At 71.6% G+C, this 57,671-nt stretch carries 15 protein-coding genes (1 of these 15 only partly in view); 1 reads left to right on the top strand and 14 read right to left on the bottom strand.

Features of this window, described 5'->3' with window-relative positions:
- Positions 1–405 precede the first annotated feature (405 nt).
- The 8 genes from OHS57_RS34445 to OHS57_RS34410 form a co-directional block, all read right to left on the bottom strand.
- Positions 406–1,218, bottom strand: a complete 813-nt coding sequence (locus tag OHS57_RS34445) for an SDR family oxidoreductase (RefSeq protein WP_078863842.1) — start codon at positions 1,216–1,218, stop codon at positions 406–408.
- A gap of 60 nt (positions 1,219–1,278) precedes the next feature.
- Positions 1,279–2,091 carry a MerR family transcriptional regulator gene (locus tag OHS57_RS34440; RefSeq protein WP_328584479.1) on the bottom strand — a complete coding sequence of 271 codons (813 nt, stop codon included), beginning with the start codon at positions 2,089–2,091 and terminating at the stop codon, positions 1,279–1,281.
- Between the two features lie 192 nt (positions 2,092–2,283).
- Positions 2,284–3,147 (bottom strand): aminotransferase class IV family protein, encoded by an 864-nt coding sequence (locus tag OHS57_RS34435; protein ID WP_328584478.1) that lies wholly within the window; start codon positions 3,145–3,147, stop codon positions 2,284–2,286.
- A gap of 84 nt (positions 3,148–3,231) precedes the next feature.
- Entirely contained in the window at positions 3,232–4,389 is a 1,158-nt protein-coding gene (locus OHS57_RS34430) for an ROK family transcriptional regulator (RefSeq protein WP_328584477.1), read from the bottom strand.
- 92 nt (positions 4,390–4,481) lie between these two features.
- Positions 4,482–5,981, bottom strand: coding sequence for a glycoside hydrolase family 36 protein (locus OHS57_RS34425; protein WP_328584476.1), 1,500 nt, complete (start codon positions 5,979–5,981; stop codon positions 4,482–4,484).
- Positions 5,982–6,049: 68 nt separating this feature from the next.
- Positions 6,050–7,399 carry an ABC transporter substrate-binding protein gene (locus OHS57_RS34420; protein ID WP_328584475.1) on the bottom strand — a complete coding sequence of 450 codons (1,350 nt, stop codon included), beginning with the start codon at positions 7,397–7,399 and terminating at the stop codon, positions 6,050–6,052.
- Between the two features lie 88 nt (positions 7,400–7,487).
- On the bottom strand, positions 7,488–8,384 hold the full coding sequence (locus tag OHS57_RS34415; RefSeq protein ID WP_041994296.1) for a carbohydrate ABC transporter permease: 897 nt from the start codon (positions 8,382–8,384) through the stop codon (positions 7,488–7,490).
- 9 nt (positions 8,385–8,393) lie between these two features.
- On the bottom strand, positions 8,394–9,347 hold the full coding sequence (locus OHS57_RS34410; protein WP_328584474.1) for a carbohydrate ABC transporter permease: 954 nt from the start codon (positions 9,345–9,347) through the stop codon (positions 8,394–8,396).
- Positions 9,348–9,561: 214 nt separating this feature from the next.
- Between OHS57_RS34410 and OHS57_RS34405 the strand changes: the two genes are divergently transcribed.
- Complete coding sequence (locus OHS57_RS34405) at positions 9,562–11,565, top strand: DUF4832 domain-containing protein (RefSeq protein WP_328584473.1); 2,004 nt, start codon at positions 9,562–9,564, stop codon at positions 11,563–11,565.
- A gap of 491 nt (positions 11,566–12,056) precedes the next feature.
- Here OHS57_RS34405 and OHS57_RS34400 read toward each other — a convergent pair whose 3' ends face one another.
- The 6 genes from OHS57_RS34400 to OHS57_RS34375 form a co-directional block, all read right to left on the bottom strand.
- A complete protein-coding gene (locus tag OHS57_RS34400) occupies positions 12,057–12,740 on the bottom strand; it encodes a PAS domain-containing protein (RefSeq protein ID WP_041994288.1) in 684 nt (227 codons plus the stop codon).
- Positions 12,741–13,128: 388 nt separating this feature from the next.
- The gene (locus OHS57_RS34395; protein ID WP_328584472.1) at positions 13,129–15,867 is read right to left on the bottom strand and encodes an AAA family ATPase; all 2,739 of its coding nucleotides are present in this window, start codon (positions 15,865–15,867) and stop codon (positions 13,129–13,131) included.
- Positions 15,868–16,042: 175 nt separating this feature from the next.
- Entirely contained in the window at positions 16,043–19,090 is a 3,048-nt protein-coding gene (locus OHS57_RS34390; RefSeq protein ID WP_328584471.1) for a helix-turn-helix transcriptional regulator, read from the bottom strand.
- A 203-nt stretch (positions 19,091–19,293) separates the two neighbouring features.
- Positions 19,294–20,049 carry a thioesterase II family protein gene (locus OHS57_RS34385; protein WP_328584470.1) on the bottom strand — a complete coding sequence of 252 codons (756 nt, stop codon included), beginning with the start codon at positions 20,047–20,049 and terminating at the stop codon, positions 19,294–19,296.
- Positions 20,050–20,221: 172 nt separating this feature from the next.
- Complete coding sequence (locus OHS57_RS34380; RefSeq protein WP_328584469.1) at positions 20,222–52,984, bottom strand: SDR family NAD(P)-dependent oxidoreductase; 32,763 nt, start codon at positions 52,982–52,984, stop codon at positions 20,222–20,224.
- Between the two features lie 19 nt (positions 52,985–53,003).
- Positions 53,004–57,671, bottom strand: partial view of a type I polyketide synthase gene (locus OHS57_RS34375; protein ID WP_443043118.1) — the 3' portion only. 4,974 nt of this gene lie beyond the right edge of the window; only the last 4,668 of its 9,642 coding nucleotides appear in the window; the start codon falls outside the window, past its right edge — the gene reads right to left on this strand; the stop codon is at positions 53,004–53,006.

Below are 57,671 nucleotides of genomic sequence, written 5' to 3'. Positions count from 1 at the left end.
CGTACGTCCACGGGCAGCCGGGTGCGTCGGACGGGCTCGCCGGACGGAAGCCGCAGGTGGCAGCCGCTACGGGCGCCGCTCAAACTGACGGAGAAAACATCGCGACACGGAATCGCCGCGTTAGACCGATCGGGAACCGGGCCCTGCGGGAGGCGTTACGGGCTGTCCGCGGGCGCGGGACGCGCCACTCACCCTTCGGGGTGAACGCCGCAGCGATGCGGTCCCAACGGCAATCCACAACGGCCGCTGCTTCGAAGGGGGTGTGATGACGAAAGACGGTGGTGAGCGAGCGACAACCGGTGGGGACCTCAGAACGAAGGGGCCCCCACCGGTTGAGTCATGCGTTGGTGACCACCGCGGTCGATGTGCGCGCCGTGGACGTCACGTTGGCCGTCAGGTTGGCCGTCACGTTGTCTTGACGGTGCCGCCGTCCACGGTGATCTCGTCGCCGACGACAGACGCCGCCGCGTCCGAGACGACGAAGCCGATGACGTCGGCGATCTCGTGTGCGGGGGCGAAGCGGCCGTCCGGGATCCCGCCGAGCGAGTCCATGAGCGTCTTCATACCCTCGTCCTCGCTGATTCCACGGGCTTCGGCGATACGAAGGGCGAGGCCGTTGGCGCTCTCGCTCTGGATTCCGCCGGGCGAGACCGTGTTGACGCGGACGCCGCGCGGGGCCAGTTCGTTCGCGAGGCCCTTGCTGTAGGCGCGGAGGGCCGCCTTCGCCGCCGCGTAGCCGAGGGTGCCGTCGTACAGCGGCATCCTGCTCTGGATGGATCCGACGTGGACGATCGCTCCTTTGCCCTTGCCGATGAGGAGCGGCGTCAGCGCGCGGTCGATACGTACGGCGGCGAGGAGGTTCAGGGTGAGCTCGGCGTCCCAGTCGGCGTCGGTCATGGCGGCGTGGCCGCCGCTCGGCGACGCGGAGCCGCCGGTCACCTGGACGAGGATGTCGAGGCCGCCGTCCTCGACGACTGCGGCGGCGACAAGATCGGCCGCGCCGGGCGTGGTCACGTCCGCCTGGACGATCCTCGCGGCGCGCGTCTCGTCCGGCCGGGACCGGCCGACCGCGATGACGCGCGCACCCGCGTCCGCGAGGCGGTTCACGACGGCGGCGCCGAGGCCCTTCGTACCGCCGACCACAACGGCTCGGCGGCCCTCAAGGGAGAGCGAGGGCGGATAGGACGGGGTCTGTACGGGATGGGTTGCCACGTTCATGTCTCCAGGCTGGGGCTTCCAGCAAGGGGAAGGTCAACACGTGGGCGTGTACGGCATCCCTCAGCGCGCTGTGCGGAAGATCGGCCAGCCGATCTCCGTCACGGACTCGGACGAGCCGTCGACGGGTTCTTCGAGGTAGGTCTCGCGGATCGGGCCGTCGATGCCCAGCTCGTGCTCCGCCACGTACGCGCCGAGCGCGCCGTAGGCCTGTGCCATCGTCTCGTCGGAACCGCGGTGCACCGTGACCGCGAGGTCGACGGCGGGCAGCGTCTCCGCCTGCACACGTCCCGTGAGGGTCCCGACCGCGTCGAGGGACGTGACCGGAAAGAACAGCATCGCTTCGCCGCGTTCTTCGAGGAACAGATTCGTGTCCCAGACGCCTCCGCGCGGCCCTGCGGGACGCCTGCCCGGCAGCCGCGTGGATTCCGTCAACTCGCCGACAGCTCCGGTGTACCACTCACTCAGTTCTTCCAGATCGATCGTCTCGCGGATCACCAACGCGGGTGTGGCCGGGACGCTCCGATGCTCGACAGCGAGCTGCGCCGCGGGCTTCGCTTCGAGGATGCCGCGCAGCGACGTCACCGCTGCCCGGGTCGCGTCGAGCTGGGACTCCAGCCGTTCGAGGTGCGTCGAGATCAGCTCGTTGCGGGTCGGGATGTCGGAGGCGAGCAGGACCTTGCGGATCGTCTCGACGGGGACCGTGAGGGTGCGCAGCTGGCGCACCACCTGCGCGTCGGCGATCTGGTCGGTGTCGTACAGCCGGTACCCGTTGGTGGGATCGATCGACGCCGGCTCCAGCAGCCCCACTTGGTGGTAGAAGCGAAGAGTCTTGGCGCTCAGCCGAGTCGCCCGCGAGAAATCACCGATCGTCATCCTGGCAGCCACCACACCACCCTATTCCTCCCGACGTCGTCACACGGCACACCGGCCCGTCGACGGGTCGCTCTCCGTGAGCGCAAGAATACGCCCCTCACCTGGCGTGATGCCGGTTCGGCAGCACGCCGGCGGTCGGACCGGACGTGGACGCACGGCCCGGTACCGGCCGACGACGGGCGCATGGCTCATTCACATGTGCCCGGCGGCTTCGACCGGTTCGTCGCCGAGGTCGGCGAGAAGGTTGCCCGGCAGGCTCAGATACGCGTCGCGCATCGAGGCGAGTACGGGGTGCTCGGTGGGGAACGTGACGTCGTCGATGGCCGAGACCGCCCGAACACCGATACTCGTGTTGGTGGCGAAGGCCGCCGCCATACCGCGTACCGCAGCGAGCGCCACCGGCGCGGTGGTGTGTCTGAGCGTTTCGGTGTGCGTGTGCGTTTCGGTGTGCGTGTGACCGTGGTGCCGCTGGAGCAACGCCGCGGTGACGCCCGGCAGTACGTCCCCCTCGGGCCACACCACGGCGCCGGCAGCGTCGACGAATCCCACGTTCCAGGTGACTCCCTCGGACACGAGGCCGTCCGGGCCGACGAACAGCGCGTCGTCGAAGCCGGCCAGCTGGGCGGCCCGCCGGGCGTGCAGGGCCCCGAACAGGCCGACGTGCTTCACAGCGGGGAGATCACGCACGTACGGGACGGACTTGGCCCGCAGCGGCGGCAGGTCCATGGAGCCGGACGGGCGTCTGGTCACCAGGATGTGCGGGGTCGCCGGTGACGAGGGGTGCCCCATGTCCAGGGCCGGGTCGAACACCGAGACCCGGACCACGAACGCCCCGTCCTGTCCGTTCACGGCACGGCGTACGTACTCCCGTACGCGATCGGTGTCGAGCCGGGCGCCGAACACCGTCGCGCAGTCGCGCGCGAGCCGTTCCATGTGCAGGGCCAGACCACGTACGCGTTGGTTGTCGACGCGCATCGAGGTGAAGTGGCCGTAGTTGACGAGCGCCAGGGTCTTCAGGGACTCGGGGTCAGCGGGCCGTCCGTTGAGTTCGATCACACCGACGAGTGTGGCAGCGCACGCATGCGGGAGGGGACGAACCGTCCGGCATGGCGCGCCGGACGCCTGCGCGGCCCGCTGTCCCTATCGCCGGGGGGCGGTGGGGTCGGCCAGGCCGTCGCTCAGGAGGCGGCTGTCGACTTCGTCGAGTGCCAGGCGTACGGCCCCCAGGGCCACGCTCTCGTCGCCGAGGGTCGAGGTGCGCAGCTCCGGCAACCGCAGGCAGTGCTTGGTGAGTTCGCGCTCCAGGGGGTCGAGGATGACGTCGGCCGAGCGGGAGAACCCGCCGCCGAGGACGACGACCTGGGGGTCGAGGGCGAGCACCAGGGCGGCGAGCCCCACGGCGAGGTCGCGGGTGTAGCGCCGGACGGCGGTCTTCGCGTCCCGGTCACCGTCCCTGGCCGCCTGGAAGACCCAGGCCGCAGCCTCGCCGGGCGCGGCGGCCGCCGGTGCGCCGGGGCAGTTCTCCAGGTGGCTGGGGGCGGTGAGCCACCGTACGGCCTTGAGTGCGCCCAGTTCCCCGGCGGCGCCGCCGTGGCCTCGGCGCAGGGTGCCGTCGAGGATCAGTCCCGCGCCGGTGCGCAGGCCTGCGAGCAGGAAGACGATGTCGTCGGCGTCCTGGGCGACTCCTTTCCAGCGTTCGGCGACGGCGGCGAGTTTGCAGTCGTTCTCGACCTGGATCGGGCAGGGGAAGCGGGTCGCGAGGTGCGCGGCCGGGTCGATGGTGTGCCAGCCGGGCAGGGGGGTGAACAGGGTGGTGCGGCCGCTGGCGTCGACAGGGCCGGTCACGCCGACGGTCACGGCCCAGATGTCGCCGGGTGTCATGCCGGCTTCTCCGAGCACTTCGTCGATGACGTGGTCGACGGCCGCGAGGCGGGCCTCCGGCGCCGCCTCGGGGTCGGCGGGGCGGCGCACGGTCTTGACGAGGTTGCCCTCCAGGTCGCTGAGCATGACGAGGATCTTGTGGACGCCGATGTCGATGCCCAGTACATGCCCCGCGTTCGCCCGGAAGCGGAACCGGCGGGCCGGCCGCCCCACCACGCTGCTGGCGCCCGGCTCCTCGACCTCGGCCCAGCCGTGGGTGACCAGGCTCTGCACCAGGACGTCCACGGCGGGCCGGGACAGCCCGGCCCGGCCCGCGAGCTCGGTGACGGTCGAGGGCGGATTTCCGCGCAGCGCCCACACGATCGACAGCTGGTTCAGCTCGCGCATCCGGGACAGATCTGTTCCGGTCGTCGTCATGTGGTACTCCCTGAAGGGGTTCCGGTGCCCGCCGTTTGGATAATGCTGAGCAGTTTACAATTCGGGGCGGTGGGTCGGCCCGACGGACGGCGTCACGAGATCGGGTACCGCTGCTGCGTCTCGGGAGCGACCGCCGGTGTGAAGTCGACCTCGCGTCCGTCAAGCGTGAACCGGTACCTGCCGAGCCTGCGCACCTCGGGCCGCGCCGCCAAGTATGCCGTCATCGCCTGCAGTTCGTCGGGGTGCAGCCAGCCGGGCGGGTCGGAGACCGCCCGGAATCCGCAGATGTCGGCGAGGTCGCGCAGCCAGCGCTGCTGTTGCTCGGTGAGCAGGTTGAGGCGGCTGCGGAAGTACACGACGTCGGGGTCCACCTCCAGCAGGGGCGCCTGCCACAATCGGTGCAGGGTGTTGACGACGGCGTTGCGGGCCAGGGCGTCGGACGGATCCTGGGTGGCGTAGTGCTCCCACAGCGGCGCGACGTCGGGGCCGCTGCGGATCCCGTCGACCAGACCGAGGGACGGCAGCAGCGGGGCGCCGCTGCCCAGGAGGTAGACATCGGGTCCGGCCTCTTCGCGGATGATCCGCAGGCCGGTCCGGTACGCCTCCTCGCGGCCGGTGTCCTCGGCCCGGTTCCCCGGCGCGGCCCCGGCGCCGATGAAGTCCGCCTTGAGGTAGCCGAACCCCCACTCGTGCACGACCCGGCGGATCATCTGCCGGAGGTGGTCCTGCGCCGCCGGCCGGGTCAGATCGAGTGCCCAGTAACCGGTGCCCCAGTTGTGACCGGCGACCACCGGCTCACCGTGGTCGTCGCGCAGCAGCAGCTCCGGCCGCTCCTGGGCGGTACGGGATTGCGGGAGGAGGATGAACGGGGCGATCCACAGACCGGGCCGCAGTCCCGCGTCGGTGATCCGGTCGGCCAACGCGCGCATGCCGGAGGGGAATTTGGTGTTGGGTTCCCAGTCGCCGACCATCTGTTCCCAGCCGTCGTCGACCTGGACGACGTCGAAGGGCAGGCCGCGCAGTGCGGTGATGTCCTTGGTGAGCTGTTCCTCGGTGATGTTCTCGTAGTACGCGTACCAGCTGCACCACACGTTGCCCGCGCGCTTGTCGCTGTGGCCGAGCCGGGCGGCGAGCTGGCGGGCGTACGCGGCGAAGACCTCCTCCTCGTCGCCGTACGCGAGGAACCACGGCGCCCCTTCGCGCTCGTACCACCCGGCCAGGGTGTTCTCGTCCGCCGTCAGGCGCGGTATGTCGAGGCCGAGCGCGCCGAGCAACAGCACCTGCCCGTCGGCGCCTTGGAGGGCGGCGACGGCCGAGGAGTGGTGGCGGGCGGGGTCGTCCCACACGGTGTCGTCGGCGGTGAGGCGGCGTTCGGCGCTCTCGATGCGCAGTGGTCCTGCCGAGAGCCGGCGCCAGCCGCACGGGCTCCAGGAGTTGTGTCCGTGCCGGTAGAAGAGCGCGTCGCCGAGGCCGTGCAGCAGGGCCGCCCGGCCCGGCGGCAGCAGCAGTCCGCCGTCGGCCGGCTGCGCGGGGGCGTCGCCTTCGAGCTCGACGGCGAACGTGCGCCCGCCGAGGTCCAGAAGCTGGGCCATGGGTCTCCTTGCGTCATCGTGGTGGAGGTGCGGAGGGCCTCGCGGAGTGGCCGCGGGGCCCCCGCCGGTTACTTGAAGAGGCCGTTCACCTTGTCGTTGGCCGACTTCAGCGCGGGCCCCGGCTGCGCCTTGCCGAGGATCACGGACTGGATCGCGTCCTGGACGAGGGGGCTGATCTCGGTGGCGTGTTCGGTGACGGGCAGCAGGAACGTGCCGTTCTTCGCGGCCGCCGCGTCGGTGAAGACGTGGACGTCGTCGCCCTTGGCCTTGTGCGCGGCGAGTGCCTGCTGGGTGGCGGTCTTGAGCGCGGGGAAGACGACGGCGCGCTTGGCGACGAGATTCTGGCAGTCGGGCGAGGCGAGGAACTTGACCCACTTCCAGGCCTGTTCCTGGTGTTTGGTGCCGGCCCAGATGGAGTCGGCGAGACCGTTGATGGCGCTCTTGCGGCCCGCGGGACCCGTGGGCAGCGGCGCGAAGGCGAGCTTCTGCTGCACCTTGGGGTCCAGGAAGGTGGAGATGGTCCAGGAGCCCGTGACCATGATGGAACCCTTGCCCGCGATGAGCAGTTCACTGTTGGCGACGGTCGACTGCTTGTCGAGGGCGGGGGTGTAGCCCTTGTCGATCAGGTGCTTGAACCAGCCGATGGTCTCGGCGAGTTTGGGGTCGTCGTAGTTGTAGTGCGTGCCCCACGGGTTCTTGTCGAGGTACGTGAAGCCGTTGGCGGCGGCCAGGTCGCCCCAGCCGTTCTGGCCCTGGGAGCCGTCGTTCCACTCGGCGAGGAACCCGTAGGTCTTCACGTGCTTCTTGTCGAAGGCGGGGTCGAGCCCGTTGTGTCCCGCACTGTCGACGGTGGCCTTGGCGATGGCGTTCTCAAGGGTGCCGCCGTCGGAGGGGTTCCAGGTCAGGTCGTTCAGCTGGGCGGCGTCCACCCCCTGCTTCTTGAGTTGGGTGGTGTTGTAGACGAGCGCCATGGTGTCCCAGTCCTTCGGCAGCCCGTAGCGCTTGCCGTCCTTGACCCAGGTGTCGGCGAGACCGGTCTGGTAGGCGGACACGTCCACCTTGTCCCGGTCCACCAGGGGCTGCAGGTCGAGGAGTTGGTTGCTGGTGGCGAACTGCGGATAGTACGTGCTCTGGTTGGTCCATACGTCCGGGGCGTCGCCCGCGGTCAGCTGCGTGGTGAGGTTCTGCCAGTACTGGGCCCAGGCGGTCTGGGTGATCTTGACGGTGATGTCGGGGTTGGCCGTGTGGAAGGCGGTCGCGCAGTCCTGGTAGGCGGGCAGCTGCTTGTCGTCCCACAGCCAGTAGTTGAGGGTGGTGGTGCCGGCTGCGGCGTCGTCGGAGCTTCCGCAGGAGACGAGTGTCGATGTGGCGGCCAGGCACAGCAGGGCCGCGCCGGCACGCAGATGCGTGGATCGCATGGTGGGTGACCTCTCTGGAGGGTCTGCAGGGTGAGGACGGAGGGATGGGGACGGATGGGTGGGAACGGCAGAGTGACGGCGGGGGGGGTTACTTGATGCCGGTGAAGTTGAGGGATTCGACCAGTCGGCGGCCGAAGACGATCAGCAGGACGAGCACGGGCAGGACCGAGAGCGCCGAACCGGCCATCAGCCCCGTCCAGTCGGGCATGGTGTTGGGCGACTGCTGCTGGAAGACGCCGAGCGCGACGGTGAGTACGCGCGTCTCCTCCTCGCGTCCGGTCAGCAGCGGCCACAGGTAGTCCTTCCAGGCCCAGACCGTGGTGGTGAGCCCGATGGTGATGAGCGGTCCGCGGCTCATCGGCATCACGACCCGCCAGAAGACGCCCCAGGCGCCCACGCCGTCGAGGACGGCCGCCTCCTCCACCTCGCGGGGGATCGAGAGGAAGAACTGCCGCAGGAAGAAGACGGCGAACGGCGTCATGAGGACGCTCGGCGCCACCATCCCGGCGAAGGTGTTCAGCCAGCCGAGGTCTTTCACGAGGACGAAGTTGGGCAGCACGGTGAAGATCGGCGGGACCATCAGGGCGGCGATCAGCACACCGAAGACCGCGTCCCTGCCGGGGAAGCGCAGCCGGGCGAAGGCGTAGCCGGCCATCGCGCAGAACAAGGTCTGCAGGACGGCGATCAGCCCGCTGTACACGACCGAGTTGAGCAGGTAGCGCAGGAAGTCGACCTGTGCGCCCGACCCGCCGGCGGCCCGTGCCTCCTCCTGACTGGTCAGTCCCAGCACCCGCAGGAAATTGATCATCGTGGGGTGGTGCGGGACGAGTCCTGTCGAGTCGGCGTAGATGTCGGCGGCCGGTGTGAGGGCGGTACGGATCATCCAGTAGAAGGGGAAGACGGTCGCCACCAGCACGACGACCAGCACCGCCCAGGCGGCGACCCGGCCCGGCGAGAGACGGATGCGGGTGCGCTTGCGTGTCATGGTCACTCCTCAGGCCAGGTACGAGCGGGAAGCGCGCAGCACACGCATCTGCACGGCGGTCAGTACGCCGAGCAGCAGCGCGAGGACCACGGCGATGGCGGAGGCGTAGCCCATGTGGAAGTTGGTGAAGGCCTGTTCGTAGATGTAGAAGTAGATGACCCGGGTGGAGCTGACCGGCCCGCCCTTGGTGGTCACGGCGATCGTGTCGAAGATCTGGAACGAGCCGATCAGGGAGACCACCAGCACCAGGGCCAGCACGGGGCGCATCAGCGGCAGCGTGATGCGGGTGAACATGCGCCACTCCCCCGCACCGTCCAAGGTGGCGCTCTCGTAGAGGTGTTGGGGGATCTGCAGCATGCCCGCGTACAGGAGCAGGGCGGTGTAACCGGTGTAGGCCCAGGTGTTGATGCCGGCGACGGTGGGCATCGCCCACGTCGGTGAGGTGAGGAAGCCGGTGCTGCCCACGCCGAGCGCGTTCAGGATGTGGTTGACGAAGCCGAGGTTGGCGTCGAGCATCCACATCCAGAGCAGACCGACGGAGACGTTCGGCACGAGCCAGGGCACCAGCAGCATGGCGCGCAGTGCGACCGACCGGGTCAGCCGGTGCATCAGGGTCGCCAGGCCCAGCGCCAGGACGGTCTGCGAGACGATGTTCAGTGCGACGTAGTAGCCGGTGACCTTGAGCGCGTTCCAGAACTGCTCGTCGCCGATGAGCTGCCGGTAGTTGTCGACGCCGGTGAAGTTCGCGGCGCCCAGCAGGCTGTGGTCGGTGAGCGAGTAGTAGACACCGCGGACGGTCGGATACGCGTAGAACAGAGCGAAACCAGCCAGGGCCGGAGCCAGGAACAGCCAGGCCGCCTTGCGGTCGTCGCGGAACTTACGCGGCCGCGCGGGGCCCGCCCTCCTGCCCTTGCGGATGTCGGCGCGTTGGCGCCGCGGCGCAACTGCCAAGTCAGCGCCCATGGTTACACCTCCGAAGAGATCTGCGCCGCACCTCTTGCCAGTGGAGCGCTCTGCACACATATTGATGTGCACCAGTGAAACTTTGTCAATGCTGGCTCACAAAAGGACGAACTCCGGCCAGCTCGGCGGCAATGTTTCCCCTGGTGAGCCCGGGCTCGGGCACCGGCCCGGCCACGGACAATCCCAACCACAGCCGTCTTTTCGGAGGTTGACCATGCGCACGTTCGCGCCCAGACGCGGCAGAGGGCTGCTCGCCGCTCTCTGTTCCGCAGCCCTCGCCCTCACGCTGGCGGCGCTCCCCGCGAGCGCCCATGCCGTATCCGCCCCGGCCGGCGGGCAGTCGGCCGTATCGGCACAGGGCGTCCCGGCCCGCCCGGCGCCGGGACCGAGCCCGGACCCGGCGCTGCCTGTCCACGCACTCGCCTCGGGTGACGCCCCGTTGGACAACCCGCTCAAGGGATTCGCCCGCTTCTACCAGCCGGGCGGCGACCAGAACACGGGCTACCCGCACTCACTGACCTGGGGCTACTTCGGCCTCTCCGAGGTCATGGACAACGCGTCCAACTGCGGGGACTACAACTGGGACGCGCTGGACGACACGCTGGACGCCATCGCCGCCGCCGGGAACCAGGCCGCGATCCGGCTCTACATGGAGTACCCGGGCGGTACCGGCAGCCACCCCGCCAACGCCATCCCGCCGTGCTTCGCCGGACACGTCGACAACCGCGACAACGCCTACTGGGGCACCACCAGCCCCGACTACAACAGCGCGTACCTGCTCACCGCGCTCAAGAACTTCATCGCCGCCTTCGGCCAGCGCTACGACGGCGACCCCCGGCTGGGCTACATCCATCTGGGTCTGATCGGCCTGTGGGGCGAATGGCACACCTGGCCCTACGACACCGACACCAGCGGTGACTCCTACCCCGACTACATGCCGACGGACGCCCACGCCGCCGAGATCGTCAACGCGTACAACAGTGCCTTCACCCACACCAAGATCGAGATGCGCTACGCCGACTCGGCCGGCGGTGCGGCCGACAGCCTGCCGGCCCTCGGCTACCACGACGACTCCTTCTGCTACCGGGAGGGCGACCCGGCGAAGGGCGTCACGCTCCCGGAGTCCATGGGCGGGGCGGACTACTCGCAGCTGCAGAAGGCCGTCGAGCACGGGGTGGAGAACCGCTGGATCACCGCTTCGATGGGCGGTGAGGTCCGCCCCGAGATCCAGTCCACCGCCTTCAACAGCTGGCCCGGCGGCTCAGGGGCCGTGGACAACATGAAGGCGTGCGTCGAACTGGAGCACACCACCTGGAAGATCAACGAGGGCAGTTCGAACTACTCCCCCGCCGACCCCAACGTGGCGGCAGCCGTCCGGCTGATGGGGTACAACCTCGCCGTCAAGAACGCCTACTTCCACGACAGCGCGCAGGGCGCCACCACCGTGGGGGTGCAGATCGCCAACACCGGCGTCGCCCCCTTCTACTACCCCTGGACCGTGAGCCTCGGCCTCAAGGACGCGGCCGGCAACGTCGTCAAGACCTGGAACACCTCCTGGGACCTGCGCAAGGTCATGCCCACCAAGATCCGCGCCTTCCCCGACTGGGGCGTGGGCTCCGACCCCACCTACCTCGACTTCGGCTACCCGCAGTACTTCGACACGTCGGTCGACCTCTCCGGGGTGAGCGCCGGCGGCTACCAACTGGTGATGAAGGTCAAGAACCCTCTGGAGGACGTGAGTTCGAACGCCAAGAAGCTGCGCTTCGCCAACGCCGCGCAGAACAGCGACGGGTGGCTCGGCCTCGGCGCGATGACCGTCGGCTCCGGCCAGAGCAACGGCCCGGCGGGCTACGAGGCCGAGGCGAGCGGCAACACGCTCCAGGGCGGCGCCGTGACGAGCGCCTGCGGCGGGTGCTCCGGCGGCAGCAAGGTCGGATACATCGGCAACGGCGCGACGCTGACCTTCAACCACGTCGACGGCGGGAGCGGTGGTGCGCGCACCGTCACGCTCCACTACGCCACACAGACCGCGCGCACCGCGACCGTGCGGGCCAACGGCGGCGCGACCCACACGGTCAGCTTCAGCCCGACCGCCGACTGGTCCACCACCGGGACAGCCACGGTGACGCTGGACCTGCTCGCCGGGACGAACAACAGCATCACCGTCGCGAACCCGGCGGACTGGGCTCCTGACATCGACAAGATCACCGTGTCCTGACATCTGACGTCCGGCGCCTCACGCATCTCGGCGGCGGCGTCCCGCTCACTCCTGAGCGGGGCGCCGCCGCCCGTCTTCGCGACGGAGGTGCCCGTATCCCGCCCCACGCGTGCCCGCATCCGCCGGGGGAGGTCCGGATTGGGGTGTCGATGCCGGTAACGAATGACGGGTACGGAAAATAGCTGTAATGCTCCCGTGAAGGAAGCACAGAAATAAGCGGGCAGCAAAACCACATCCACAGCGGTCCAAAACCACATGGAAATCCTGTAATTCAAACTCGAATAGATCAGGATGCACTTCGGGAGTTAATTCAAGTGCTGAAGCCGCAGGAGCCGAGTTCTTACCTGTCCATGACTCCGCATGATTCCGGGACAAGAACCGGAAAGCCCGCCGGAACCGTGGTGCCCTTCGACAGGGCGCCACCGTCCGACGGGCGGTGTACGGGCCTACACGAGGCGGCGGACGGGCAAGGGAACGGCCCGCCCCGGGCCTCACTTGATGAAGTCTTCAACGACTTTGGGCGGCCAGGTACCGACGTTGAGAACACCCATGGAGTAGGCGCGGGAGACCAGGGCGGCGCGGTTGGGGACCCTGAGCTTCCTGAGCAGTCCTGTGACGTGGTACTCGACTCCCTGCCGGCTCAGATAGAGCCGCGAGGCCAGCGGGATCGTGGACAGACCTGCGGCGATACCTTCGAGGATGCGTGCGTCGATCTCGGTGAGTATCTTCTTCCTGCTGGTCAGGACGCCTGCGTCGTCCGCGCCCCTGGTCGACCGCATGAGCACCAGGATCGCCGCCACGTCGGGGGTCTCCCCGGTCACGGCGGCGGCGGTGAGCGTACCTGCGAATGCGGAGTCCTCCGACCCGAGAGCCACCACATGCGAGGCGAAGCGCTGCCGCTTGCCTTCGATCAGCCGGGAGAACTGGCGCATCAGCGGCTGCTGGACACTGGGGTGCACCAGGTCGCGGAAGCTGCGTCCACAGAGGTCGGCCGAGGAGTCGCCGAACTGGCGGAAGAACTCCTGGTTCGCCTGCTGGATGGTGAGGGCGGGGTCGAGCGAGGCCATACACAGTCCGAGCTGGTCGAACTGCCGGGCGTCAGCGCCCCCGGCCCGGTCAGGTACGAGTTCGCCGGTTGTGACCGGCGCAGAATCTGCGAGTGCAGCAATCTCCACGAGACCGCCATCCTTTCAGTCCGACTCTGATTCTTCCGAATATGCAATGACGTCAGGCGCCGGTTGACGTCAGTATCCGGCCATACCACCCGACCGGCATTCCACTTACAAATTGAGGCTAAAGAATTTGGAGTTACCAGTCAACGACGCCTCTGTCCCCCCGGCTAAAGCTGTGGTCGCACCCTCCGGAGGTACGGTCCGAAATGACGGCGCCTGTGAACCCGAACTCGGCAGGGCGGCCCGATCGATTGGGGCGCATCCCCACAATTGAGTCGCGCTTGAGGTTCCTCTGAGGTTTGCATATGCGCTTCGACTAGGCCGCACTTGATCGGCAGTCATAAACGCGCGTCGGAGCCGGGAGGTGCGCATAAGAGCTGGGGAAGCAGGTTCAGGCCGGCAGCGCGCCCGAGAGTTCGTGCCGGCCCGAAACACCGAGCTTCCGGTAGGAGTTCGTCAGGTGCTTCTCGACGGCGCGGGCGCTCACGCCGAGTTCGCACGCGATCTCCTGGTTGGTCAGGCCGCGGCTGACGAAGTCGAGGACCCGGCGCTCGCTGCGGGTGAGCACCGCCTTCTGCGGCATGGCGGCGGCGCCGACGCCGAGCCCGGCCCGCTCCACCAGCCAGGGAGCGCCACAGGCTGCCGCCAGCGTGCCGGCCTCCCGCAGCGCGGCCTCCGCCTCAGAACCGCTGCCCAGCCGCTGGCCCAACAGGACCAGGGTGCGAGCGAGTTCGAGCTCGTGCACCGACCCGCGCAGTACGTCGACAGCCTCCCGCAGCAGGGGTACGCCCTCGGCCTCGGCCAGCCAGCCCTTCAGCCGCAGCGCCCTGCCGAGCCCGGTGGGCGCTCCCCAGGCCGTGGCCCACGCGTATTCCTCTTCGGCCAGGCTCAGCGCGGCGCGGGAGTCACCGAGGCGGTGGTAGAGGCCGATGGCGTGCGGGCGCCACGGGAAGAGTGCCGAGTTCTGCCAGCCGGCGCCGTCCAGCTGCCGGCCGCAGGCGAGCAGGCTCTCCAACGCCCTTGCCCGCAAGCCCTGTTGGGCATCGAGCGACGCCTGGAGGATCTGCAGGGTGGCCGCGAGGGCCGGCCCTGCCGAGCGGCGGCCACGGCTCCGGGCCAGGATCCGTTCGCTCAGCGCCGGATCGCGCAGTTCGAGGGCGACGGCGGACAGCACGATGATGGAGATCTCGCGCCAGTCCGTCTCGTCAAGGCCCATGACGCGTTCGACGTGTTCGCGCGCCTGGGTCAGCCGGCCCTGCGAGACGAGCACGAGTGCCCGCTCGGCGGAGACGAGCACATCGTCGGCGCCCGTCGCGTTCCGCCGCCGGGGGTGCTGCTCGGCCGTCAGCCAGGAGTCGAGCACCCGCACGGATTCCGCGGCGAACAGCGTGATCACGACCAGCGGCAGCGCCGTGTGCACACGCGCCGAATCGGCGGGCTCGCGTTCCAGGACGCGGTTGGCGGTACGGGCCGCCGCGGCGGCGGAGAGCCGGCCGGTGAGCGTCCCCGAGCAGACGAGGACGGCCGCCAGTTCGCGTTCGGCCGGAGAGTCGAGCGGCGGCTCGTCCCCCAGCTCACGCAGGCGTTCGGCTGCCGAGGCCAGCTCGGCGGGGCTGTCGTGGCCGCAGTGCCTGAGCCGGGCCTCGATCCGCAGGGCCGTCTCCCGCGCGGGCCCGTCCAGGGAAGCGGGCTCGCCGAGTTCCGCCGCTGCCCGGCGCAGCAGGCCCTTGGCCACCGGGGACGCCGTGCCGAGGAGGGCCGGCGGGATCCGCAGCGCCGCGGCGGCCCGGTCCCCCGCCGTGGTGAGCAGCGCCGTCGCCTGGGTGATGTGCCGTTCGCACGCCTCCAGGTCGTAGCCGCCCTCCGTAGTGGCCAGGTCGATCAGCAGCCGGGCCCTGCGCTCGTCCTGGGCGTGATGGCGCGGCAGCGCGTGGCGCAGATAGCCGGCCGCGGTCTGCGGCGCGCCCCTGCGCAGCGCGGCAGCGGCGGCGGCGCGCAGGACGGCCACCGCCCAGGGGCGGTCGACGGTGGCGACGGCCGTGAGATGGGCGGCGACCTGCTCGGCCGGCCGGCCGCGCCGGTGCAGCATGTCCGCGGCGGCGGTGTGCGCACGCTCGCGTTCCGACGGGGTCATCGTCGACTCGACGGCGTCCCGTACCACCGGGTGGACGAAGCGCGGCTCGTGCGCGTCGGTGAGCAGACCGATGTCGCGCAGCGCGCGCAGCGCGGCGGCGAAGCCTTCCTCGTCGAGTCCGGACAGCTGCCGGACGAGGGCAGGGTCGTCCTGGGTGCCGAAGGACGCGACGGCCGCCGCCAGGGCGGCCACCCCGGGCGGCTGCGTCCGCAGCAGGCTGGCGAGTCGTTCGCGCAGCGCCGAGGGGCGCAACGCGCTTGCCTGCGCGCTGTGTTCGGCGGTCGGCGGAAAGCCGGCGCCCGCCATGGTCAGCAGTACGGACGTCAGGAACAGCGGGTTGCCCGCCGAGGTCTCGTGGCAGGCGCGGGCGTACTCGTCATGGCCCGGTGTGCCGTACTGGGCACGTATCAGGGCTCTGGTGGCGTCGAGCGACAGCGGCGCCGGGCGCAGGATCCCGGTGGCCGCGTCGGCGACCTCCCGTACCGCGCTGTGGCGGGCCCTGGCGTCTCCGTCGCGCAGGGTGCAGACGACAACGGCGGCCGGCGCCGCACTTCCTTGGCGCCGGCCGGCCGGTCGGGCGAGGCGGGCCAGCCAGCGCAGCGAAGGGACGTCCGCCCATTGCAGGTCGTCCACCAGGATGAGCAGCCTGGTGTGCGGGGCGGCGCCGGCGAGCAGTGCCCGCGGGTCGAAGGGGTCCGTGAACGGGTCGGTATCGGCGGAAGTCGCGGTGGCGGCCCCGGTGTCGGCGCCGGCGGGCGGCAGGCTGTCGAACAGTTGGTGGACGACGCCGTGCGCGAAGTCCTGCTCCATCGGTGCCGCGTTGGCCCGCAGGACACGTACGTCCTGGCCGGCCGCCAGGTCGGGCAGGCTCCGCAGCAGTACGGAGCGTCCGATACCGACGGGCCCCGTGACGAGGACCAGCGACGAGGTGCCCGCCCCTGCGGCTCTCAAGGCGGCTTCCACACAGGCCAGTTCGGTGTCCCGTTCAAGAAGCATCGGTCGGCCGTCCTTTCGTGGCCCGCACCGGCGCCGGCGCCGGCTCGTCAGGCCGGCGCTTCCGCAGCGGTGGTACGGCCCGACGGGGGTTCGGACCGTACATCGACTTCATGGTTCTCGGGTTCGGAGTTCCGCCACTCCGGCCTGTCACACGCACCGCCTCGCTCAGCTCGCTTCAGCTCTGTCGGCGTGACTCGAACGCCCAGCCAGGTGGTTGTCTGTCGGGGATGTCGGGTGTGTGCAGGACGGCGCCGAGTTCGGTACGGCGGCTGACACCGAGTTTCCGGTAGACGCTCGTCAGATGCGTCTCCACGGTCCGTACGGTGACGAAGAGGGACTCCGCTATGGACCGGTTGCTCGCTCCGTCGGCGGCCAGTCCCGCCACCCTGCGTTCCATCGCGGTCAGCATGTCCAGCGGACAGGCGCTCATCTTGCGCATCCTGCCGCCCGCGGTGACCAGCAGCTTGCGCGAGTCCCCGGCGAGCGCGAGGGCGCCGCAGCGCTGGGCGAGGTCGGCGGCGGTGCGCAGGTGTTCGCGGGCCGCGCGCTGGTCACCGGTCTTCAGCAGGGCCCGGCCGAGGAGGTACTCGGCCTTGGCGTGTTCGCCCCGGGCGGGCGAATCGGCCAGGAGCCGGACCGATTCGGTGATCAGCTCGACGCCGGCCCCGCCCGGAGTGGTCATCCCGTCGGCCAGCACGGCGAGGCCCCGTACCCGCGGTGTTCCCCACCGCGCGGCCAACTCGCTGCTGTACTCGATGATTTCCCGGGCCTCGTCGGCCCGGTTCATGCCCGCCAGCAGACACGCGGCCTCCGCCCACCAGGGCAGGAACGCCGGGTTGGTGAAGCGGGCCTGTGCCAGGGACTCGCCGCACCGCAGGTACAGACCGAGCGCCGCCTCCGGGTCGCCGAGTGCCCGCCGGGCGCGGGCGCGGGCCATCAGGTACCAGTGATGTTCGATGACGAAACGGTCGAGGGACGGGGGCTTGATACCGGCCAGCAGTTCCTCGGCCCGTTCGGGCTCGCCCCGGTCGACCAGTACGGTCGCGAGCGCGGCCTGCGCGAGCGGCGCGCTGTCGCGCCAGTTCTCCTGGGTGATGATCTCGATCGACGTCTGGGCGTCGGCGAGCGCGTCGGGGATAGCGCCCATGTTGTGCAGCAGCAGGGCCCGGGCGGACAGGGCGGCCACGTAGGTCCAGACGGCGCCGTTGTCCTGGCCGTACTGGAGAAGGCGGTCCAGCGCGTCCAGGGCCTCACCGACCTCGTCGGCGAGGGTGAGGGCGAAGGCCGAGGTGATCAGCAGCCAGCTCTCCAGCTCGCATCCCTGGAACCGCAGAGCCCGGCGGGCCTGTTCGACCGTCTGCTCGGCGGAGTGGCCCCCCATCGCGTTCAGCACGGTCATCATGGAGAGCATCTGGCGCTCGGCCGGGGTGTCGCCGGGCGGGGCGGTCAGCCGCTCGGCCCGGTCGCGGACCGTGGAGATCGTCGTCTTCTCCCTCGCCCCGACGATCAGCAGAACTGATTCGAGCTGGGTGCGCAGTTCGCGGTCGGCCGGGTCGACGGGGCAGGTGCCGGTCCCGAGTCCGGCGTCCAGGTCCGTCAGGGCCTCTTCGACGACCCGTACCCCGGTGCGTGACTTCTGTACGGCGAGGCAGGTCATGCCGTACTGGACGGCGACCTTCGCCTTGGTGCGGATGTCGTCGGAGCGGGCCAGCGCCTCGTCCAGCAGCCGGATGGCGTGCGGCGGATCGCTCTCCGCCAGCGACTTGGCCATCTGGAGGCGCAGCCGCACACTGTCCGGCTCCGCCTCCAGCACCCGGTACAGATACCGCACCGCCGTGTCGGGCGCGCCCCGGCTGCCGGCCTGGTCCGCCGCGTCCCTGAGCACGTCCGGCATCCAGGACTGCGGCAGCGCGGGCAGCAGCATGAGCTGACCGGCGGCATGCTCGGCGGGCCGGCCTGCGTCGCTGAGCAACAGCGCTGCCCTGGTGCGGAGTTGGGCCAGACCGTGGGCGCCGATCGGTTCGAGTACGGCCGAGCGCAGCGAGTCGTGGATCAGCTCCGTCCGGTCCGGCGCGACGAATCCGGCGCACCGCAGGATCAGCAGGGCCCGCGCCACGAGCGTGGGGGCCACCCCGACGAGGGGGCCGACCAGGTCGGCTGACTCCTCACCGAGGACGGCGACGGCTGTGGCCACGTCGCGCACCCAGGGCGGCTGCCGGTCCAGCAGTCCCTGGACCGAGTCCGCGGCGACCTCACCGCCGACCTCGGCGACGCGGCCCACCCCGTGCTCGTCCGGCCGTACGCCTTCGGCGCGCAGCGCGTCCAGCAGCCGGCCGAGGGTGCGGGGGTTGCCGCCGGAGACGGCCGTGGCCTGCTCGACGAAGGTCCGTTCGGCGGGGTCCGCCGTAGCGGCGGTGACGGCGGCGGCAGGAGCGGGGGGTTGGCCGCGGGCGGGGACGTGCGTACCGGCGCCGAGCGGGAGGATCCGCCGCACCATCTCCCCGACGTCCGTGTACGTCAGCGGCGCCAGCCGCAGCACGGCGGGCCGGCGCTGCGCGGTGATCTCCGCGAGAGCGGCGGGGGCGGCGGGTTCGTGCTCGCTGCGGCGGGCGAGCACGACGAGCAGCGGCAGGTCGTCCGCGCGCCGGAGCAGGAAATCGATCCAGCGCAGGGAGTGTTCGTCGCATTGGTGCACGTCGTCGAGGACGAGCACGAGCGGGCGCTCCGCCATCACGTTCGCCGCGAGGCGGTACAGCCCGTACAGCACCTGATAGGCGGCCGGGGGGCCGGACAGGTCCTGGCCCCGCTGTCCTTCCCCGGCCGGGTCGGCGCCGAGCACGGACCGCGCGCGGGGGGCGACACCTCGCAGCAGGGGTGAGTCCGCCGCGCCCGCTGCTTCCTCGGCTTCTTCCGCGCCTTCGGCATTCTCGGCGTCCTCGCCACCGAGCCGCAGCGGGCCGAACAGCTCCCGGACAGCGCCGTATGCCGAGCTTGCCGTGGCGGGGCCGCAGACCGCGTGCAGGGCGGTCACACCGCGGCACGCGTCGCCGGCCAGGAAGGCAGCCAACAGGCTGGACTTCCCGATGCCGGCCGGGCCGGACACGATCACCAGTCCGGGCTGTCCCGCCCGCGCCGTTTCGGTGTGATGGTCCAGCAGCCGCGACTCTTCGGCACGACCGACCAGGATGCTGGACAAACCCGCGAACTCGGCCTGATCCAGCATCGAGAACTCCTCACTTGGCGTGGACACAACAGATGCCCGGACCTGGGTGGCTACCCGGCGCGAAGCAGAATACGCAGAGCCGAGGCCACCGCATTTCGCCTACCCGGGGCGCTACGGAACACGCGTGCGTACGACGCGTCGCGAGTTGGCCGGGACCTCAGGGGCACGACCACTCACGGACTTGCCCTGTTCGCCGACCCGGCCTAGACACCGGTGGACAGGTGCTCCCGCAGAAGCGACAGCACGGCCGGCGCCTGGGAGGTGAGGTAGAAGTGGCCACCGGGATAGACCTTCAGCTCGAAGGGTCCGCCGGTGTGCCCACGCCAGTCCTCGGCCTCGTCCAGCGAGGTCTTCGGGTCGCTGTCCCCGGTCAGCGCGGTGATCGGAGCCCGGACCGCCGTCCCCGGCTCACAGCGGTACGTCTCGATGGCCTCGTAGTCGCTGCGGATCGCGGGCAGGATCATCCGCAGGATCTCCTCGTCGCCGAGCAGCTCCGTGTTGGTGCCGGACATCAGCTTCAGCTCGGCGACGATCCCGTCGTCACTGCGCCGGTGCACGTCCTCGTCCCGGAAGCGCGACGGCGCGCGCCGCCCCGAGGCGAACAGATGGGAGAGCTTGCCGCCGTCGGCTTCGAACCGCCGCGTGACCTCGAAAGCGAGCGTCGCGCCCATGCTGTGCCCGAAGAACGTCGTCGGCCGGGCGAAGAGCCGCTCACGCAGCGCCCCGTAGACCTGGTCGGCCATGGTCCCGATGTCACTGGGGCTCGTCTCCTTGCGCCGGTCCTGGCGGCCCGGGTACTGCACCGCGAACACCTCTGCCACGGACGACAGTTGAGCGGACACGGGAAAGTAGAAGGACGCCGAGCCACCCGCGTGGGGGAAACAGAAGAGCTGTCTGGCACTGTCGGGCGCGGGGTGGAAGCCGCGCGCCCAGAGGCTCTCCTCGGTGGACGTCGTCATCGTCTCCTCCTAGCGGTAGGCCGAGCGTTTCGGCCCGGTGGGCGACCGCCCCATTCCACTAGGACGGACAGTGGGAAATTCCCTAGACTCTCGACGATCCCCCGGCGAGCCGACTTGCCAGGCCCCGCCCCCGGCTCCGGGCCGAGCCGCGGGGAGCCGGGAACGGACCAGGTCAGGACAGACCCAGCTCGTCGTCCAGAAGCGCGAACACATCGTCGTCCGAAGCCCCTTCGAGATCGAATTCGCCGCTGCCGTTCGCCGATTCCTTGCCCTGCGCGGCCCACTTCGTCCTCAGTACCTCGATTCGTCCGGCGACATGCTTGTATTCCTGGGCATCGACGGTCATCTCCGTCATCGCCTTCTGCAGGTGGTCGAGGACGGCGAGCACCGATCCGACGCCGGTGGCCTCCTCCGTCACGAGCCGGCCGCGGAGATGGTCCACGACATCGGCCGGGGTGGGGTAGTCGAACAGCAGCGTGGCCGGCAGCCGCAGCCCGGTGGCCGCGTTGAGCCGGTTGCGGAAGTCCACCGCCGTCAACGAGTCGAAGCCCAGCTCCTGGAACTGCCGGGTCGCCCCGACCGCCGTCCCGTCCGCGTGTCCGAGCACCAGCGCCGCCTCGTCGCGGACCAGCTTCAGCAGGACGTCCCCGCGCTCCTCCTCGGTCAGTCCGGTCAGCCGCTCGGCAAGCGAGTCGGCCGTCCGCTCGGCGGTCGCGACCGACCGCCGGGCGGGTGTCCGGATCAGCCCCCTGAGCAGCGCCGGGATCTCGCCCTGCGCCCGGAGCGCCGGCAGATCCAGCCGTACGGGCAGGACCAGCGCCTCAGCGGCGGTGAGCGCCGCGTCGAACAGCGCCACACCCTCGTCGGCGGAGAGCGCCGGCATACCCGAGCGGGCCAGCCGTCGCATGTCCTCCTCGGTGACACTGCCGGTCATGCCGCCTGCCTGGTCCCACGGCCCCCAGGCCAGCGACACACCGGGCAGTCCCTCGGACCGCCGCTGTGCCATCAGCGCGTCCAGGAAGGTGTTCGCAGCGGCGTAGTTGCCCTGCCCCGCGCCGCCGAACACCCCTGCCACGGAGGAGAACACCACGAAGGCGGAGAGATCCAGGCCGCGGGTCACCTCGTGCAGGTTCCATGCCGCGTCGACCTTCGGCCGCAGTACGGTGTCCAGCCGCGCCGGGGACAGCGAGCGGATCACCCCGTCGTCCAGTACACCGGCGCAATGCAGGACCGCCGACACCGGATGCGCCGGGTCCACCGCCGCCAGGACCCCGGCCAGGGTGTCCCGGTCGGCGGCGTCACAGGCTGCCGCCGTGACCTCGGCACCGAGCTGTTCCAGCTCCTGTACGAGGTCGTGCGCGCCGTCGGCGCCGAGGCCCCGGCGGCTGAGCAGCAGCAGACGGCGTACGCCGTGTTCGGCGGCCAGGTGCCGGGCCAGTATCCCGCCGAGACCACCGGTACCGCCGGTGACGACGACGGTGCCACCCCGCTCCCAGCCGTTGTCGTCCCTGTCGTGACCGTCGGCGGTCGCCGGCTCGGGGAGTACGGCCCTGTCCAGCCGCGCGGCCCTGAACTCCCCGCCGCGCAGGGCCCATTGCGGCTCGTCCGAGCCGAGCGCCGCCGACAGCGGGGGCAACTCGGTGCCGACGGCGGAGTCGGCGGGGTCGAGGTCCAGCAGACCGAAGCAGCCGGGGTTCTCGGTCTGCGCCGAGCGGACCAGGCCCCGGACGGAGGCCGCCGCCAGATCGGCCACGGCGCCACCGTCCACCGCCACCGCGCCTCGGGTGACGAACACCAGCTTCGACCCGGCGAACCGTTCCTCGTCGAGCCATCCCTGAAGGTGCTCCAGCGTCCAGGCCGTGAGCGCCCGTACCGATGCCGGGACGGCGTCGGCCGACTCGCCCAGGGCGGAGACCAGGACCACATCCGGTACGGGCGCGTCGGACGCGGCCAGTGCGGCGAGGTCGGAGTGCGTCCCGACGACCGCGGCGGATCCGCCGTCGGTCCCGTCAGCGCCGGCGGCGAGACCGAAACGGTCAGGACCAACCAGGGCAACAGACCCGGGATCGCCCGTATCTGACGGCACAGGCACCGGAATCCAGTTCTGTACGAAGAGCGCGTCCTTCGCCGTTCCGGCCGTCGCGTTCAACTGTTCACCCGACACGGCCCGTACGAGGAGGGTGTCGACCGAGGCGACCGGCGCTCCGGAGGTGTCGGCGGCCGTGATCGACATGGCGCCGTCCCCGGCGGGAGCGATCCGGACCCGCAGCGCCGAAGCGCCGCTTGCCCGCAGCGAGACGCCCGCCCAGGAGAACGGGAGGGCGGCAGGGCCCGATTCGTCCTCACCGGCGAGCAGCGAGGCGTGGAGGGCGGAGTCGAGCAGCGCGGGATGCAGACCGAACGCGGCGGCCTCACCCTCGGCGTCCTCCGGCAGGCTCACCTCGGCGAAGATCATGCCGTCCCGCCGCCAGGCTGCCTGGAGCCCCTGGAACACCGGGCCGTAGGCGAACCCGGCGTCGGCGAACCGCTCGTAGCAGCCGTCCAGTTCCAGGGTCTCGGCGTCCTTAGGCGGCCAGACCGTGGCGTCGAACGCCGCGTGCCGCGCGTCGGATTCGCTCTGCGGCGCACCGGAGCCCTCGGCCAGCGCGCCGCTTGCGTGCTGGGTCCAGGGGGCGTCGTCCGGCGCGTCCTCGGGGCGGGAGTAGATCCCCACGGAGCGGAGGCCGGCGTCGTCGGGGGTGCCCACCGCGACCTGTACGCGTACGGCGCCGCGCTCCGGGAGCAACAGCGGTGCGGCAAGGGTCAGTTCTTCGACCCGGTCGCAGCCGACCTCGTCACCTGCCCGGATGGCCAGCTCCAGCAGCGCCGTACCCGGCAGCAGGATCCGCTCCATGACCGCGTGGTCGGCCAGCCACGGATGCGACTGGACAGAGAGCCTGCCGGTGAACACCACACCTTGCCCTGCGGCGAGTTCGACCGAAGCGCCCAGCAGCGGGTGCTCGGCGGAGCCCAGCCCGGCCGCGCGCACGTCACCCGCGGCCGACGGTGAACCGGCCGGCCAGAACCACTGGTGCTGGAAGGCGTACGTGGGCAACTCGACGCGCCGTGCGCCCGTTCCGGCGAAGAATCCGCTCCAGTCCACCGTGGCACCGTGCGCGTGCACATGAGCAAGAGCGGCGAGTGCGGTGGGTTCTTCGTCCCGGTTCTTGCGCAGGACCGGGACGGTCACCACGCCGTCCTCCACGGACTCCTGGGCCATCGCGGAGAGTACGCCGTCCGGCCCCAACTCCAGGAACGTGGTGACGCCTTGTTCGGCGAGGGTCCTTACCCCGTCGGCGAAGCGGACGGCCTCGCGGACGTGCCGTACCCAGTACTCGGCCGAGCACAGCTCGTCGGGCGCCGCCAGGCCGCCGGTCAGGTTCGACACGACGGGGATGCGCGGCGTCTCGAAGGACAGTGTTTCCACCACCGCGCGGAAGTCCGCCAGCATCGGGTCCATCAGCGGCGAGTGGAAGGCGTGCGAGACAGTCAGCCGGCTTGTCTTACGGCCCTGCTCCGCCAGCAGCGCCGCGACCTCCAGCACCGCGTCCTCGGCGCCCGAAAGCACCACGGACGAGGGTCCGTTGACGGCTGCGATCGACACGCCGTCGGTCAGTAGCGGGGTGACGTCGTCCTCTGCCGCCTGGACGGCGACCATGGCGCCGCCGGCCGGGAGTGCCTGCATCAGTCCGGCACGGGCCACGACCAGACGCGCGGCGTCGGTCAGTGAGAAGACCCCGGCGACATGGGCCGCCGCGATCTCACCGATCGAGTGGCCCGCCACGAAGTCCGGGGTGACACCCCACGACTCGACCAGCCGGAACAACGCCACCTCGACCGCGAACAATGCCGGTTGGGTATAGCCGGTCTCGTTCAGCAGCTCCACGTCGTCACCCCAGATGACATCCCGCAGCGGACGGCCCAACTCACCGTCCAGCTGGGCAAGTACGGCATCCAGCGCCTCGGCGAAGACGGGGAAGCGCTCGTACAGTTCGCGTCCCATCCCCAGCCGCTGGCTGCCCTGACCCGAGAACAGCAGCGCTGTCCGTCCGCCGGTCGCGGTGCCGGAGACGGCGAGCGGGTCGGGCTCACCGGCCGCCAGCGCGGTGAGTGCCCGCAGCCGGTCGGCCGGGTCGGCGGTCAGTACCACCGCTCGGTGCTCGAAGCCCGAACGGCTGGTGGCCAGCGAGAAGCCGACATCCACCGGACGCAGCTCGGGCCGCGTCTCGACCACGGACAGCAGCCGGGCCGCCTGGTCCCGCAAGGCGTCCGCCGTCCGGCCCGAGAGCAGCCACGGCACCGCCGTGTCAGGCAGCTCGGGCGCAGGCGCGGGGGTGGCCGCCGACGCGGGCTGTTCCAGGATGACGTGCGCGTTCGTACCGCTGATGCCGAACGACGACACACCCGCACGGCGTGCATGACCGGACTCGGGCCATTCGGTGGCCTCCGTCAGCAGCTCCACCGCGCCCTCGGTCCAGTCCACATGGGAGGACGGCGCATCGACGTGCAGTGTCCGCGGGAGGCTGCCGTGCCGCATCGCCATGATCATCTTGATGACCCCGGCGACGCCCGCGGCGGCCTGCGTGTGGCCGATGTTGGACTTCACAGAACCGAGCAGCAACGGCCGCTCCGGGTCACGGTCCCTGCCGTACGTCGCGAGCAGCGCCTGCGCCTCGATCGGGTCACCGAGCGACGTACCCGTACCATGCGCCTCCACCACATCGACGTCGTCGGCGGAGAGTCCACCACCGGCGAGCGCCTGCCGGATCACCCGCTGCTGCGAAGGGCCGTTGGGCGCGGTGAGGCCGTTGGACGCCCCGTCCTGGTTGATCGCGCTGCCACGCAGCACGGCCAGGATGTCGTGCCCGTTGCGCAGCGCGTCGGACTGGCGCTCCAGGACGAGCATGCCGACACCCTCGGACCAGCCGACCCCGTCGGCCGACTCGGAGAACGCCTTGCACCGCCCGTCGGGGGCCAGCCCCCGCTGCCGGGAGAATTCCACGAAGGCGCCCGGCGTCGACATCACCGTCACACCGCCGGCCAGCGCCATGGAGCACTCGCCGGTGCGCAGCGCCTGCGCCGCCAGGTGCATCGCCACGAGCGACGACGAGCACGCCGTGTCCACCGTGACCGCGGGCCCTTCGAACCCGAAGGTGTAGGAGACGCGGCCGGATGCCACGCTGCCCGCGCTGCCCTGGCCCTGGTGGCCTTCAAAGTCCTTGCCGTTGAGCGTGGTGCCGTAGTCGCTGTACATCACACCGGCGAACACGCCCGTCGCGCTGCCGCGCAGCGACCGCGGGTCGACTCCCGCCCGCTCGACGGCCTCCCACGACGCCTCCAGCAGCAGCCGCTGCTGCGAGTCGGTCGCCATCGCCTCACGGGGGCTCATCCCGAAGAACTCCGGGTCGAACTCGCCCGCGTCATGCATGAACCCGCCCGAACGCGTATAGGACGTGCCCTTGTTGGCCGGGTCCGGGTGGTAGAGCGATTCCACGTCCCAGCCACGGTTCACCGGGAAGGGGGAGATAGCGTCCGTCCCCTCACTCACCAGCCGCCACAGATCTTCCGGCGAGGTCACCCCGCCGGGATAGCGGCAGCTCATCCCGACGACCACGATCGGATCGTCGGCGAGCGACGGCAGCAGCCGGACCGGGACCGAGGCGTCGGCCTCCGTCCCGAACAACTCGTCACGCAGATGGTCGGCGAGCACACTCGCCGTCGGATAGTCGAAGATCAGCGTGGCGGTGAGGCGCAGGCCCGTCACCTGCGACAGCCGGTTCCGCAGCTCGACCGCCATCAGCGAGTCGAAGCCCAGGTCCCGGAACTGGACGGCCGCGTCAACGGCCGCCGAGCCGGCGTGGCCGAGTACGAGGGCGACTTGACCCCGTACGAGGTCGAGCAGCGCCTCCTGCCGCTGAACGGGGTCGAGTCGGGCCAGCCGGGCGGCGAGCCCGGTGGCGGTCGCTGCCCCGGCCACCGCGGTCCTTCGGGTGCGGGTACGGATCAACGACCGCAGCAGTGGCGGGACTTCGCCCTGTGCTCGCAACGCCGCCAGGTCGAGCCGTACCGGCGCGACCACGGACTCCCCGGTGGCGAGCGCCGTGTCGAACAGCGCCACACCCTGGTCGGCGGAGAGCGGCGGCATGCCCGCTTTCTCCATCCGTCGCATGTCCGTTTCGGTCACGCTTCCGGTCATCCCACCGGACTGGTCCCACGGGCCCCAGACCAGCGACACACCGGGCAGGCCCTCGGCCCGCCGACGAGCGGCCAACGCGTCCAGGAAGGCGTTCGCCGCCGCGTAGTTGGCCTGTCCCGCGCCGCCGAACAGACCGGCCACGGACGAGAACACCACGAACGCGGACAGGTCGAGATCACGGGTCAGCTCATGCAGGTTCCAGGCCGCGTCCGCCTTAGGACGCAGCACCGTGTCCAGCCGCTCAGGAGTCAGCGAACCGACCACACCGTCGTCCAGCACCCCCGCCGTATGCACCACGGCGGAGACGGAATACACGGAGAGCAGCGCCGCCAGCGCCTCACGATCCGCCACATCACACGCCTCGACGGCGACCTCGGCACCCTGTCGCTCAAGCTCCGCCACCAACTCCTCGGCGCCCGGCGCGTTCGCGCCCCGCCGACTCACCAGCAGCAGCTGCCGTACGCCGCGCTCAGCCACCAGGTGCCGCGCGAGCACACCGCCCAGACCGCCCGTGCCACCGGTGATCAACACCGTGCCCTCGGCGTCCCAGGCGTGCTCGGCGCGGTCGTAGCCGACGACCACCCGGGCCAGCCGTCCCGCCCGGATTCCGCCTTCGCGGAGGAGAAGTTGCGGCTCGTCGATGCCAAGAGCCGCCGCCAGAGGGTTGGTTGACGTCTCGTCCGAGCCCAGGTCGATCAGTCCGAAGCTGCCGGGGTTCTCCGTCTGCGCCGAGCGGACCAGACCCCATACCGAGGCGGCGACGATGTCCTTGACCTCGTCGTCGCCGTCCGCGACCGCGCCACGCGTCACGAACACCAGGCGCGATCCCGCGAAGCGCTCCTCGGCGGGCCAGCCCTGGATCAGTGCCAGCGCGTCTGCGGTCAGCGCGTGCGCGGACTCCACCACCCGGTCGCCGGTATCACCGGTCACGCCCACCAGCACCACGTCCGGCACCGGTGTCCCACCGGCCGCGAGCTCCGCCAGGTCGGCGTACGTCTCGACGGCGACGCCGGACTCCGCCAGCGCGTCGGCCAGGCCCGAACCGTCAACTCCCAGCACGGCGGCGGACTGCGGGACGCTCGGCTCGTCCTGGACGGGAGTCCAGGTCAGCCGGAAGAGTGCGTCCCTGCCGACCGCTCCGGTGTCGGTCAACTGCGCGCTCGACAAGGTGCGTACAAGCAGCGAGTCCACCGAGGCGACCGGCTCGCCCGTCGTGTCGGCGACCTCGATCGTCAGCGCGTCGTTGCCGGCGGGGGCGATCCGTACACGCAGGGCCGAAGCGCCTGTCGCATGCAGCGAGACGCCCTGCCAGGAGAACGGCAGACCCCCGGACCCTTCTTCGCCGTCACTCGCGAGGAGCGAGGCGTGCAGGGCGGAGTCGAGGAGCGCGGGATGCAGACCGAACGCGGCGGCATCGCCCTGCGCCTCCTCCGGGAGACCCACCTCGGCGTAGACCTCGCCGCCACGACGCCAGGCGGCCCGCAGCCCCTGGAACACCGGACCGTAACCGAAACCGAGTTCCGCGAACCGCTCGTAGCACCCCTCGACGTCCAGGCTCTCCGCGTCCGCGGGCGGCCAGACGGTGGCGTCGAAGCCACCCGTCGGCCGCTGACCCCCGGCGGTCAGTACGCCGGTGGCGTGCTGGGTCCAGGACGCGTCCGCCGCGCCCTCAGGGCGGGAGTGGACGGTGACGGTACGCCGCCCCGTGTCGTCCGCGACCCCGACGCGTACCTGGGTCCGCAGGGCGCCGCGCTCGGGGAGTACGAGCGGTGCGGCGAGGGTCAGTTCCTCGACGCGGTCGCAGCCGACCTCGTCACCGGCGCGGAACGCCAGCTCCAACAGAGCGGTCCCCGGCAACAGGACGCGGTCCATGACAGCGTGGTCCGCCAGCCACGGATGCGACTGGACAGACAGCCTGCCCGTGAACAACACACCCTCGTCCTCGGCCAGTTCGACGGTGCCGTTGAGCAGCGGGTGCTCGGCGGACGTCAGTCCGACCGCAGCCGCGTTCGCCACGCCGTGCGCACCGGTCGGCCAGAACCACTGGTGCTGGAAGGCGTACGTCGGCAGGTCGATCTTCCGCGCTCCCGTTCCGGCGAAGAACGCCGGCCAGTCGACGCGTACCCCGCGCACGTGTAGTTGAGCCAGTGCGCCGACGGCCGTCGTCTCCTCGTGCCGGTCCTTACGCAGCACCGGCACGGTCAACGCGCCGTCCGGCACCGACTCCTGGGCCATCGCCGACAGCACACCATCCGGACCCAGCTCCAGGAACACGGTCGCGCCTTCAGCGGCGAGGGTCCGTACCCCGTCGGCGAACCGGACGGCCTCGCGTACGTGCCGGACCCAGTACTCGGCGGAGCACAGCTCCTCGGCGGTCGCGAGCTGGCCTGTCAGGTTGGACACCACCGGCACCGAAGGCTCGGCGTACGTCAGGGTCTCCGCGACGGCACGGAAGTCGTCCAGCATCGGCTGCATCAGCGGTGAGTGGAAGGCGTGCGAGACCCGCAGCCGGTTGGTCTTACGGACCTGCTCCTGGAGCCGGGCCGCGATCTCCAGAACCGCGTTCTCATCGCCCGACAGCACCACGGAGGACGGTCCGTTGACCGCCGCGATCGACACCCCGTCGGTCAGCAGCGGGAGAACCTCGTCCTCCGTCGCCTGCACCGCGACCATCGCACCACCGGCAGGCAGCGCCTGCATGAGTCCGGCACGCGCCACGACCAGACGCGCGGCGTCGGTCAGTGAGAAGACCCCGGCGACATGAGCCGCAGCGATCTCACCGATCGAATGACCGGCCACAAAGTCCGGGGTCACACCCCACGACTCCACCAGCCGGAACAACGCCACTTCGACCGCGAACAACGCCGGCTGGGTAAACCCGGTCTCGTTCAGCGGCTCCGCGTCGTCACCCCAGATGACGTCCCGCAGCGGACGGTCCAACTCGTCGTCCAGTACGGCAAGTACGGCATCCAGCGCCTCGGCGAAGACGGGGATGCGCTCGTACAGCTCCCGGCCCATACCCAGCCGCTGGCTGCCCTGACCCGAGAACAGGAACGCGCGCTTGCCACTGCCCGAAGGCCCGGACACCACCGAGGCATCCGGCTCACCGGCCGCCACCGCCGCCAGCGCACGGCTCACATCAGCCAGGTCACCGGCCAGCAGCACCGCCCGGTGCTCGAACCTCGACCGGCCGGTGGCCAGCGAGAGCCCGACATCCACCGGACGCGACTCCGGTCGCGCCTCGACGGACGAGAGCAGCCGCGCCGCCTGGCCGCGCAGTGCTTCCGGCGTCTTGCCGGACAGCACCCACGGCACCACACCCGGCTCCACGACCGGCGCCTCGGCCGTGTCGACCACCGTCCCCTGGATCACCGTCGCCGGCTGCTCCAGGATCACGTGCGCGTTCGTCCCGCTGATACCGAACGACGACACACCCGCACGCCGCACCCGACCGGCCTCCGGCCAGGCCCTCTGCTCGCTGAGCAGTTCCACGGCGCCCGCCGACCAGTCCACGTGCGAGGACGGTTCGGTCACATGCAGCGTCCGCGGCAGTACGCCGTGCCGCAGCGCCATGATCATCTTGATCACGCCCGCGACACCGGCGGCGGCCTGCGTGTGCCCGATGTTCGACTTGAGCGAGCCGAGCCAGAGCGGACGCTCGGGCTCGCGGCTCTGGCCGTACGTGGCGAGCAGCGCCTGCGCCTCGATCGGGTCGCCCAGCGTCGTACCCGTACCGTGCGCCTCTACCACGTCCACGTCTGCGGGCGAGAGTCCGCCGCTGGCCAACGCCTGCCGGATGACCCGCTGTTGCGAGGGACCGTTGGGTGCTGTCAGGCCGTTCGACGCACCGTCCTGGTTGACCGCGCTACCGCGTACCACGGCCAGGATCTCGTGCCCGTTGCGTACCGCGTCCGACTGCCGCTCCAGCACCAGCATGCCGACACCCTCCGACCAGCCGACACCGTCGGCCGACTCGGAGAACGCCTTGCACCGCCCGTCGGGCGAGAGGCCGCGCTGCCGGGAGAACTCGACGAAGGTGCCCGGCGTGGACATCACCGTCACACCACCGGCGAGCGCCATCGAGCATTCACCGCTGCGCAGCGCCTGCATCGCCCAGTGCATCGCCACCAGCGACGACGAGCACGCCGTGTCGACCGTGACCGCCGGGCCCTCAAGGCCCAGCGTGTACGACACGCGGCCGGACGCCACGCTGCCCGCGCTGCCCTGGCCCTGGAAGCCCTCGAACTCCTTGCCGTTGAGCGTGGTCCCGTAGTCGTTGTACATCACCCCGGCGAAGACACCGGTCTGGCTGCCCCGCAGCGTGACCGGGTCGATGCCGGCCCGCTCGATCGCCTCCCACGACGCCTCCAGCAGCAGCCGCTGCTGCGAGTCGGTCGCCAGCGCCTCACGCGGGCTCATCCCGAAGAACGCCGGGTCGAACTCGCCCGCCTCGTGCAGGAATCCACCCGAGCGGGTGTACGACGTGCCGTTGTGGTCGGGGTCCGGATGGAACAGCGCGTCCACGTCCCAGCCACGGTTGACGGGGAAGTCCGAGACGGCGTCCCCGCCCTCGGTGACCAGCCGCCACAGGTCCTCCGGTGAGGTCACCCCGCCGGGGTAGCGGCAGCTCATTCCGACGACCACGATCGGATCGTCCGCCATGGGCGGCAGGGACGACACCGGGACGGCCAATTCGGCCTCGTCCCCCAGCAGTTCGTCCAGCAGATGGTCCGCGAGCGCGGTCAGCGTCGGATAGTCGAAGGCCATCGTGGCCGGCAGCCGCAGCCCGGTCGCCGTGTTGAGCCGGTTCCGCAGCTCCACCGCCGTCAGCGAGTCGAAGCCCAGATCGCGGAACGCGCGCTCGGCGTCGATGTCGGCAACACTCGCGTGTCCCAGTACCAGCGCCGCCTGGGCGCGTACGAGATCCAGCAGCACTTCGTGCCGGTCCGCCGGATTCAGGCGGCTCAGCCGCTGCGTCAGACCGGTGTCAGCGCCTGCGCCTGGTGTGGCCGCACGGCGCGACGGTGTACGGACCAGTCCGCGCAGCAGCGCGGGGGCGATGCCCTGCGCCCGCAGGGCCGGCAGGTCCAGCCGCACCGGGACCGCGAGCGGTTCGCCGGCGGTCAGCGCCGCGTCGAACAGGGCCATGCCGTGTTCGACGGACAGCAGTGGCATGCCCGCGTCCTCCGCTCGGCGCAGATCGCGGTCGGCCAGCGCGCCGGTCATGCCCGCGCCCTGCTCCCACGGTCCCCAGGCGAGCGACAGGCCCGGCAGGCCCTCGGTCTGCCGGTGCGCGGCGAGCGCGTCCAGGAAGGTGTTGCCGGCCGCGTAGTTGCCCTGCCCCGCGCTGCCGAACACACCGGCGACGGAGGAGAACATCACGAACGCGGACAGGTCGAGATCACGCGTCAGCTCGTGCAGATTCCAGGCCGCGTCCACCTTCGGCCGCAGGACCGTGTCCAGTCGCTCGGGAGTCAGCGAACCGATGATGCCGTCGTCCAGCACACCCGCCGTGTGCACCACGGCCGTCAGCGGATGCTCCGCCGGAACCGATGCCAGCAGTTCGGCCAGCGCTTCCCGGTGCGCCACATCGCAGGCGGCGACCGCGACGTCAGCTCCCTGCTCGGTGAGTTCCGCGACCAGCGCCTCGGCGCCGTCGGCCGCGAGACCGCTGCGGCTGAGCAACAGCAGCTGCCGTACGCCCCGTTCGGTCACCAGATGGCGGGCCAGCCGGCCGCCCAGACCACCCGTACCGCCGGTGATCAGCACAGTGCCCTCGGCGTCCCACGCCGTGTCCGCATCGGACTCGGGACCGGCAACGGTCATGCGGGTGAGGCGTCCGGCACGCAGGCCGCCTTCGCTGATCACCAACTGTGGCTCGTCCGAACCGAGCGCCTGCGGCAGCAGGGCCGCCGATCCGTCGGAACCGAGGTCGATCAGCCCGAAGCAACCGGGGTTCTCGGTCTGCGCCGTACGGACAAGTCCCCACACCGTAGCGGCGGCGACATCGGAGACCTGCTCGTCACCGGCCGCCACCGCACCCCGCGTCACGAACGCCAACCGCGAACCGGCGAACCGGTCATCGGCCGACCACTCCTGCGCCAGGGCCAGGACGTCGGCAGTCAACGCGTGCGCGGACTGGGCCACTTGACCCTCGGAGGACGCGTCGGCGACCGCCACCACCACCACGTCCGGCACGGGGGATTCCCCCGCCGTCAGTGCCGCCAGATCCGGGTACGTACCGACCGCGACGCCGGTGTCCGCCAAGCCTTCGGCCAGGCCGAGAACGTCCGGGCCAACCACGGCGACCGCACCGGACACAGCGTCGGAGGGAGCGGCCACCGGGACCCAGCCCAGGCCGAACAGCGCTTCCCTGGCGGGCCCGGTTGCCCCGGCCGCCCCGCGAAGCTGGTCGCTCGACACGGTCCGTACGACGAGGGAGTCGACCGAGGCGACCGGCTCACCGGAAGTGTCGGCGACGGTCACCGATATCGCGTCGTCGCCTGCGGGGGCGATCCGTACGCGCAGGGCCGAAGCGCCCGTCGCGTGCAGCGAGACGCCCTGCCAGGAGAACGGCAGACCCCCGGCGCCCTCCGCACCGTCACTCGCGAGGAGCGAGGCGTGCAGGGCGGAGTCGAGGAGCGCGGGATGCAGACCGAACGCGGCCGCGTCGTCGCGCGTGTCCTCCGGGAGACTCACCTCGGCGAAGATCTCACCGTCGCGGCGCCAGGCGGCGCGCAGCCCCTGGAACACCGGACCGTAGCCGAAGCCTAGTTCCGCGAACCGCTCGTAGCATCCCTCGACGTCGAGTGTCTCAGCGCCTGTAGGCGGCCACACGGCGGCGTCGAAGTCGGTCTGCGCGTTGCGCGCACCGACGGCGATTGCGCCCGTCGCGTGCTGCGTCCACGACTGCTCGTCCGCGCTGTCGGGCTGGGAGTGCACCGTGATGGAGCGCCGGCCCGTGTCGTCGGCGACGCCCACCCGCGCCTGCACCCGTACCGCGCCGCTGTCGGGCAGCAGGAGCGGTGCGGCGAGGGTCAGTTCCTCGACGCGGTCGCAGCCGACCTCGTCACCGGCGCGGAACGCCAGCTCCAGCAGCGCGGTGCCCGGCAGCAGGACCCGGTCCATGACCGCATGATCCGCCAGCCACGGATGCGACTGGACGGAGAGCCGGCCCGTGAACAACATGCCCTCGCCCTGGGCCAGTTCGACCGCAGCGCCCAGCAGCGGATGCTCGGCCGAGCCGAGACCGGCTGCCCGCATGTCACCCGCGCCGCCCAGCAGTCGCGCGGGCCAGAACCACTGGTGCTGGAAGGCGTACGTCGGTACGTCGACCCGCACCGCGCCCGTCCCCGCGAACACAGCGGCTTGATCGGTCGGGACGCCCCGCACATGGAGCTGTGCGAGCGCCGTGACGGCGGCCAGTTCCTCGGGCCGGTCCTTGCGCAGGACCGGCACGACGAGCGCGTCGTCCGCGGTGGATTCACGGGCCATGGCGGAGAGCACCCCGTCCGGGCCCAGTTCCACGAACGTGCCGACGCCCTGTCCCGCCAGGAACCGCACTCCGTCGGCGAAGCGGACGGCCTCGCGGACATGCCGCACCCAGTAGTCGGCGGAGCACAGCTCATCGGCGCTCGCGAGACCTCCGGTCAGGTTCGAGACGACCGGGATACGCGGCGTCCGGAAGTCCAAGCCGTCAGCGACGGCACGGAACTCGTCCAGCATCGGCTGCATCAGCGGCGAGTGGAACGCGTGCGAGACCCGCAGCCGGTTCGTCTTACGACCCTGCTCGGCCAGCTGCGCGGCGACCGCGAGGACCGCGTCCTCGGCACCCGAAACCACCACCGAGGATGGACCGTTGACGGCCGCGATCGACACCTCGCCGGTCAGTAGTGGCAGTACCTCGTCCTCCGTCGCCTGCACCGCGACCATCGCACCACCAGCAGGCAGCCCCTGCATCAACGAAGCACGCGCCACCACCAGACGCGCGGCGTCCGCCAGCGAGAACACCCCGGCCACATGAGCAGCCGCGACCTCACCGATCGAATGACCGGCCACAAAGTCCGGCGCCACACCCCACAACTCCACCAACCGGAACAACGCCACCTCGACCGCGAACAACGCCGGCTGTGTAAACCCGGTCTCATTCAGCAGCTCGGGATCGTCACCCCAGATGACATCCCGCAGCGAACGGCCCAACTCACCGTCCAGCTCGGCCAGTACGGCATCCAGCGCGTCGGCGAACACCGGGAACCGGCCGTACAGCTCCCGGCCCATCCCCAACCGCTGCGAACCCTGACCCGAGAACAGGAACGCCGTCTTCCCTGCGACGGTCGAACCGGAGACCGCCAGCGGGTCCGGTTCGCCTGCCGCGAGTGCCGTCAGGGCTCGTACCGTATCCGCGGTGTCGGCCGCCAGCACTGCCGCGCGGTGCTCGAAGACCGACCGGCTGGTGGCCAGCGAGAATCCGACGTCGACGGGTCGCGCCTCCGGCCGGGCCTCGACGTACGAGAGCAGCCGGTCCGCCTGGCCGCGCAGGGCTTCCGGTGTCTTGCCGGACAGCACCCACGGCACCACACCCGACTCCACGACCGGCGCCTCGGCCGTGTCGACGACCGTCCCCTGGATCACCGTCGCCGGCTGCTCCAGGATCACGTGCGCGTTCGTCCCGCTGATACCGAACGACGACACACCCGCACGCCGCACCCGGTCACTCTGCGGCCAGGCCGTCTCCTCGGTCAGCAGCTCCACCGCGCCCTCGGTCCAGTCCACATGGGAGGACGGGGCATCGACGTGCAGCGTCCGGGGCAGACTGCCGTGCCGCATTGCCATGATCATCTTGATCACGCCCGCCACACCAGCAGCTGCCTGGGTGTGGCCGATGTTGGACTTCACCGACCCCAGCAGCAACGGCCGCTCCGGGTCACGGTCCCTGCCGTACGTCGCGAGCAGCGCCTGCGCCTCGATCGGGTCACCGAGCGACGTACCCGTACCGTGCGCCTCCACCACATCGACGTCGTCCATGGTGAGCCCACCGCTGGCCAACGCCTGCCGGATGACGCGCTGTTGGGAGGGTCCGTTAGGCGCGGTCAGACCGTTCGAGGCACCGTCCTGGTTGACCGCGCTGCCCCGCACCACGGCCAGAATCTCGTGACCGTTACGCAGCGCGTCCGACTGCCGCTCCAGCACCAGCATGCCGACCCCCTCCGACCAGGCCACACCGTCGGCCGACTCGGAGAACGCCTTGCACCGCCCGTCAGGGGCCAGCCCGCGCTGCCGCGAGAAGTCGACGAACACGGTCGGCGTGGACATCACGGTCACCCCGCCGGCCAGTGCCATGGAGCACTCACCACTGCGCAGCGCCTGCATCGCCCAGTGCATCGCCACCAGCGACGACGAGCACGCCGTGTCCACCGTCACCGCCGGGCCCTCAAGACCCAGCGTGTAGGACACCCGGCCAGACGCCAGGCTCGTACTGCCACCGCCCTGGAAGCCCTCGAACTCGGGGCTCGCCAGCAGGCCGGTGTAGTCGCTGTACATCACCCCGGCGAAGACACCCGTCCGGCTGCCCCGCAGCGTGACCGGGTCGATGCCGGCCCGCTCGATCGCCTCCCACGACGCCTCCAGCAGCAACCGCTGCTGCGAGTCCGTGGCCAGCGCCTCACGCGGGCTCATCCCGAAGAACGCCGGGTCGAACTCTCCCGCCTGATGCAGGAATCCACCGGACCGCGTGTAGGAGGTCCCCATGTGGTCGGGGTCCGGATGGAACAGTCCGTCCACGTCCCAGCCACGGTCGACCGGGAATCCGGAGATCGCGTCCGCGCCCTCGCTCACCAGCTGCCACAGATCCTCCGGCGAACCGACTCCGCCCGGATAGCGGCAGCTCATCCCGACGATCACGATCGGATCGTCCGCCACCGCCGCGCTCCGCGTGACGACGGGCGCGGCCACTGCCGCGTCCGGGCCGAGCAGTTCGTCCAGCAGATGGTCGACGAGTGCCTGGACCGTCGGATAGTCGAACGCCATCGTGGCGGGCAGCCGCAGTCCGCTGGCGGTGTTGAGCCGGTTTCGCAGCTCCACCGCCGTCAGCGAGTCGAAGCCCAGATCACGGAACGCGCGGCCCGGGTGGACCGCCGCGGCGTCGGCATGCCCGAGTACGAGGGCCACTTGGCCGCGTACCAGGTCGAGCAGCACCTCTTGGCGCTCGACCGTGGTGAGCACGGCCAGTCGTTCCACGAGTCCTGCGGCGGCGGCCGATCCGGCGACCGCGGCCCTGCGGGAGCGGGTACGGATCAACGACCGCAGCAGCGGCGAGACTTCACCTTGCGCACGCAGGACCGGCAGGTCGAGCCTGACCGGCGCGAGTACGGCGTCACCGGTGGCCAGGGCCGCGTCGAACAGCGCCACGCCCTGCTCCACCGACAGCGCGGGCACACCGGAGCGCGCCATCCGCTCCGTGTCGGCCTCGGAGAGCGTCCCTGTCATGCCGCCTGACTGGTCCCACGGGCCCCAGGCGAGGGACGTCCCCGGCAGGCCCTCGGACTGCCTGCGTGCCATCAGGGCGTCCAGGAAGGCGTTGCCCGCCGCGTAGTTGCCCTGCCCCGCGCTGCCGAACACACCGGCGACGGAGGAGAACATCACGAAGGCGGACAGGTCGAGATCACGGGTCAGTTCGTGCAGGTGCCAGGCCGCGTCCACCTTCGGCCGCAGGACCGTGTCCAGCCGCTCGGGAGTCAGCGACCCGACCACACCGTCGTCCAGTACGCCCGCGGCGTGCACCACGGCGGAGACGGGGTGTACGGACAGCAGGGCCGCCAGTGCTTCCCTGTCGGCCACGTCGCACGCCTCGACCGCGACCGCGGTTCCTTGCAGCTCCAACTGGGCGACCAGTTCCTCGACGCCGTCGGCGGCGCGTCCCCGCCTGCTGACCAGCAGCAGCCGCCGTACGTCGTGCTCGGCGGCCAGATGGCGCGCGACGACCGCGCCCAGACCACCGGTACCGCCGGTGATCAGCACGCTGCCGTCGGCGTCCCACACCGGGCTCACATCGAATTCGGCGGCCGGCCTGCGCACCAGGCGCCCGGCCAGCACCGCGCCGTCCCTGACCACCAGCTGCGGCTCGTCCGTCCGCAGGGCCGACGGCGGCAGTACGGCCGTCCCCTCCGAGTCCTCCGGGTCGAGATCGATCAGCCCGAAGCAACCGGGGTTCTCGGACTGCGCGGACCGTACGAGACCCCGGACCGAGGCGGCGGCGACATCACGGCCGCCGACAGCGCCACGGGTCACGAAGACGAAGCGGGATTCGGCGAACCGCACGTCGGCCAGCCGGGCCTGGAGCTGTGCCAGGGCCCGGTGGGTGAGTGCGTGCACCGATCCTGTGGTCTCGGCGGCCGGGTCCCCGGCTACGGGGATCAGGACGACGCCGGACAGCGGGATGTCCGTGGCGGGCGTGTCCGTGGCGGCGGAATCCGTCACGTCCTGGTAGGTGTCCGCCTCGACACCCGCGGCACGCAGCGCTGCCAGCAGGCCCAGGGAGTCCGGGCCGAGGACCGTCACCGGCTGCGCGGCCTCGGTGGACGTGGCGGCGAGCGGGGTCCAGTCCAGCCGGAACAGCGCGTCCCGGGTCAGCGCGTCGGACTCGCTCAGGGCCTCGTCGGACAGGGCCCGCATCGCCAGCGACTCCACCGACGCGACCGGCGCGCCCGTGGTGTCGGCGACGGCCATCGCCACGGCTCCGTCGGCGTCTCGGGTGATCCGGAGCCGTACGGCCGAGGCGCCGGACGCGTGCAGCGAGACGCCGCTCCAGGAGAACGGCACACCGCCCCGCTGGTCAGGCCCGGTGAACCAGGCCGCGTGCAGCCCGGCGTCCAGCAGCGCGGGGTGCAGACCGAAGGCCTGCGCCTCCTCCTGGAGGCCGTCGGGCAGGCTCACCTCGGCGAAGACCTCGCCGTCCCTCCGCCACACGGACCGCAGGCCCTGGAACACCGGACCGTACGCGAAACCGTCGGCGGCGCGTGCCTCGTAGAAACCGTCCAGATCCGCCTCTTCGGCGTCCGTGGGCGGCCAGACCGTGGCGTCGAAGTCGGTGGGAGCACCGGCTCCTCCGACCGCCAGGACGCCCATGGCGTGCTGCGTCCACGGCGCTTCGGTCCCGCCCTCGGGACGGGAGTGGACGGTGACGGTACGCCGCCCGGTCCCGTCGGTGGTGCCGACCCGTACCTGGGTCTGAAGGGCTCCGCGCTCCGGCAGCACCAGCGGGGCAGCGAGCGTCAGCTCGTCCACGCGGTCACAGCCGACCTCGTCACCGGCCCGGACAGCCAGCTCAAGCAGCGCCGTACCGGGCAGCAGGATCCTGCCGAGCACCGCGTGGTCGGCCAGCCAGGGGTGCGACTGGACCGAGAGCCGCCCGGTGAACAACACGCCTTCGCCCTCGGCCAGTTCGACCACGCCGTTGAGCAGGGGGTGCTCGGCGTTCATGAGGCCGATCGCGGCCCCTCCGGCGCCGCCGCGCATCCCGCGCGGCCAGAACGGCCGGTGCTGGAAGGCGTACGTCGGCAGATCCACCCGGGACGCCCCGGTCCCGGCGAAGAACGCCGGCCAGTCCACGAGCGCGCCGTGCGCGTGCAGTTGGCCCAGCGCCGTGACTGCCGAGACCTCCTCGGGGCGGTTCTTGCGCAGCACCGGCACGGTGACCGCATCGCCGGACACCGATTCCTGCGCCATGGCGGAGAGCACTCCGTCAGGGCCCAGCTCCAGGAACACGCCGACGCCCTGGTCGGCGAGGGTCCGTACCCCGTCGGCGAAGCGAACGGCCTCGCGGACGTGCCGCACCCAGTACTCGGCGGAGCACAGCTCATCGGCGCTCGCGAGCTGACCAGTCAGGTTGGACACCATCGGTACCGAAGGCTCGGCATAAGACAGGGTCGCCGCGACGGCGCGGAAGTCGTCCAGCATCGGCTGCATCAGTGGCGAGTGGAACGCGTGGGAGACCCGCAGCCGACTCGTCTTACGGCCCTGCTCGGCCAGCTGCGCGGCGACCGCGAGAGCCGTATCCTCATCGCCCGAAATCACCACGGACGAAGGTCCGTTGATCGCAGCGACGGACACACCGTCGGTCAGGAGCGGGACAACCTCGTCCTCCGTCGCCTGGACCGCCACCATCGCGCCACCGGACGGAAGCGCCTGCATCAAGGAAGCACGCGCCACCACCAGACGCGCGGCGTCCGCCAGCGAGAACACCCCGGCCACATGAGCAGCCGCGATCTCACCGATCGAATGCCCTGCCACAAGGTCCGGGGTCACACCCCACGACTCGACGAGCCGGAACAACGCCACCTCGACCGCGAACAACGCCGGCTGGGTGAAGCACGTCTCATTCAGCAGCTCCGGATCGTCACCCCAGATGACATCCCGCAGCGAACGGCCCAACTCACCTTCAAGCTCCGCCAGTACGGCATCCAGCGCGTCGGCGAACACCGGGAACCGGCCGTACAGCTCCCGGCCCATCCCCAACCGCTGCGAACCCTGACCCGAGAACAGGAACGCCGTCTTGCCTCCGGTCACCGAACCGGACACGGCCGAGGCATCCGGCTCGCCGACCGCGACCGCGGCCAGCACCTGAGCCGTGTCGACGGAGTCCCCGGTCAGCACCACCGCCCGGTGCTCGAACCTCGACCGGCCGGTGGCCAGGGAGAATCCGATGTCCAGCGGCCGCAGATCGGGGCGCGCCTCGATGTACGAGAGCAGCCGCGCCGCCTGGCCGCGCAGTGCCTCCGGTGTCTTGCCGGACAGCACCCACGGCACCACACCCGGCTGCGCCACCGAAGGTTCGAGCGGGGAAGGTTCGGCCGGGGAAGGTTCGACCGTCCCCCGGATCACCGGGGCCGGCTGCTCCAGGATCACGTGCGCGTTCGTCCCGCTGATGCCGAACGACGACACACCCGCACGCCGCACCCGACCGGCCTCCGGCCAGGCCGTCTGCTCGGTCAGCAACTCCACCGCGCCCGACGTCCAGTCGACGTGGGACGACGGCTCGGTCACATGCAGCGTGCGCGGCAGTACGCCGTGCCGCATGGCCATGATCATCTTGATCACACCGGCCGCTCCCGCCGCCGCCTGGGTGTGGCCGAGGTTCGACTTCACCGAGCCCAGCAGGAGCGGCTGTGCACGGTCCCTGCCGTACGTCGCGAGCAGTGCCTGCGCCTCGATCGGGTCGCCCAGCGTCGTACCCGTACCGTGCGCCTCCACCGCGTCCACGTCGGCGGGCGAGAGTCCGCCGCTGGCGAGCGCCCGGCGGATCACCCGTTGCTGCGACGGGCCGTTGGGCGCCGTCAGACCGTTCGACGCACCGTCCTGGTTGACCGCGCTGCCCCGCAGCACGGCCAGGATGTCATGCCCGTTGCGTACGGCGTCCGACTGGCGCTCCAGCAGGAGCATCCCTATGCCCTCGGACCAGCCGACGCCGTCCGCCGACTCGGAGAACGGCTTGGACCGGCCGTCGGGGGCGAGGCCCCGCTGCCGCGAGAACTCCACGAAGGTGTCGGGGATGGACATGACCGTGACACCGCCGGCCAGCGCAAGCGAGCATTCGCCGCCGCGCAGCGCCTGCGCCGCCAGGTGCATCGCGACCAGCGAGGACGAGCACGCGGTGTCCACCGTGACGGCGGGGCCCTCGAACCCGAAGGTGTACGAGACGCGGCCCGAGGCCACGCTCAGCGCGCTGCCCTGGCCCTGGAAGCCCTCGAACTCCTTGCCGTCGAGTGCGGTGTTGTAGCCGCCGTACATGACACCGGCGAACACACCGGTCTGGCTGTCGCGCAGCGACACCGGATCGATCCCGGCCCGTTCGACGGCCTCCCAGGACGTTTCCAGCAGCAGTCGCTGCTGCGAGTCGGTCGCCATCGCCTCGCGCGGGCTCATCCCGAAGAAGTCCGGGTCGAACTCACCGGCGTCGTGCAGGAATCCGCCCGAGCGGGTGTACGACGTGCCCAGGTGGTCCGGGTCGGGGTCGAACAGCGCGTCCACGTCCCAGCCGCGGTTGACCGGGAAGTCCGAGACGACGTCGGCGCCTTCGGTGACCAGCCGCCACAGGTCCTCCGGCGAGCCGATGCCGCCGGGGAAGCGGCAGCTCATCCCGACCACAACGATCGGGTCATCGTCGAGCAGCGCGGGCGAGAGTTCGGGCGCCGCGTCGGCTGCGGCGTCCGGGCCGAGCAGCGCTTCGTGCAGATGGTCGGCCAGCGCGCCGACCGTCGGGTAGTCGAAGACCATCGTGGCGGGCAGCCGCAGCCCGGTCGCGGTGTTGAGCCGGTTCCGCAGCTCCACGGCGGTCAGCGAGTCGAAGCCCAGGTCGCGGAATGCCCGGGTCGGGTCGACTCCGTCGCCGCTCGCGTGCCCGAGCACCATGGCCGCCTGGCCGCGTACCAGGTCCACCAGCGTCTCGTCGCGCTCCTGGCGGCCCAACCGGCTCAGCCGCTCCGCCAGACCGGCGTCCGTGCTCGATCCCGGGCCGGCTCCGGCGACGACGGTGCGGCGGGAGCCCGTTCGGACCAGGCCACGCAGCAGTGGCGGGACGGCGCCGCGCGTGCGCAGTGTGGCCACGTCCAGTCGCACCGGCGCCACCGCCGCCCGGCCGGTGGCCAGCGCGGCGTCGAACAGGGCCACGCCCTGCTCGACCGAGAGCAGGGGCATGCCTGCCTCGGCGGCCCGGCGGAGATCGGCCTCTCCGAGACCGCTCGTCATTCCGGCGCCCTGGTTCCAGGCGCCCCACGCGAGGGAGACACCCGGCAGGCCTTCGGTCCGCCGGTGCGCGGCGAGCGCGTCCAAGAAGGTGTTGCCCGCCGCGTAGTTGCCCTGTCCCGCGCCGCCGATCAGTCCGGAGACGGAGGAGAAGACGACGAACTCGGCGAGGTCGAGGCCGAGATCGCGGGTCAGCTCGTGCAGGTGCCAGGCCGCGTCGACCTTCGGCCGCAGGACATGGTCCAGCCGCTCGGGAGTCAGCGAACCGATGATGCCGTCGTCCAGCACACCCGCCGTATGCACCACGGCGGTCAGCGGATGGCCGGAAGGCACCGAGGCCAACAGCCCGGCCAGCGCTTCCCGGTCCGCCACGTCGCACGCCTCGACGGCGACCTCGGCGCCCAGCGCCTCCAGTTCGGCGGCCAACTCGGGCGCGCCGTCGGCAGCGAGGCCGCGTCGGCTCGTCAACAGCAGGCGACGTACGCCGCGTTCGGCGACCAGGTGGCGGGCCAGCACACCGCCCAGACCGCCTGTGCCACCGGTGATCAGTACCGTGCCCTCGGTGTCCCACACGCGCGGCATGCTCAGCACGATCTTGCCGACATGCTTGGCCATGCTCATGAACCGGAACGCGTCCTGGGCCTGCCGCACATCCCAGGTGCGGACCGGCAGCGACTCCAGCACACCGCGGTCGAACAGCTCCATCACCGCGTCGAGCATGCGCCGGATACCCTCGGGCTCCACCCAGCCGAGGTCGAAGGACCGGTAGTCCAGGCCCTCCGGCAGGTCCGCCTCGTCGCGGATGTCGGTCTTGCCCATCTCCAGGAACCGGCCGCCGGGCGCGGTCAGCCGCAGCGACGCGTCCACGAACTCGCCTGCCAGCGAGTTCAGTACGACATCGACGCCCTGCCCTTCCGTCACCTCGGCGAACGCCGACTCGAAGTCCGTCGTACGCGACGAGGCGATGTGGTCGTCAGCGACGCCCAACGACCGCAGGACGTCCCACTTGCCCTCGCTCGCCGTAGCGAACACCTCGGCGCCCAGATGGTTCGCCACCTGGATCGCCGCCATCCCGACACCGCCGGCGCCCGCGTGGATCAGCACCTTCTCACCGCGCTGAAGCCCGCCGAGGTCCACGAGCGCGTAGTACGCCGTCAGGAACACCAGCGGCATGGAAGCCGCCGTCTCCCACGACCACCCTTCGGGCATCCGGGTGAGGAGCCGTGCGTCGCCGACCACCTGCGAGCCGAAACCGCCGGACACCAGACCCGTGACCCGGTCGCCGGCCCGCAGGCCGGTCACGTCGGGCCCGGTGCCGGTCACCACACCCGAGACCTCGCGCCCCATCCGGCCCGCGTCGCCGGGGTACATGTCCAGCGCCTTGAGCACGTCGCGGAAGTTCACGCCCGCCGCGCGTACGTCGATCCGTACGTCGCTGCCGGTCAGCGGCTCCAGGACCTCGGGGAACGGCGCCAGGGTCAGCCCGTCCAGGCTGCCCTTCGTCAGACTGTCCAGCCGCCACGGCACCCCGGCCGGCGGCACAAGCCCCGTACCGGAGTCGAGTCGCGCGAGCCGGGCCGCCAGTATTCCGCCGTCGCGGATCACCACCTGCGGTTCGTCGGTGCCGAGTGACGTCGCGAGCAGCGCGCCGGCGTCAACGGCGGCATCGGCCGCGGAGTCGATGTCGACCAGGCCGAAGCAGCCGGGGTTCTCGGTCTGCGCGGAGCGCACCAGACCCCACACCGAAGCGGCGGCGACATCGGAGACACTCTCGTCGCCGGCCGCCACGGCTCCCCGCGTCACGAATACCAGCCGGGACCCGGCGAACCGGTCGTCGGCCAACCACTGCTGTGCCAGGGCCAGTACGCCGGCGGTCAGCGTGTGTGCCGACTCGGCGACCCCGGTTCCGTCCGCCAGGTCCGTACTGGTCACAGCGACCAGTACGGTGCCGGGGACCGGGGACTCCCCCGCCGCAAGCGCCGCCAGATCGGTGAACGTCTCGACAACGGCGCCGGACTCGGCCAGCTCTGCGCCGAGCCCGAGCGGATCGGGCCCCACCAGGGCGACGGACGCGGGGACCGCCGAACCTGCCGGTACGGGAACCCAGTCCAGTCCGAACAGGGCGTCGCGGGCCTGCGCTGCGCTCTCGCTCAACTGCTCGCTCGACACGGCTCGTACGAGCAGCGAGTCGACCGAGGCGACCGGCTCGCCCGTCGTGTCGGCGACGGCGATCGAGACCGCGTCCCGACCGTCGGCCGGGGCGATCCGGACCCGCAGGGCGGAAGCGCCCGTGGCGTAGAGCGAGACACCTTCCCACGAGAACGGGAGTCCTCCACTGCCCTCCTCGCCGTCACCGGCGAGGAGCGAGGCGTGCAGGGCGGAGTCGAGGAGCGCGGGGTGCAGCCCGAACGCGGCGGCGTCGCCTTGCGCCTCCTCCGGGAGACGCACCTCGGCGTAGATCTCACCGCCACGGCGCCAGGCGGCCCGCAGCCCCTGGAACACCGGACCGTAACCGAACCCGAGTTCCGCGAACCGCTCGTAGCATCCTTCGACGTCCAGGCTCTCGGCACCGGTCGGCGGCCACACCGTGGCGTCGAACCCGTCGGCCGGCGGCCCGCCGGCCACCGTCAGTACGCCCGTCGCGTGCTGGGTCCACGAGCGCTCGTCGGCGCCCTCGGTCAGGGAGTGCACGGCGAGGGAGCGCCGACCGGTGTCGTCAGCGACCCCGACCCGCACCTGGACCCGTACCGCACCGCTTTCCGGCAGGGTGAGCGGCGCGGCGAGCGTCAGCTCCTCGACCCGGTCGCAGCCGACCTCGTCACCGGCACGGAACGCCAGCTCCAACAGCGCCGTCCCGGGCAGCAGGACGCGGCCGAGCACCGCGTGGTCCGCGAGCCACGGATGTGACTGGACGGAGAGCCGTCCGGTGAACAAGACACCTTCGCCCTCGGCCAGTTCGACGGCGGCGCCGAGCAGCGGGTGTTCGGCCGGGCCCAGTCCCGCCGCGCGTACGTCGCCAGCGCCGGACCGCTGCCCCGCCGGCCAGAACCACTGGTGCTGGAAGGCGTACGTCGGCACGTCGACCCGCACCGCGCCCGTCCCCGCGAACACGGCGGCCCAGTCGGCCGGCACGCCGCGTACATGGAGCCGCGCCAGCGCCGTGACGGCGGCCGGTTCCTCGGGCCGGTCCTTGCGGAGCAGGGGTACGGTCACGGCGTCGTCCGAGACCGACTCCTGCGCCATGGCGGAGAGCACGCCGTCGGGCCCCAGCTCCAGGAGCGTGGTCACGCCGCGCTCGCCCAACGTCCGTACGCCATCGGCGAATCGGACCGCCTCGCGAACGTGCCGCACCCAGTACCCGGCGGAGCACAGCTCATCGGCCGCAGCCAGCTCGCCGGTCAGATTCGACACCACGGGGATACGCGGTGCCTCGAAGGTCAAGGTGTCCGCCACCGCGCGGAACTCGTCCAGCATCGGTTGCATCAGCGGCGAGTGGAACGCGTGCGACACCCGCAGCCGGCTCGTCTTACGACCCTGCTCCCGGAGCCGGGAAGCGACCGCGAGGACAGCATCCTCGACACCCGAAATCACCACGGCCGAAGGCCCGTTGACGGCCGCGATCGACACAGCGTCGGTCAGCAGCGGCAGCACCTCGTCCTCCGTCGCCTGCACCGCGACCATCGCACCACCGGCAGGCAGCGCCTGCATCAACGAAGCACGCGCCACCACCAAACGGCAGGCATCCGCCAGTGAGAACACCCCCGCCACATGAGCAGCCGCGATCTCACCGATCGAATGACCGGCCACAAAATCCGGCGCCACACCCCACGACGCGACCAGCCGGAACAACGCGACTTCGATCGCGAACAACGCCGGCTGGGTAAACCCGGTCTCATTCAGCAGCTCGGGATCGTCACCCCAGATGACATCCCGCAGCGAACGGCCCAACTCACCGTCCAGCTCGGCCAGTACGGCGTCCAGCGCATCGGCGAACACCGGGAACCGGCCGTACAGCTCCCGGCCCATCCCCAGCCGCTGCGAACCCTGACCCGAGAACAGGAACGCCGTCTTGCCTCCGGTCAGCGAACCGGACACCGCCGAGGTGTCCGCTCCGCCCGCCGCCAGTGCGGTCAGCGCGCGGACCGTGTCCGCGGGATCGGCCGCCAGCACCACCGCACGGTGGTCGAACAGCGACCGGCCCGTGGCCAGGGAGAACCCGACATCCACCGGACGCCGCCCGGCCTGCGACTCGACGACGGACAGCAGCCGCGCCGCCTGCTCGGCCAGCGCCTCCGGCGTCCGGCCGGACAGCACCCACGGCACCACACCCGGCTCGGCCACAGGAGCCTCGACCGTTCCCCGGATCACCGGGGCCGGCTGCTCCAGGATCACGTGCGCGTTCGTACCGCTGATGCCGAACGACGACACACCCGCACGCCGCACATGACCGGACTCGGGCCATTCGGCCGACTCCGTCAGCAGCTCCACAGCGCCGGCCGACCAGTCGACATGGGTCGACGGCTCGGTCACGTGCAACGTCTGCGGCAGCACTCCGTGCCGCATGGCCAGCACCATCTTGATGACGCCCGCCACACCTGCGGCGGCCTGCGTGTGGCCGATGTTGGACTTCACGGACCCGAGCAGCAAGGGCCGCTCCGGGTCGCGGTCACGCCCGTACGTGGCAAGCAGCGCCTGCGCCTCGATCGGGTCGCCCAGCGTCGTACCCGTACCGTGCGCCTCCACCACGTCGACGTCGTCCGCCGAGAGGCCGCCGCTCGCGAGGGCCTGGCGGATCACCCGCTGCTGCGACGGACCGTTGGGGGCCGTCAGGCCGTTCGAAGCGCCGTCCTGGTTGATCGCGCTGCCCCGCAGCACGGCCAGGATCTCGTGACCGTTGCGTACGGCGTCCGACTGCCGCTCCAGCACCAGCATGCCGACGCCCTCGGACCAGGCGACACCGTCGGCCGACTCGGAGAACGCCTTGGACCGGCCGTCGGGGGCCAGTCCGCGTGCGCGGGAGAATTCGACGAAGGTGCTCGGGGTCGACATCACGGTCACGCCGCCGGCCAGGGCCAGCGAGCACTCACCGCTGCGCAGCGCCTGGGCGGCGAGGTGCATGCCGACCAGAGAGGAGGAGCACGCGGTGTCGACGGTGACGGCGGGGCCTTCCAGGCCGAGGGTGTAGGAGACCCGGCCGGAGGCGACGCTCGGTGCGCTGCCGTTGCCGCGGAACGCCTCGTACTCCTCGCCGGTGAGCAGCGGGCCGTAGTCGTTGTACATGACGCCGGTGAAGACGCCGGTCTGGCTGTCGCGCAGCGACACCGGGTCGATCCCAGCGCGCTCGAAGGCTTCCCAGGACAGTTCGAGCAGCAGTCGCTGCTGTGAGTCCGTCGCCATCGCTTCGCGGGGGCTCATCCCGAAGAAGTCCGGGTCGAACTCGCCTGCGGTGTGCAGGAATCCGCCGTGGCGTACGTGGGTCTTCCCTGGCCGGTCGGGGTCCGGGTCGTAGAGCCCTTCGACGTCCCAGCCGCGGTTGACGGGGAATCTTGAGATGGCGTCGCCGCCCTCGGTGACCAACCGCCAGAGGTCTTCCGGTGAGGTCACCCCGCCGGGGTAGCGGCAGGCCATGCCGACGATGACGACGGGGTCGTCGGCGACGGGGGGCAGTGCGCGGACCGGTACGGCGGGTGCCTGGGCCTCGCTGCCGAGGAGTTCGTCGCGCAGATGGTCGGTGAGGGCGCTCGGCGTCGGATAGTCGAAGACCATCGTCGCGGGCAGCCGCAGGCCGGTGACGGTGTTGAGGCCGTTGCGCAGTTCGACGGCGGTCAGGGAGTCGAAGCCGAGATCCTGGAACTGGCGGGCCGCTTCGACGTCTGCGGCGTCGGTGTGTCCCAGGACGTGGGCGACCTGTCCGCGTACGAGGTCGAGCAGGATCTCGCGGCGCTCGGCGGCGTCGAGTCCGGCGAGCCGCTGGGCGAGGCCGCCGGCCGTTTCGGAGACCTGGGCGGCGGCGCGCCGGGCCGGGGCCCTGATGAGGCCGCGCAGCAGTGCGGGGATGTCGCCCTGGGCGCGCAGGACCGGCAGGTCGAGGCGTACGGGTGCGACGGTGGCGGCGCCGGTGGCGAGGGCGGCGTCGAACAGCGCGACGCCCTGTTCGACGGAGAGTGGCGGCATGCCGGAGCGTGCGATGCGTTCCACGTCGATGTCGGTGAGCGTGGCGGTCATGCCGACGCTGCTGGTCCACGGGCCCCAGGCGAGGGAGAGTCCTGGCAGTCCCTCGTTGCGACGGCGGGTGGCGAGCGCGTCCAGGAAGGCGTTGCCCGCCGCGTAGTTGGCCTGTCCCGCGCTGCCGAGGGTGGCGGCGACGGAGGAGAAGACGACGAAGGCGGCGAGGCCGAGATCGCGGGTCAGCTCGTGCAGGTGCCAGGCGGCGTCGGCCTTCGGCCGCAGGACGTGGTCGAGCCGGTCCGGGGTGAGGGAGCCGATCACACCGTCGTCGACGACGCCCGCCGCGTGCACGACGGCGGTCAGGGGGTGCTCGGCGGGGACGGTGTCCAGCAGTTCCGCGAGGGCGGTCCGGTCGGTCACGTCGCAGGGGGCGACGGTCACTTGGGCGCCGCGCGCCGCCAGCTCGGCGGCCAGTTCGGCGGCGCCTGCGGCGGCGGGGCCGCTGCGGCTGACGAGCAGCAGGTGCCGTACGCCGCGTTCGGCGACGAGGTGCCGGGCCAGTACGCCGCCCAGGCCTCCCGTACCGCCGGTGACGAGGACCGTGCCCTCGGCGTCCCAGCCGGCCGGCTCGTCGGGGACGGGGACGCGCGTGAGGCGGGCGGCGAGCAGTGCGCCGTCCCGTATCGCGAGGTCCGGTTCGTCGGTCAGGGCGGCGGCGGTGAGCAGGGCCGGCACGGCCTCCAGGGAGAGGGAGTCCGTGCCGGGGTCCAGGTCCAGGAGGCCGAGGCGTCCCGGGTTCTCGGTGCGTGCCGTACGGACGAGTCCGTGCACCGACGCGGCGGCGAGGTCGGCGCCGTCCGTGGCGCCTCGGGTGACGAACACCAGCCGGGCGTCGGCGAACCGGTCGTCGCCGAGCCACTGCTGTACGTGGCCGAGGACGCGGGCACCGAGTGTGTGCGTGGCGGCCACGACACCGTCGCCGGGGCCGTCCGGGTCGGGGTCGCCGGCCGCGGCGATCATGACCACGCCGGGGACGGGCCCTTCGGCGGCGGCGAGTGACGCGAGGTCGGGGTGGTGCGTGACGGGTGCTCCCGCGCTGTGCAGGGCCTCGGCCACACCGAGGGTGTCGGCGCCCACCACGGCCACCGGGACGGGTCCGGTGGGGGCGGCGCCCTTGGTCTTGGTCCACTCGACGCGGAACAGCGAGTCGCGGTGGACGGCGCCGGTGTCGTGCAGCCGCTCGGCGGGCATCGCGCGGGAGACCAGCGAGTCGACGGAGAGTACGGGCCCGCCGGCCGTGTCGTACACGGCGATGGAGACGGTGTCGTCGCCGGTGGGGGTCAGCCGGGCGCGTACCGAGGCGGCGCCGGACGCGGTCAGTGACACGCCTTCCCAGGCGAAGGGCAGGCCGCCGCTGCTGATGGCGCCGAGGTCGGCGTAGGCGGCGGCGTGCTGGGCGGCGTCGAGCAGCGCGGGGTGCAGGCCGAAGGCGGCGGCTTCGGAGTCGGCGCCCTCGGGCAGGGTGACGTCGGCGTACACCTCGTCACCGCGCCGCCAGGCGGCGCGCAGCCCCTGGAAGACGGGGCCGTAGTCGAAGCCGAGTCCGGCGAGCCGGTCGTAGCAGCCGTCGAGGTCGACGGGTTCGGCGCCGGGCGGCGGCCAGACGGTGGCGTCGAAGCCGGAGTCGGTGGTGCCGGCGTCGGGCGTGCCGGGGGCCAGTACACCGGTGGCGTGCTGCGACCAGGGCAGGTCGACGACGCCTTCGGCGCGTGAGTAGATGCCGAGCGGGCGGCGGCCCGCCGGGTCGGCCGCGCCGACCCGGACCTGGAGCTGTACGGCGCCGTGCTCGGGGAAGGCCAGGGGCGCGGCGAGGGTCAGTTCCTCGACGCGGTCGCAGTCGACCTCGTCGCCGGCGCGGATGGCCAGCTCCACGAAGGCCGTGCCGGGCAGCAGGGCCCGGCCGCGTACGCCGTGGTCGGCGAGCCAGGGGTGGGACTGGACCGACAGCCGGCTGGTGAACAGGGCGCCTTCGCCGTCGGCGAGTTCGACAGCCGCGCCGAGCAGGGGGTGCCCGGCGGAGCCGAGTCCCGCCGCGCGTATGTCGCCTGCGGCGTCGAGGGAGGCGGCGGGCCAGTAGCGCTGGTTCTGGAAGGGGTAGGTCGGCAGGTCGACCTGCCGGGCGCCGGATCCGGCGTAGAGGGCGGCCCACCGTACGGTGGCGCCCCGGACGTGCGCCTGGGCGAGGCCGGTGACGGCGGCCAGTTCCTCGGGGCGGTCCTTGCGCAGCAGCGGCACGATCTTCGCGCCGTCCGGCAGCGAGTCCTGGGCCATGGCGGAGAGCACGCCGTCGGGGCCGAGTTCGAGCAGGGTGGTGACACCGCGCCCGGTGAGGGTGCGCACGCCGTCGGCGAACCGTACGGCTTCCCGTACGTGCCGTACCCAGTAGTCGGCGGAGCACAGCTCGTCGACGGTGGCGATGCGCCCTGTCAGGTTGGACACGACCGGCAGGGCCGGCTCGGCGAAGGTCAGGCTCCGTGCGACGGCGCGGAACTCGTCCAGCATCGGGTCCATCAGCGGCGAGTGGAAGGCGTGCGAGACGCGCAGCCTGCTGGTCTTGCGCTCCAGTGCCTCGAAGTGGGCGGCGATCTCCAGTACGGCGTTCTCGTCGCCCGCGATCACCACCGACCGCGGTCCGTTGACGGCGGCGAGGGACACCCGGTCGGTGAGCAGGGGGACGACCTCGTCCTCGGTCGCGCGCAGGGCGACCATGGCGCCGTCGCGCGGCAGGGCCTGCATGAGCGAGGCGCGGGCCGTGACGAGACGGCAGGCGTCCGCCAGGGAGAGGACTCCGGCGACGTGGGCGGCCGTGATCTCGCCGATGGAGTGGCCGCCGACGAAGTCGGGGGTGACGCCGAGCGACGTGACGAGGCGGAACAGCGCCACCTCGATCGCGAAGAGCGCCGGCTGGGTCCACCGGGTCTCGCCGAGTTCGGCGGCGTCGGTGCCCCAGACGATGTCCCGCAGCGGACGGTCGGCGTGCGCGTCCAACTGGTCGGCGACGGCGTCGAACGCCTCGGCGAACACCGGGAAGCGGGCGTGGAGTTCACGGCCCATGCCGAGCCGCTGGGAGCCCTGGCCCGAGAAGAGGACGGCGAGCGGCCCGTCGTCGGCGACGCCCCGGGCGATCTCGGTGGGGCCGGTGTCCCCGGCGAGCAGGACGGCGCGGTGTTCGAAGACCGAGCGTCCCGCGGCGAGGGAGAAGCCGACGTCGGCAGGGCGGATGCCGGGGTTCCGGCCGATGTGGGCGAGCAGTCGGTCGCGCTGGGCGTCCAGGGCGGCCGCTGACCGGCCGGCGAGGGCCCAGGGGACGACGCCCGGTGCCACGGCGTCGTCGGTGTCCTCCGTGTCGGGTACCGGCGCGGGCGGGGCCTGTTCGAGGATGACATGGGCGTTGGTGCCGCTGACGCCGAAGGAGGAGACGGCGGCGCGCCTGGCCCGTCCGGTCTCCGGCCAGTCGGCGGGCTCGGTGAGCAGTTCGACGGCCCCGGTGGTCCAGTCGACGTCGCCGGACGGTTCGGTGGCGTGCAGGCTGCGCGGCATCAGACCGTGCCGCATCGCCATGATCATCTTGATGACGCCTGCCGCGCCCGAGGCGGCCTGGGTGTGTCCGATGTTCGACTTGACCGAGCCCAGGCGCAGCGGGTGTTCGCGGTCCTGGCCGTAGGTGGCGAGCAGGGCCTGCGCCTCGATCGGGTCGCCCAGCGTCGTACCCGTACCGTGTGCCTCGACGATGTCCACGTCGCCGGGGGTCAGCCGGGCGTTGTCCAGCGCCGCGCGGATGACGCGCCGCTGCGAGGGGCCGTGCGGGGCGGACAGGCCGTTGGACGCGCCGTCCTGGTTGATGGCGCTGCCCCGCAGCAGGGCGAGGACGGGGTGTCCGGCGCGCCGCGCGTCGGAGAGCCGTTCCAGTACGAGGACGGCGGCGCCCTCGCCCCAGCCGGTGCCGTCGGCGGCGTCGGAGAACGACTTGCACCGGCCGTCGGCCGCCATGCCGTTCTGCGCGGTGAACGAGACGAAGGGGCCTGGCGTGGCCATCACGGACGCGCCGCCGGCCAGGGCCATCGTGCACTCGCCGTTGCGCAGGGACTGCGCCGCCCAGTGCAGGGCCACCAGCGAGGAGGAGCAGGCCGTGTCGACGGTGACCGCGGGCCCTTCGGCGCCGAGGGTGTAGGAGAGCCGGCCGGAGATGACGCTGGCCGCGTGTCCGGTCGTGGCGTACTGCTCCATGTCGTCGCCGGACGCCCTGATGACCGAGCCGTAGTCCTGCCCGGCCGTGCCGACGAACACACCGGCCTGGCTGCCGCGCAGCGAGGCCGGGTCGATTCCGGCCCGCTCCAGCGCCTCCCAGCACACCTGGAGCAGCAGTCGCTGCTGCGGGTCCATGGCGACGGCCTCGCGCGGGGAGATCCCGAAGAACCCGGGGTCGAACTCCGCCATGTCGTAGAGGAATCCGCCCTGTTGGGCGAGGCTGCGGCCGGGTCCCTCCCCCGCGAGGCGGTCGAGGTCCCAGCCACGGTCGGCGGGGAAGCCGCCCATGACGTCGCGGCCCTCGGCGACCAGCTCCCACAGGGCCTCGGGGGAGGTCACCCCGCCGGGGTAGCGGCAGCCGATGCCGACGACGGCGACGGGCTCCTCCGCGGCCGCCACCAGCTGCTGATTCTGCTGACGGAGCCGCTCGTTCTCCTTCAGGGACGACCGCAGCGCCTCGACGTACTTGTTGGGGGACGTGCTCATCGCTCTCTCCAGATCTCTTTCAGTTCGCCGAGTTCTCGGTGGCGAGCCGCAGCAGGCTTTCCGCGTCCATGTCGTCGAGCGAGTCGCCTCCGCCGTCGGCGGCCGGGCCGGTGGCCTCGGCGTCGTCGGCGGTGGCGAGCTTCAACACCATGTCCAGCAGGCCCGCTTTGCGGAGTCGGCTGATCGGGACGGATGCGAGCACGTCGCGCACACGCGCATCCGGGTCGTCGGTCGTGCCGGTGTCCTGTCCGGGTACGGCCCCGAAGATGAGCGGGCCGAGATGGCGCGCGAGCGCGTCCGGGGTCGGGTGGTCGAAGACCAGGGCGGCCGGCAGGGGCAGGCCGAGGCCGGTCCGCAGCCGGTTGCGCAGTTCGACGGCGGTCACGGAGTCGAAGCCGACGTCGCGGAAGGCGCGGTTCGCCGCGACGGCGTCGGCCCCTTCGTGGCCGAGGGTCGCAGCTGCTTCGGCGCGTACCGCTTCGAGCAGGGCGCGGGCGCGCTCCGCCGTGGGCAGTGCGTCGAGCCGCTGCCGCAGCGGCGGTACGCCGGTCTCCGTGTCGTCCGCGGGCAGGCCGTTGTCGGTGGCCAGCGCCTGGCCGGCCTCCGGTATGACAGCCAGCAAGGGGCTGGGCCTGGTCGCTGTGAAGCTGGGGGTGAACACCTCCCAGTCCATCGACGCCACGGTCAGGGCCGTGTCGTCGTCCTCCAGCATCCGCTGGAGCGCCGCGAGGGCCAGCGCGGGTTCCATCGCCCGTACGCCCTGCCGCCGCAGCCTTTCGCCCACCTCGGCGTCCGTGGCCATGCCGACCTCGGCCCAGGTGCCCCAGGCGACGGACGAGCCGGTCAGCCCTTCGGCCCTGCGGTGCTCGGCCAGCGCGTCGAGGAACGCGTTGGCCGCCGCGTAGCCGGGCTGGCCGCCACTGCCCCAGACGGCGGCGCCCGAGGAGAACAGTACGAAGGCGTCCAGGTCGAGGCCGCGCGTCAGTTCGTGCAGATGCAGCGCGGCGGTCAGCTTCGACCGCATCAGCGCGTCGAGCTGACGCAGCGTCAGTGTTGCCACGCTGTTGTCGCCGTCCGCCACTCCCGCCGAGTGGAACACGGAGGTCAGCGGCAGGTCGGCGGGGATCGCCCCGATGACGCCCGCCAGCGCCGTACGGTCTGCGGCGTCGCAGGCAGTGATGGTGACCTTCGCGCCCAACTCCTCCAGTTCGGAGCGGAGTTCGGCCGCGCCGGGCGCCTCTTCGCCGCGCCTGCTGGTCAGTACGAGATGGGCGGCGCCGCTTTCGGCCATCCAGCGGGCGACCCGGCCGCCGATACCGCCGGTACCGCCGGTGATCAGTGCCGTGCCCCGGCCACGCCAGGGGCGTTCGGGCGTGGTGACAGCGGGCGCCGCGTGCGTCATGCGCCGTCCGTAGAGGCCCGAGCCGCGTATCGCGACCTGGTCCTCGCCGTCGAGTCCGGCCAGTACGGCGGTCAGCCGCGCCCCGGCCCGTGCGTCCAGCGTCTCCGGCAGGTCGACCAGACCGCCCCAGCGGTCCGGGTGCTCCAGTGCGACCACCCGGCCGAGGCCCCACAACGCGCCCTGGACCGGGCTGGTCAGCCGGTCGTCGCGGCCGACGGAGACGGCGCCACGGGTGGCGCACCACAGCGGTGCGTCGAGTCCCGCGTCACCCAAGGCCTGGACGAGGATGAGGGTGAGAGCGAGACCGCAGGGCACGGAGCCGAAGTCCGGGTGCCGCTCCTCGGCGGGGGCCAGCAGCGACAGCACTCCGGCGAACTCGGTTCCTTCCGAGGTCAGTTCGGCGAGCCGCTTGGCCCAGACGGCGCGGTCCGCGCCGTCGGCCGATGCCTCGAACAGCACGGTTTCCGGGCCGAGTTCGGCGAGCACGGCGGCGATCCACGGGTCGTCGGCGCTGCCCGCCGGGACGACCACGAGCCGGCGGCCCGCCGTGGGGGCGGCGGCCGGTTCGCCCAGCCGGGCCCACTCGACGCGGTAGCGCCACTCGTTGACCAGGGACCGCTCCCGCGACTTGGCGCGCCAGGCGGAGAGCGTGGGCAGTACGGCGCCGAGCGAGGAGCGCTCGCCGTCGGCACCGACGCCGAGTTCGTCGGCGAGGGACTCCAGGTCCTCGTTCTCGACGAGCCGCCAGAACGCCGAGTCGGCCTCGCCGCCGGTTCCGGCGCCGGTTGCGCCGGTCCGGGCGGGCTTCAGCTCCGGCCAGTAGCGCCGGCGCTGGAAGGCGTACGTCGGCAGCTCCACCGGGGCGGCCCCGTCGGCGGGAAAGGCCTTGCGCCAGTCGACCGGTGTCCCGTGCACATACGCCTCGGCGAGGGAGGCGAGGAAGCGCCGGGTGTCGCCCTCGTCGCGGCGCAGCGACCCGAGGACCACCGCGGAACCGGCGGCCTCCTCGACCGCTTCCTGGGTCTCCTGGACGGCTCCCGCCAGTACCGGATGCGGGCTCGCCTCGATGAAGACGCGGTGCCCGTCAGCGAGCAGGGCGCGGGTCGCCTCCTCCATCCGTACGGTCTGCCGCAGGTTGGTGTACCAGTAGTCGCCGTCGAACGCGGCCGTCTCCAGCCGGCCGCCCGTCACCGTCGAGTAGAACGGCACCGTGGGGGGTGTGGACCGGACGCCGGCGAGCACCCGGGACAGTTCGTCCCGTACCGCTTCGACGTGCGAACCGTGGGAGGCGTAGTCCACCGAGACCTTGCGGGCGCGCACGTCCTGCTCCTTGCACGCGGCGAGGAGTTCGTCCAGCGCCCCGGCGTCGCCGGACACGACGACCGACGAAGGGCCGTTGACCGCCGCCACGGAGAGGAGTTCCGCCCAGGGGGCCAGCAGCTCCTCGACCCGCTCGACCGGGGCGGCCACCGACATCATGCCGCCGAGCCCGGAGAGCCGGGGCAGGGCCTGACTGCGCAGGGCGACGACAGCCGCAGCGTCGTCGAGGGTCAGCGCGCCTGCCACATAAGCGGCGGCGATCTCACCCTGCGAGTGGCCGACGACGGCAGCGGGCTCGACGCCGTAGGAGCGCCAGAGCGCGGCCAGCGCGACCATCATGGAGAACAGGGCGGGCTGGACCACGTCCACCCGTTCGAGCAGTGCGGGGTCCGCCTCACCGGACAGCACGTCGTGCAGCGACCAGTCGATGTACGGGGCCAGCGCTTCGGCGCAGGCGTCCACGGTCTCCCGGAACACGGCGGAGTCCGCGAGCAGGTCGCGGCCCATCCCCCACCACTGGGAGCCCTGGCCGGGGAAGACGAACACCGGTCCGCCGGCCGCTCCTTCGTCGGCGACACCGGACACAAGTCCGGCCGAACCCGCCCCGGTGGCCAGCGCGTTCAGCGAGCGCCGGAAGTCGTCCCCGGTCTCGCCCAGCACCACGGCGCGGTGCGCGAAGGCGGACCTGCCGGTCGCGAGCGACCAGCCCACCCGGGCGGCCGACAGGCCGGGCTCCGCTTCGGTGTGGGCGAGCAGCCGGGCCGCCTGCTCGCGCAGCGCGGCGTCGGACTTCGCCGAGATCAGCCAGGGCAGGACGCCTTCGGGCGCCGCGTCCTGTCCGGCGTCGTCGGGCGTCGTCCCGTCCGGCTCGGGATCGACGGACTCCTCGGCGGCGGGGGCCTGTTCCAGGATGAGATGCGCGTTGGTGCCGCTGATCCCGAACGACGAGACTCCGGCGCGCCTCGGGCGTCCCGCGTCCGGCCAGCGGGTCTGCTCGTGCAGCAGTTCCACCCCGCCGGCCGTCCAGTCGACGTGCGACGAGGGGGTGCCGGCGTGGAGGGTGCGGGGCAGTACCGCGTCGCGCAGGGACATCACCATCTTGATGACCCCGGCGACACCGGCGGCAGCCTGGGTGTGTCCGATGTTCGACTTGAGCGAGCCCAGCCACAGCGGGTACTCGGGGTCGCGGCCCTGGCCGTACGTCGCCAGCAGCGCCTGCGCCTCGATCGGGTCACCGAGCTTGGTACCGGTGCCGTGTGCCTCGACCGCGTCCACGTCCGCGGCCGACAGACCGGCGTTGGCCAGCGCCTGCCGGATCACCCGCTGCTGCGAAGGCCCGTTGGGCGCGGTCAGGCCGTTGGAAGCGCCGTCCTGGTTGATCGCCGAGCCGCGCACCACGGCGAGCACCCGGTGCCCGTTGCGCCGCGCGTCCGAAAGGCGCTCCAGCAGGACGACACCGACGCCTTCCGCCAGCGTCATACCGTCGGCGGCCTCGGAGAACGGCTTGCAGCGACCGTCCAGCGCGAGCGCCCGCTGCCTGCTGAAGCCGACGAAGGCATGCGGGGTGGCCATGACGGCGACACCGCCGGCAAGGGCAAGCGAACTCTCCCCGCTGCGCAGCGACTGGCAGGCCAGATGCATCGCGACCAGCGAGGACGAGCAGGCCGTGTCGACCGTGACGGCGGGCCCCTCGAACCCGAAGAGGTAGGAGACCCGGCCCGACAGCACGCTGGCCGCCGTGCCGGTGACCATGTGCACCTCGGAGCCCTCGGAGCCGTTCTGCACGCTCGACGAGTAGTCCTGGTAACTGGCGCCGATGAACGTACCGGCGGTGGAGCCGCGCAGCGAGTCCGGGTCGATCCCGGCGCGCTCGAAGGTCTCCCAGGAGGTCTCCAGCAGCAGCCGCTGCTGCGGGTCCATGGCGACCGCCTCACGCGGCGAGATGCCGAAGAAGCCGGGGTCGAA

Source organism: Streptomyces sp. NBC_00370 (assembly GCF_036084755.1).
Taxonomy (GTDB): domain Bacteria; phylum Actinomycetota; class Actinomycetes; order Streptomycetales; family Streptomycetaceae; genus Streptomyces.
Note: the sequence above shows the minus strand (reverse complement) of the source record. Positions and strands in the feature narration are given on the sequence as shown.

Excerpts from the sequence above, each read along its gene's own strand:
- OHS57_RS34445 (WP_078863842.1), bottom strand. The coding sequence starts at position 1,218 with ATGAACGTGGCAACCCATCCCGTACAGACCCCGTCCTATCCGCCCTCG.
- OHS57_RS34440 (WP_328584479.1), bottom strand. The coding sequence starts at position 2,091 with ATGACGATCGGTGATTTCTCGCGGGCGACTCGGCTGAGCGCCAAGACT.
- OHS57_RS34430 (WP_328584477.1), bottom strand. The coding sequence starts at position 4,389 with ATGACGACGACCGGAACAGATCTGTCCCGGATGCGCGAGCTGAACCAG.
- OHS57_RS34425 (WP_328584476.1), bottom strand. The coding sequence starts at position 5,981 with ATGGCCCAGCTTCTGGACCTCGGCGGGCGCACGTTCGCCGTCGAGCTC.
- OHS57_RS34420 (WP_328584475.1), bottom strand. The coding sequence starts at position 7,399 with ATGCGATCCACGCATCTGCGTGCCGGCGCGGCCCTGCTGTGCCTGGCC.
- OHS57_RS34415 (WP_041994296.1), bottom strand. The coding sequence starts at position 8,384 with ATGACACGCAAGCGCACCCGCATCCGTCTCTCGCCGGGCCGGGTCGCC.
- OHS57_RS34410 (WP_328584474.1), bottom strand. The coding sequence starts at position 9,347 with ATGGGCGCTGACTTGGCAGTTGCGCCGCGGCGCCAACGCGCCGACATC.
- OHS57_RS34405 (WP_328584473.1), top strand. The coding sequence starts at position 9,562 with ATGCGCACGTTCGCGCCCAGACGCGGCAGAGGGCTGCTCGCCGCTCTC.
- OHS57_RS34395 (WP_328584472.1), bottom strand. The coding sequence starts at position 15,867 with ATGCTTCTTGAACGGGACACCGAACTGGCCTGTGTGGAAGCCGCCTTG.
- OHS57_RS34390 (WP_328584471.1), bottom strand. The coding sequence starts at position 19,090 with ATGCTGGATCAGGCCGAGTTCGCGGGTTTGTCCAGCATCCTGGTCGGT.
- OHS57_RS34385 (WP_328584470.1), bottom strand. The coding sequence starts at position 20,049 with ATGACGACGTCCACCGAGGAGAGCCTCTGGGCGCGCGGCTTCCACCCC.
- OHS57_RS34380 (WP_328584469.1), bottom strand. The coding sequence starts at position 52,984 with ATGAGCACGTCCCCCAACAAGTACGTCGAGGCGCTGCGGTCGTCCCTG.